42 protein-coding genes and 1 pseudogene are annotated in these 56,239 nt (G+C 46.2%); 22 read left to right on the forward strand and 21 right to left on the reverse strand.

Annotated features, from left to right (window positions below; translation table 11 throughout):
• Window positions 1-478: 478 nt before the first annotated feature.
• Entirely contained in the window at window positions 479-1,894 is a 1,416-nt protein-coding gene (locus DXZ20_RS08455) for a copper amine oxidase N-terminal domain-containing protein (RefSeq protein ID WP_163697595.1), read from the forward strand.
• 266 nt (window positions 1,895-2,160) lie between these two features.
• Here DXZ20_RS08455 and DXZ20_RS08460 read toward each other — a convergent pair whose 3' ends face one another.
• From DXZ20_RS08460 to DXZ20_RS08475, 4 genes are all read right to left on the reverse strand, one after another.
• Entirely contained in the window at window positions 2,161-4,692 is a 2,532-nt protein-coding gene (locus DXZ20_RS08460; RefSeq protein WP_163697597.1) for a CBS domain-containing protein, read from the reverse strand.
• 458 nt (window positions 4,693-5,150) lie between these two features.
• Complete coding sequence (locus DXZ20_RS08465) at window positions 5,151-9,029, reverse strand: nSTAND1 domain-containing NTPase (RefSeq protein WP_163697599.1); 3,879 nt, start codon at window positions 9,027-9,029, stop codon at window positions 5,151-5,153.
• On the reverse strand, window positions 9,026-10,750 hold the full coding sequence (locus tag DXZ20_RS38465; RefSeq protein WP_163697601.1) for an SIR2 family protein: 1,725 nt from the start codon (window positions 10,748-10,750) through the stop codon (window positions 9,026-9,028). Before DXZ20_RS38465 ends, DXZ20_RS08465 begins: the two co-directional genes overlap by 4 nt.
• Before the next feature lie 681 nt (window positions 10,751-11,431).
• Window positions 11,432-11,614, reverse strand: coding sequence for a pyridoxamine 5'-phosphate oxidase family protein (locus DXZ20_RS08475; RefSeq protein WP_163697603.1), 183 nt, complete (start codon window positions 11,612-11,614; stop codon window positions 11,432-11,434).
• Between the two features lie 136 nt (window positions 11,615-11,750).
• Between DXZ20_RS08475 and DXZ20_RS08480 the strand changes: the two are divergent.
• From DXZ20_RS08480 to DXZ20_RS08510, 7 genes and pseudogenes are all read left to right on the forward strand, one after another.
• Window positions 11,751-11,870: pseudogene (locus DXZ20_RS08480) on the forward strand (class I SAM-dependent methyltransferase); the annotation flags it as partial.
• A gap of 15 nt (window positions 11,871-11,885) precedes the next feature.
• A complete protein-coding gene (locus tag DXZ20_RS08485) occupies window positions 11,886-12,851 on the forward strand; it encodes an NAD(P)-dependent alcohol dehydrogenase (protein ID WP_163697605.1) in 966 nt (321 codons plus the stop codon).
• Between the two features lie 707 nt (window positions 12,852-13,558).
• Window positions 13,559-14,137, forward strand: a complete 579-nt coding sequence (locus DXZ20_RS08490; RefSeq protein ID WP_163697607.1) for a DUF1997 domain-containing protein — start codon at window positions 13,559-13,561, stop codon at window positions 14,135-14,137.
• Between the two features lie 214 nt (window positions 14,138-14,351).
• The gene (locus DXZ20_RS08495) at window positions 14,352-14,849 is read left to right on the forward strand and encodes an orange carotenoid protein N-terminal domain-containing protein (RefSeq protein ID WP_163697608.1); all 498 of its coding nucleotides are present in this window, start codon (window positions 14,352-14,354) and stop codon (window positions 14,847-14,849) included.
• A gap of 273 nt (window positions 14,850-15,122) precedes the next feature.
• Window positions 15,123-16,502: an MATE family efflux transporter gene (locus tag DXZ20_RS08500; RefSeq protein ID WP_163697611.1), complete on the forward strand. Its 1,380-nt coding sequence runs from the start codon at window positions 15,123-15,125 to the stop codon at window positions 16,500-16,502.
• Window positions 16,503-16,637: 135 nt separating this feature from the next.
• Window positions 16,638-17,665 (forward strand): IS630 family transposase gene (locus DXZ20_RS08505; RefSeq protein WP_431732065.1). Its coding sequence is split into 2 segments (ribosomal slippage): window positions 16,638-17,067 and window positions 17,067-17,665, totalling 1,029 coding nucleotides; the frame shifts between segments, so codons are not numbered across the junction.
• 238 nt (window positions 17,666-17,903) lie between these two features.
• Window positions 17,904-18,689, forward strand: a complete 786-nt coding sequence (locus tag DXZ20_RS08510; protein ID WP_163668728.1) for a superoxide dismutase — start codon at window positions 17,904-17,906, stop codon at window positions 18,687-18,689.
• Between the two features lie 101 nt (window positions 18,690-18,790).
• Here DXZ20_RS08510 and DXZ20_RS08515 read toward each other — a convergent pair whose 3' ends face one another.
• Window positions 18,791-20,314, reverse strand: a complete 1,524-nt coding sequence (locus DXZ20_RS08515; RefSeq protein ID WP_163697613.1) for a phosphomannomutase/phosphoglucomutase — start codon at window positions 20,312-20,314, stop codon at window positions 18,791-18,793.
• Between the two features lie 268 nt (window positions 20,315-20,582).
• Between DXZ20_RS08515 and DXZ20_RS08520 the strand changes: the two genes are divergently transcribed.
• The 3 genes from DXZ20_RS08520 to DXZ20_RS08530 all read left to right on the forward strand — a co-directional run bounded on the left by DXZ20_RS08520 (window position 20,583) and on the right by DXZ20_RS08530 (window position 22,699).
• Window positions 20,583-21,158, forward strand: coding sequence for a TetR/AcrR family transcriptional regulator (locus DXZ20_RS08520; protein WP_163697615.1), 576 nt, complete (start codon window positions 20,583-20,585; stop codon window positions 21,156-21,158).
• A 67-nt stretch (window positions 21,159-21,225) separates the two neighbouring features.
• Window positions 21,226-22,005 carry an SDR family NAD(P)-dependent oxidoreductase gene (locus DXZ20_RS08525; protein WP_163697617.1) on the forward strand — a complete coding sequence of 260 codons (780 nt, stop codon included), beginning with the start codon at window positions 21,226-21,228 and terminating at the stop codon, window positions 22,003-22,005.
• Between the two features lie 40 nt (window positions 22,006-22,045).
• Window positions 22,046-22,699, forward strand: a complete 654-nt coding sequence (locus DXZ20_RS08530; protein ID WP_163697618.1) for a cupin domain-containing protein — start codon at window positions 22,046-22,048, stop codon at window positions 22,697-22,699.
• Between the two features lie 57 nt (window positions 22,700-22,756).
• Here DXZ20_RS08530 and DXZ20_RS08535 read toward each other — a convergent pair whose 3' ends face one another.
• The 3 genes from DXZ20_RS08535 to DXZ20_RS08545 form a co-directional block, all read right to left on the reverse strand.
• Entirely contained in the window at window positions 22,757-23,338 is a 582-nt protein-coding gene (locus DXZ20_RS08535; protein ID WP_163697620.1) for an antibiotic biosynthesis monooxygenase, read from the reverse strand.
• 144 nt (window positions 23,339-23,482) lie between these two features.
• Window positions 23,483-23,770, reverse strand: a complete 288-nt coding sequence (locus DXZ20_RS08540; RefSeq protein WP_250565679.1) for a CDGSH iron-sulfur domain-containing protein — start codon at window positions 23,768-23,770, stop codon at window positions 23,483-23,485.
• Between the two features lie 333 nt (window positions 23,771-24,103).
• A complete protein-coding gene (locus tag DXZ20_RS08545) occupies window positions 24,104-24,658 on the reverse strand; it encodes an NUDIX hydrolase (protein WP_163668716.1) in 555 nt (184 codons plus the stop codon).
• 96 nt (window positions 24,659-24,754) lie between these two features.
• On the opposite strand from DXZ20_RS08545, the gene DXZ20_RS08550 reads away from it, so the two are divergent.
• From DXZ20_RS08550 to DXZ20_RS08565, 4 genes are all read left to right on the forward strand, one after another.
• Window positions 24,755-25,171, forward strand: coding sequence for a YeeE/YedE family protein (locus DXZ20_RS08550; protein WP_163697622.1), 417 nt, complete (start codon window positions 24,755-24,757; stop codon window positions 25,169-25,171).
• A 5-nt stretch (window positions 25,172-25,176) separates the two neighbouring features.
• The gene (locus DXZ20_RS08555) at window positions 25,177-25,623 is read left to right on the forward strand and encodes a DUF6691 family protein (protein WP_250565118.1); all 447 of its coding nucleotides are present in this window, start codon (window positions 25,177-25,179) and stop codon (window positions 25,621-25,623) included.
• A gap of 259 nt (window positions 25,624-25,882) precedes the next feature.
• Window positions 25,883-26,299: a DUF302 domain-containing protein gene (locus DXZ20_RS08560; protein ID WP_163668712.1), complete on the forward strand. Its 417-nt coding sequence runs from the start codon at window positions 25,883-25,885 to the stop codon at window positions 26,297-26,299.
• Window positions 26,300-26,342: 43 nt separating this feature from the next.
• Complete coding sequence (locus tag DXZ20_RS08565; RefSeq protein ID WP_163697624.1) at window positions 26,343-26,561, forward strand: YgaP family membrane protein; 219 nt, start codon at window positions 26,343-26,345, stop codon at window positions 26,559-26,561.
• Between the two features lie 347 nt (window positions 26,562-26,908).
• Here DXZ20_RS08565 and DXZ20_RS08570 read toward each other — a convergent pair whose 3' ends face one another.
• The 5 genes from DXZ20_RS08570 to DXZ20_RS08590 all read right to left on the reverse strand — a co-directional run bounded on the left by DXZ20_RS08570 (window position 26,909) and on the right by DXZ20_RS08590 (window position 30,055).
• Entirely contained in the window at window positions 26,909-27,193 is a 285-nt protein-coding gene (locus tag DXZ20_RS08570) for a hypothetical protein (protein WP_163697625.1), read from the reverse strand.
• Window positions 27,194-27,195: 2 nt separating this feature from the next.
• Window positions 27,196-27,888, reverse strand: a complete 693-nt coding sequence (locus DXZ20_RS08575; protein WP_163697627.1) for a hypothetical protein — start codon at window positions 27,886-27,888, stop codon at window positions 27,196-27,198.
• A gap of 52 nt (window positions 27,889-27,940) precedes the next feature.
• Window positions 27,941-28,441, reverse strand: a complete 501-nt coding sequence (locus tag DXZ20_RS08580; protein WP_163697630.1) for a hypothetical protein — start codon at window positions 28,439-28,441, stop codon at window positions 27,941-27,943.
• Entirely contained in the window at window positions 28,404-28,745 is a 342-nt protein-coding gene (locus DXZ20_RS08585) for an IS66 family transposase (RefSeq protein WP_163697632.1), read from the reverse strand. The genes DXZ20_RS08580 and DXZ20_RS08585 overlap by 38 nt, the downstream gene beginning before the upstream one ends.
• A 101-nt stretch (window positions 28,746-28,846) precedes the next feature.
• Window positions 28,847-30,055 (reverse strand): pentapeptide repeat-containing protein, encoded by a 1,209-nt coding sequence (locus DXZ20_RS08590; RefSeq protein ID WP_163697633.1) that lies wholly within the window; start codon window positions 30,053-30,055, stop codon window positions 28,847-28,849.
• A gap of 177 nt (window positions 30,056-30,232) precedes the next feature.
• Between DXZ20_RS08590 and DXZ20_RS08595 the strand changes: the two genes are divergently transcribed.
• The 4 genes from DXZ20_RS08595 (at window position 30,233) to DXZ20_RS08610 (ending at window position 35,562) form a co-directional block, all read left to right on the forward strand.
• The gene (locus DXZ20_RS08595; RefSeq protein ID WP_163697635.1) at window positions 30,233-31,906 is read left to right on the forward strand and encodes a tetratricopeptide repeat protein; all 1,674 of its coding nucleotides are present in this window, start codon (window positions 30,233-30,235) and stop codon (window positions 31,904-31,906) included.
• A 270-nt stretch (window positions 31,907-32,176) separates the two neighbouring features.
• Window positions 32,177-34,444: an eCIS core domain-containing protein gene (locus DXZ20_RS08600; protein WP_250565680.1), complete on the forward strand. Its 2,268-nt coding sequence runs from the start codon at window positions 32,177-32,179 to the stop codon at window positions 34,442-34,444.
• A 106-nt stretch (window positions 34,445-34,550) separates the two neighbouring features.
• Entirely contained in the window at window positions 34,551-35,042 is a 492-nt protein-coding gene (locus DXZ20_RS08605) for a hypothetical protein (protein ID WP_163668699.1), read from the forward strand.
• 19 nt (window positions 35,043-35,061) lie between these two features.
• Window positions 35,062-35,562: a DUF1795 domain-containing protein gene (locus tag DXZ20_RS08610; protein WP_163668697.1), complete on the forward strand. Its 501-nt coding sequence runs from the start codon at window positions 35,062-35,064 to the stop codon at window positions 35,560-35,562.
• A gap of 255 nt (window positions 35,563-35,817) precedes the next feature.
• Here the strand turns inward: DXZ20_RS08610 and DXZ20_RS08615 are convergent, their stop codons facing one another.
• Window positions 35,818-37,602 (reverse strand): eCIS core domain-containing protein, encoded by a 1,785-nt coding sequence (locus DXZ20_RS08615; RefSeq protein WP_163697637.1) that lies wholly within the window; start codon window positions 37,600-37,602, stop codon window positions 35,818-35,820.
• Window positions 37,603-37,903: 301 nt separating this feature from the next.
• On the opposite strand from DXZ20_RS08615, the gene DXZ20_RS08620 reads away from it, so the two are divergent.
• Window positions 37,904-40,177: a substrate-binding domain-containing protein gene (locus DXZ20_RS08620; protein ID WP_163697639.1), complete on the forward strand. Its 2,274-nt coding sequence runs from the start codon at window positions 37,904-37,906 to the stop codon at window positions 40,175-40,177.
• Window positions 40,178-40,268: 91 nt separating this feature from the next.
• On the opposite strand, the gene DXZ20_RS08625 is transcribed toward DXZ20_RS08620, so the two are convergent.
• Window positions 40,269-42,056: a hydantoinase B/oxoprolinase family protein gene (locus DXZ20_RS08625; protein WP_163697641.1), complete on the reverse strand. Its 1,788-nt coding sequence runs from the start codon at window positions 42,054-42,056 to the stop codon at window positions 40,269-40,271.
• A 77-nt stretch (window positions 42,057-42,133) separates the two neighbouring features.
• On the reverse strand, window positions 42,134-44,254 hold the full coding sequence (locus tag DXZ20_RS08630) for a hydantoinase/oxoprolinase family protein (protein ID WP_163697643.1): 2,121 nt from the start codon (window positions 44,252-44,254) through the stop codon (window positions 42,134-42,136).
• A 179-nt stretch (window positions 44,255-44,433) separates the two neighbouring features.
• Here DXZ20_RS08630 and DXZ20_RS08635 point away from each other — a divergent pair, with 179 nt between their 5' ends.
• Together DXZ20_RS08635 and DXZ20_RS08640 are read left to right on the forward strand one after the other, a co-directional pair.
• Window positions 44,434-45,693 (forward strand): Zn-dependent hydrolase, encoded by a 1,260-nt coding sequence (locus DXZ20_RS08635; protein WP_250565681.1) that lies wholly within the window; start codon window positions 44,434-44,436, stop codon window positions 45,691-45,693.
• Window positions 45,694-45,883: 190 nt separating this feature from the next.
• Window positions 45,884-48,052: a response regulator gene (locus DXZ20_RS08640; RefSeq protein WP_163697645.1), complete on the forward strand. Its 2,169-nt coding sequence runs from the start codon at window positions 45,884-45,886 to the stop codon at window positions 48,050-48,052.
• 52 nt (window positions 48,053-48,104) lie between these two features.
• Here DXZ20_RS08640 and DXZ20_RS08645 read toward each other — a convergent pair whose 3' ends face one another.
• The 5 genes from DXZ20_RS08645 to DXZ20_RS08665 all read right to left on the reverse strand — a co-directional run.
• Window positions 48,105-48,890, reverse strand: coding sequence for a PEP-CTERM sorting domain-containing protein (locus DXZ20_RS08645; RefSeq protein ID WP_163668685.1), 786 nt, complete (start codon window positions 48,888-48,890; stop codon window positions 48,105-48,107).
• Window positions 48,891-49,207: 317 nt separating this feature from the next.
• Window positions 49,208-50,176: a lysylphosphatidylglycerol synthase transmembrane domain-containing protein gene (locus tag DXZ20_RS08650; RefSeq protein ID WP_250565682.1), complete on the reverse strand. Its 969-nt coding sequence runs from the start codon at window positions 50,174-50,176 to the stop codon at window positions 49,208-49,210.
• A gap of 107 nt (window positions 50,177-50,283) precedes the next feature.
• Window positions 50,284-53,610, reverse strand: coding sequence for an ArnT family glycosyltransferase (locus DXZ20_RS08655; protein ID WP_163697650.1), 3,327 nt, complete (start codon window positions 53,608-53,610; stop codon window positions 50,284-50,286).
• Window positions 53,603-55,222, reverse strand: coding sequence for a tetratricopeptide repeat protein (locus DXZ20_RS08660; protein WP_250565683.1), 1,620 nt, complete (start codon window positions 55,220-55,222; stop codon window positions 53,603-53,605). Before DXZ20_RS08660 ends, DXZ20_RS08655 begins: the two co-directional genes overlap by 8 nt.
• Window positions 55,219-56,239 (reverse strand): efflux RND transporter periplasmic adaptor subunit (locus DXZ20_RS08665; protein WP_250565684.1); only part of this gene is annotated, 1,021 nt, incomplete at its 5' end. The genes DXZ20_RS08665 and DXZ20_RS08660, both read right to left, overlap by 4 nt.

Here is a 56,239-nt window from a genome sequence, read left to right on the forward strand (position 1 = left end):
ATAAGGTAAAACCCAAGGACATTCTATTATTTGTTACGAATTATGTATTCCTAAAGCCCTGATGATGTAAGGCTGACAGATAACAACTTTCAACGGAGACTTGCTGAAAACCCGGTATGCATAGGATTTACTCTCAATGTCACCGATATCCTGACAGTTGTTTGACGTCTACACATAATCCTCATCTTTTTATTCAGGTATTGATGGGGTGAAGGCACTATTGTTAACAGTCCCAATCTGTTATGGGCGTTTCGCGCCACCAGGATACGGATGGGAAAATAGATCCATAACATCATAGGTGAGGGGAGTTTGCTAGCAGATATTATCCCTCCACAGTATACATAGCAATCTCTTTAGCTATCCTACTACACGGAACCAGTATCGGAAGTACTATAGAGGTTGGGTTAGACGACAATTACCCGTCACAATAATTGACGTCTAATATGATGGAGATAGGTGTTGAAGGGGAGCTTATTTCATGAAGCCTCACAAAGGTATGACTTGCCTGGCATTGATGATAGCCACAACAGGGCCGATAATATCTGGATGCACTAAGTTTATTGACCAAGCTCAATTAGGTGTTGATAGGCATCCTTTGACGAACGAGAAAACAACCGAAGCTCACCAAATAATTGTTAATGATGAAGAGGTTGCAACTATTTCTGCTCAGCCAGATGAATTTGCAGGATATGTCCCAGTTATGCCTATTGTAGAGGCGCTGGGAGGAACATATATTTGGGATAAAGCGACTCAAACTATTACTGTTGAGCAACAAGATGAGATGGGCCTCACATTTAGAGTTGGGGATCTAAATGTGATACGAAATGGATATCCACTTCGTATTCGTGAATCCCCCCAAATAATTGATGATCAGGTTTGGGTGCCTGGATACAACTGGCTACCGGGGAGTGCCATATCTAGGATGTTTGACGTTGATTATGCCAACTGGGATCAGTCTGAGAAAGTATATCGAATCTATCGATTCCCTGAATCTGACCAGGTTCAGACCGATTTAGAAGATGCGGCTGTCGCAGCAGTGAAACAGTATCTTCAGGCACAGCACATTGAACTGACAAGATCTCCATCGGAATTGTCTCAATCACCACAGGACATTCTCATTAAGAGTGTACAGCAGCTTTCAGAGTTGGGTACAGTTAATAATGGCTTGGTAAAGGTAGTTGTTAGTTTTTCAACAACCTATCAGCCTATACCTGAAGAGGCTTGGTTGTTTAGCCAAGCAGGAAAGACACAGTATGAGCATAGCTATTTCCTCCGGATTAGAGAAGGTGAGCCTCATTTTGAACTGATTTCAGAGAAGTCAGATCGAACTGGACTCGGTGCTCCCATTCCGCTTTTAGATGAATCTGATTTTTCTCGAATTGCCGACGATTGGGAAGCAGAGAATTTTTATTCCCTTCCCGAGCTATTGGAGATACTTGACCATATGGTTACAGAAGTAGACCGTCCAAGCTTTTCGGAACTATTGACTAGAGTCACTACACAGAACTCATTTTATCTCTCAGAATTGGATGGCGAAGTGATATTTAGCTATTTTTCTGAGTCTGTTAGACGTAGTCCAGAGTGGGAGATATTTCTGGAGCTAGAGAACTCTAAAGATCCTACCTTTACAGTTCTGAGTGCATCTTCATTGGAAGACCAGATTACTGCAACTATCCTTGGCAACTGGACCGTAGATAGTGTCAATATGAGGCCTATTCTGTTGAATATTGAGTTATCTCAGAATAACAAGATTTGGAAAATTACTCGCATGGAAAATATTCGTCAATATAAGAATATCTATAGTCTAATGAGGCTAGAACCTCAGCTCTATGAAGAAATTGCTGAACAGTTTGTTTTTAGGAAAGAAACGGATATTTCTCCTTTCTACTTATAATCTCAGGCAATATGTGTCAGAGGCATGAGATTTATGGGGAGAGCGGGCTATACGTTCGGCAGCTAATCTAACTCGACAAGACGGGAAAGATTTTTTAGCACTTGTCCCGCAGGTACCGATTAAAACAGAAGTGCAGGCATTTCCATTAAAGCAAGCAATCGCAGCGAGCGGATATTAGATCTGCCTTTGGCTGTAATCACAAAACCTTGGATTGAAACAACATGACTCAAAGATATTCTCATTTTATCCGGAAGGTAGCTAGTTACTCATTCGGGAGTACGAAGTACCTTGTGTAAAGTGTTGAGCAAAGACTCTGTAGCATAGGGCTTGAGTAAAAACGACTCGACATCAATACTAAGGGTGGTGGCTAGATTACTATCCGAAGGCAAGCCACTAGTGGCAATAATCTTTACCTGAGGATTCATTTTTTGTAAGGTTTTGATAGCAGTGGGGCCATTCATTTGGGGCATCATCATATCCATTAAGACCACTGCAATATCTTGTTGGTGTTCAGCAAAGGTGGCGATCGCATCAATCCCATCATAGGCTGTTAAGACTTCGTAGTGATAGGTTTCTAACCATCGTTTAGTCACCTCACGGATAGGAGCTTCATCATCTACCACCAAGATTAACTCCCCTTGCCCCTGAGGTAAGTTCTCTTCGACAGTGGGTAACGTCTCAGAGGCCTCAGACGCTGGCAGATAAATCTGAAATCGACTCCCTCGGTCAACTTCACTGTAAATCTTTAAAAATCCACCGTGGCTTTTAACAATGCTGATAGCGGTAGAGAGTCCCAATCCGGTACCTTGACCCAATTCTTTGGTGGTAAAAAAGGGATCAAAAATCTGATCGATAATGTCTGGTGAAATACCTTCACCGGTATCCTCTACGCTAATGATTAAGTAAGAGCCCACATTGGCCTCTAAGTTCACCCGAGCATAGTTGTCATCGGCGTGAAAATTTTGGGCCACTACGGTCAACTTTCCTCCATTGGGCATAGCATCCCGAGCGTTGACACAGAGGTTCATCAATACCTGATGAAGTTGGGTCGCATCTCCATAAATGGTCCAGAGATCCGATTCAAGTCGGCTATTAATGCTAATCGATTTAGGAAACGTTTGCTGGGCTATTTGTAGCACCTCTCGAATGAGATGCTTGATCTGTAGTGCACCGCGTTCTCCTTCTAGACCCCGTGAGAACGAGAGCACCTGGTTAACCATATCAACCCCTCGCTGGGTACTCGATTGCAGTACCTCAATCAGCCGCAGTGCCTGGGTATTATCTGGGCGAATCAGCATCGGTAATAGCTTGGCAACTCCTAAAATTGGCGTCAGGATGTTGTTTAAGTCATGGGCGATACCACCTGCCAGGGTGCCAATGCTTTCTAGACGTTGGGCACGTAAGAACTGACGCTCTAGCTGTTTTTTGTCGGTGATGTCTGTATTGACAACCAAGATTGACTGGGGATATCCCGTATCCTCTTGCATGAGGGTCCAGCGGCTTGCGACTGTGATTTTTTGACCAGTTTTGGTCACCTGCTGGAGTTCTCCTTGCCACTGCCCTGTCTGATCGAGTGTTGTTTGGATGTCTTCAAATTCAGGCAGTGATTCACGATAGATTAGCTGATTAATGGTTTGTCCTAGGGCCTCGTCTACGGTCCACCCATATAAGCGTTCAGCGCCGCGATTCCAAAAGAGAATTTGTTGCTCAGGACCACGCACCATAATCGCATCAGTGGTCACATCCAGCAAAGCTGCTTGCGCCCGGATTGTTTGTTCGGCCTGTTGGCGCTCATGTTCCTTGGTGTCAAGTTCCTGTTCTAACTGGATAGTACAGTTCTGCAGCAGTCGGAGATTTTCTGTTTCTAACTCCGTCAGTTTATGTTGTAGCAGTTCTAAAATACCGTACATCTCCAATGGATCGAGTATCCTCAGAATATCGGTTTGAGTGATAACCCCCTGCAGCTCTCCCTGGTGGCTGGCTACTACCAAGCGTCGGACTAAGTGCGCCTGCATCTGTTGATGCACAGCCCAGAGCGAATCGTCTGGGTCCACCAGAAATAACGGGGTGCTCATGACTGCTTGCACCTCTAGTTGTTCTAGGTTAAATTCCATCATCCGAAACTGGACAATATCTCGCTCTGTAAGAATGCCAATCGGAAAGAGCTGCAAAGACTCTTTATCCTTATCCGAGGCCTGGCATGCTTCTGTAATCACAATGCAGCTGGTCTGATGCTCGGCCATCAGCTGAGCTAGCTCCATCACAGAGCTGTTGGGTGGTGCATGAATGACTTGTGTGCTCATCACCTCCTTAACTGACCGGATTCTCAGCAAATCACTGGGTTCTAAGATTTCACGAATACTACGAAGCGTGACAATACCCAGGAGTTGGTCTTGTTCATCGAAAATCGGTAGATGACGAATCCGATGCTCACGAATCAGATTCAGGGCGACAAAAATGTCTTGATTGCCTGTTATTTTGAGCGAGATTACCGACTGGGTCATGACGTCGGCAATGGTTAGATCGTCTTGTATCCTCCCATTGGCGATTAGAGTGACCACATCTCGCTCGGTAAAGATACCTAATAATTGCCCATCCGTCATGATTAGGACACAACTCGACTGTTTGGCCTTAGCCGCAGGAGGCTGCGTATTCGTTGCCGGTTCACCAAAGTTGCAATGGTTAACCCAAGCCTGATTCATCAAGCGGATGACCTCGGCAAGCGACGTAGATGGTTCGACAATCAGGGGCTCAGAATCAATTGCCTGTGACAGCATAAGGGGGGCGGGATTGCTCATTGGCTCAAGAAGAAGGTTGAAGGGGGCTCGAGTCGATGGGGTTGAGCTGTTGAGTTAGCCTAGGGGCATCTCAGAGTTGCGTTATGGCGGATAAAGTCTCTGGTTAATGTCCTTCTTAGATCATAGGTAAGGGGATAGTAGGCTGAGGAAGCAGTATATTTAGAGCCTGTTCGGACGTTGAATCCTGGGGATGGATAACGTTTGCTCTAGCTAGAGTTTGTCTATGGGCGTTGAAAAAATAAATTCACATGAATCCAGATTTACATAACTTATCTTAAGTAATCCTACATAGTTCAGAGGAAGAGTGTAAGGATGTTAAGTTTTCTAAACCACTATAAACGACACTGGCAACAAGCCTTGAGAGAATTTTAGAGAATCTAGCAAGCTATCGCACCCACCTGATCCGAATCAGAGCTAGAGGTGCAAACTAATTTGTCAGCTACCATGTTTGGAATTATCTAATGCTCCTTTATTTTATTGAGATATTCTCGATATTTTGAAGACAAGCCATATCTAATCGAGCCAGGCCCTTGTCCCGGATCGGTCATTTTAAGAAAACCTAGCAGGCGTAGTGTTTCTAGACGATAATAAGTTCCCTCATCACCCTTAGGCTTATTCAACGGTGTAGAAATATCTTCCTCAGCCGTATCTTTCTGGTCAGCATCCCTTTCCGCAATGACTTGCAAAACATATTTCTGACCCGAAAATAGCTGAGCTAGTTTGACTCGAAATTCACGCTCCAATTCACTGACTTCTTGTACGCGTACCCTTTCTGCCAAAGTACCTTCGCCAGGAGGCAGGTTGGAACAGGTCTGCTCATAGGGAATATCAGGCCCCATAAACCATTGCCATTCCTTCTGGGTCAAGTTACGCTGCACCTTCTCACAGACCATATCGGCAAGTTGATCTGTGTCGATGATCCAATGGCGAACAGTATTGTCGTAGCTTCCTGAAATCAGTGTCTTACTGTCGGGATAGAACGCAACTGAAGTGACACTTTGTTCATGCCCTCTCAAAACAATGGGATCTTCATCTAAGTGGCGGAGGTTCCACATCCTGATGGTTTTGTCATAACTACCAGAGACCAGTCTTTTACCATCTGGGCTAAAAACCACTGAGCTCACCCAAAAATTATGTTCTTCAAGCTCTTTTAGGAGTGTAGGATGTACCTCGGTTTGGCTCAGATCCCATAATCTAATCGTTCGATCATCACTCCCTGAAGCGAGTGTCTGGCTATTTGGACTAAACGCTATTGACCAAACCCGAGCACTATGACCCTTTAGCACTATAGGAGCAACATTGGGTTGTTCATATAGTGAATCCCAGGACAGCCCATCCGTTTTACGTAGATCTAATAGTTTAATAGTTTTATCATAGCTAGCCGAAGCCAGCATTTGTCCATCCTGACTAAATGCGACTGATGTCACACTTTCTGATGCATGGGTCTCCATCTCTTCATGCTTCCACAAAATTGTGTCAATGGTTTGACCAGTAGCATCAGAATTTAACAGATCCCATAGTCGTACGGTGCCATCTTTTGACCAACTACCAGAGGCTAACCATCGACCGTCTGAACTAAACGCAACAGAACTGACCACGTCAAGATGGCCTCTAAGAATTTCAGGTTGTTGTACAGGGTTTTGAAAATCTCTCCAGAGTTTTATGGTTTGATCTTTACTACCTGATGCCAGCATTTGACTGGTTTGATCAAAAGCAACTACAAAGACCTTGTCATCATGTTCTCCAATGACTCTAGGTTGCACGTTTGGGTTACTCAGATCGTATAGTCTCACTGTCTTATCCCAACTACCTGAAGCTAACCAATGGCCATCTGGACTGACGGCGACTGATACAATATTATCTGTATGTTTTCCTATAATCCGAGAAATTTCCTTAGATGGATATAAATGCCAGAGTCTAATGGTTTTGTCCCAGCTACTAGAGGCTAATAGTTGATTGTCAGGACTAAAGGCCACTGCACTAACACCATAACTGTGACCTTTAAGTCTTTCTTTTAAGCGGCTAACTTTTTGATTGACAGCCGCCAGTTCCCATAAGCATATGGTCTGATCTTCACTACCTGAGGCTAACCACTGTCCATCTTGACTAAAAGCCACCGAATGCACACTGTCTTTATGAGCAAGTAATGTTTCGAGTTCTTCTACCTGTTTAAGATCCCTTAGATCCCAAAGAACAATATTCTTGTCCTCTCCTCCTGAAGCTAACCATTGTCCATCTGGGCTAAAAGCTACTGAACGCACTACATCAGCATGACGTATTAGGACTTTAAGGCATGTATTGTCACGAATATCCCAAAGATTGACTAGTTTATCTTTGCTACCGGAAGCAAGCAAATAGCCACTCTGTCTATCTGGACTAAACGCAACAGCTTTAACAGCCGCTTGATGGCCCCTGAGAACGGCTACAGGTTCATCTTCTGATTGATTGTCTAAATTCCAGAGTTTGATTTTGCCGTCATCACTACCGGACGCTAATATTGTTCCATCCCAGTTAAAGGCTACTGACGTAATATTTTGATCATGGTGACCCAAAATTCGAGATGACAAATTAGATTGGTCTATATTTGACCATAAATGGATCGTACAATCAGCACCACTAGCCGCTAAAATCTTACCATCTGGACTAAACGCGAGCGTGTGAACATCGTGTTGCTGATTTTGCAAAATCTGAGGTGGATGAACGGTCGGTGAACGATGAAGATCCCACAGCCGAATAATACCGTTATAATCAGCTGAAGCTAGCATTTGAGGATTTTTGGGATTAAAGGCAAGGGCAGCAAAGCCAAACACACCTTTCTCATGGCTTCGCAGAATGTTACTGAAATATGAAATGGAGAGTATTTCTCGTAACGCTTCATCAATTTGATAAAGAACTTTGTTGCGCTCTCGCTTATAAAAGCAATAAGCTTGGCGAACCAATAAAGCAGCTTTCTCATCCTGCATAGATTTGATCTGACGTATCGACTGAGCTGGCAGACCTTCTTTAATCGCAAGGTTACGGCGATATTTTTCTTCATCTAGTAAGTATTGCTTGCGCCAGTCTAAAATTGGCTGAGCTAGAACATCATGAAAAATTTCATAACGCTCAGAATATGCATCAGATGATTTGCTAGTAGTTCGAAGAAGGCGTTGTTTTCCACTTGTTAGTTTCTCTAGTAATCTTCTTAGCCGAGTTTCAGGCCATTCTGTAATTCCGATTAAATCCTTTAAAGGATAAGCAATCTTACTTCCAGAAGGCGTTACCAGATATTGAAAAATCCTTGCTATAACCACCAACGACGCTTCACCTTCCTCTTTCCGTAACAGGTCCATCTGTCGGCTGAGATGGTCACTGACAATTTTTTCAGCTCCCCCCATATCAAACAATGTTTGTAGTCTTAAAGAATTTGAACGCTTATTTTCTATTTCCTTCTTCCAAAGGTATTCCATTACCAGTTGCAAATAAGGAGCTTCAATCTGCTTCTCCAACTCCACTCTAGATTCCTTAGAAATACCACGACCATCACTACCGCCAAAGAACTGACTAACTTGATCAACGACAACCTTGACTAAGCTATCTTCAAGGGTAACTGTTGTTTTATCAGGTGATTGACGATTATAGACTTCAATCGGTTTGGAAATCGCATCATAGGCTGACTTGGCATCGAGATGGTCAATACGCAAGTAATTACTGAATATATTTGGGATACTTACCTTAAATCGATCTAGCTTTGCTAAAGCATCTTCACGGATAGAAATTAGAAAATTAACGGAGAGATCAGGACGATTAATGGCCCGAGGAAACTCCTCAGCAAATGTGCCCTTTCCTTTTTCATTAGGGTGATATAAAAAATACTCTTCAAACTGATCGAGAATGATAAATAACTCACCGCCACCCCCATTTTCGTTGAGACGTTCTGCCCAACTTTCTAGCATTTGATTAAATCTTAATGATGGTGATAATGCTTCAAAGGTTTTTCCATTGAGCAGACTTTTAATTTCTTTTTCTATATGCTGAGTCAATGCTTCTAATGGGTTATCTTGCCAGGCATTAAATACAACTACGGCAAATTCAGGTGCACCAAACTCTACCAAATTCTTTCTTGCATCTTGTTGGAGATGATAAGCAACACCTGCCCGTAGCAGAGAACTCTTGCCTACACCACTAGCGCCGTAGAGCAACGTTAGTCTGGTCGCCATCAAATTATCAGCGACAACTTCCCACTCGCTCGCACGACCAAAGAAGAAGGGGGCATCGGTTTCAGAGTAATGGGCTAATCCTTTATAGGGAAGGGAAGATAGATCTGTGTTAGATATGCGGTTGCTGGCTCCACTCATAAATCCTGTCTCCTTTTAGCAGGGATATTCTTTACCCTCCGGTCTAGCTCAGCAATGTAGTCTTTTAGAGGCCAATCATGTACAACGATGTTGTAACTCTGCCAAAGCTTCTGAGCTAAGGGTCTTGGGCTTGCCTGGACCGCCCACCAGGCATCTCTTTTTTTTAGCCCCAAATTTTGCCAAATCCGGTGTAAGATAATCCGCTGATTCCAGTTACCCAAGAGATACCCTAAAAATAATACGTTCGTTCTTTTAGTACGTAGTTTTCCAAGTATTTTAGCGGGTAGTAAACTAGAGAGATCTCTAGAAACCAGATATTCGATATAATGCTCTTCAGTAATGACTAAACTCTCCCCTTCACTAATTTGATCTGCAGTGCCATAAAGTTTGAGTATTACGGGTCTTTCATCAAATGAGAGACCTTTATATTTATTGGGCTCTTGAATTTCTTGAGGGGGACCATCGGGTGGCTGATGTACAAATTTATCTCGCTCTTGGGCATCAATAGTGTTGGAATAAAATACTAAATCAAACGGCTCATTAGCATCTTCAAATGCTTGTTCTAATGCCCGGTCATAGTTGGTGGTCACGATGAGTGGATAGGGGGGATAATATCCCTTATCTCGCATGATAGCTGGCAGCCTGGCAAAGAACCGATGTAATTGGTTTGGCTGGCAACCGAGTTCAAGGCATTGCAGTCGGTCATACAGCTCACCTTCTTTCGTCAAATATGCATATTGAGATAAATATTGGAGCAGTCCTCCGCCCACATGCAAACGTCCTTTACCTTCACTGTCGGGATAGATTAAAATTGCATGCTCATGAATGACCTCATTAATCAGAGGATATTCTGTCGGTAATTCATCAGCATTGATCTCTGAGTCTTGATGAGCCAGCAGACGAATAACTTTTTCTGGCTGTGGCGGAAAGGTTTTGGCCAGATAGGCAGCGAGTTCTTTACCTGATGGTGGGTAGGGGCATTGAGGTCTCCAGGGTTCAAATTCGCCATCGCCTTGAATGGAGCGATCGCACAAATTAATATCCGATCCTAGAAAAGGAACTACTCGACCAGCAGTAATCGCTTTTATAAGAGACTCGTAGTGAGCTTCCGAGCTTTCTGAGCCAGAATTTTCAGTTATGTTAGAGGGAGCTAAAAGCGACTTCCTCCCCTGATGAAGGACAGGCGTTAAATGTTCTGGCACCCCTACTAGCTGAATAGCAGTACAGCCTGACTTGTAAGCAAATTCAACTGAACGATCGGCACCTAAAGCGCCATAGAAACCGACAGCAAATTCGATGGCAGCTGTATCACTAATAGCTTGCTCCATGCCAATCACATAGAGGACATGTTTAGCAATTTCCTCAGCCTGTATCTCTGAGTAGCAACCATTGAGAACAACACACTCCAACTTTTCAGAGAATAGATTACATAAGGCAGCTAACGCTTCACCACTGACTAGCTTTGCCTGTCCGACTGTATCCTCAAAAATAAGTCCCTGGTCTTCTACGCCATATCCACAAAAATGAACAATTTGCGGCTCGACGTCTAACATTGCTTGCTGAATGTCTCGTGGACGTACGGCCCATCGCTGAAAAAGTTCAAACTGGTTATGATGTTTAGATCGCCGCAGACCCTCATCAATCTCCCGCACTTCTTCTTCCAGTCTGGTAGGCGAAGTACCAGTGGGATTTGCTGCCAAGATAAGAACTTTTCTAGCCATCTAAACATCTCCTGTAACTATTTTTTCAAGCGCACACTTGTCAGCGACCTGAAGAAAATATCAAAGATCTGCTTGTGCTAGGTTTTAGGCTTTAAACTTATCTAAACTGCACTTAGAGACACCAAAACATCATCCTAAAAGCACTAAAGCTAACTCTTAGGGGTTTCCATTAAGATGTAGATTTATATCAGAAAAAATGAAAAAGCTTAGTAGATCGATTGTTCGCTACTAAAACTATATATCGACCGACGGGGCCTTATCATCTTCCTCAAAAATACTTAACTCAAGCCATCCCTAAAACTTTAAAGCTGGCATGATTCCTTTTTCATGGTGATCCTTGGGGGGTATAAAAATCTCTATCCAACCCAGAAATAATGGGCAGGGATAGACGAAACACTGACTTGTTGCAGCGTCTGGTCTAAATTTAAACCAGGATTTAAACCATAAAACATCTTTTGAGCAGCCGCCCAGGGAGTCCGGTTAGGTCAAATGGGTGTTGTTCACGATTTGGGTTTAAGCCCATCGGTGCCCTTGGCTTTGAGGCCCCCTATCCAATCCCAGAGCAAAATGTCGATGCCTGGATGGTGCGATCGCTACAGCCAAATATAATTACATTTGATTCCCATGACTAAAGTTATGAAGCTTATACTCGCAAAATACCTTATCGGCTGATATCAGGTGTTACTCAGATAAAACTGCGGCCATGCCCCCCATGGAAAGTCCCTTGATTTGCGCCCAGTCTTCACACTCGCGATCAACTGTCAGAGAGACCTTATTGCAACGCTGGATATTTTGCACTTTCTGGCATGCGTGCCCAGTCATGAAATAGAGCTTGAAACCATCATTAGCGTAAGCAAAAGCCATGACGAACCTATGAGGATAGTTGTTCTTAATACTTCAAATCTCTGACTGCTTCACAAGTTCTTCAAGTTCTTTTTCTAGCCTTAAGCGGGAGGCTCGGTCTGATCAGAGATTACATGGCTTTTAAAGACACTCGCCTTTAAAGACACTCACTTTTCAAAAAATTGCTATTTTTGGAGCCAATCTGGGTGCTTTCTCAAGGGGTGTTCAGTTAACCACTGAAGACTTTGAAATGCTAGTGATAGCTGAGAAAATGTAAATTTGGAGAAATCCCATGAAAGCGATCGTATATACCAAGTATGGCCCGCCAGATGTTCTACAGTTAAAAGAGGTCCAAAAACCGGCTCCCAAAGACGACGAAGTCCTGGTTAAAATCCATGCGGCAGCCGCAAATCCATTGGATTGGCATTTTATGAGAGCCTCACCATTTATTATCCGTTTCATCTCTGGGTTGCTAAAACCAAACCCCAAAAATAGGATGCTCGGAGCAGATATTGCCGGGCTAGTTGAAGCAGTTGGCCCAAACGTTAAGCAGTTTAAGGTGGGTGATCAGGTGTACGGAGAGATCTCTAGGGGAGGTTTTGCTGAGTATGGGTGTGTTACTGAAGATAAATTAGTGCTAAAACCGGCCAAACTATCGTTTGAGCAAGTAGCTGCCGTCCCGGTTGCAGGCCTTACCGCTTTGCAGTGTTTGCGCGATCAAGGGCAGATCCAGTCAGGGCAAAAGGTTTTGATCAATGGTGCATCGGGTGGTGTGGGCACGTTTGCCATACAGATTGCCAAGTTTTTTGGAGCAGTTGTGACTGGTGTATGTAGCACACAGAATCTGGACACGGTACGAGCGCTTAGAGCAAACCAGGTCATTGACTACACCCGTGAAGATTTCACCCAAACCGGGCAGCTGTATGATCTGATTTTAGATAATGTCGGCAATCGTTCGATTTCAGATATTAAGCGTATAGTGAGCCCTAATGGCACCTATCTCTTAAATGCCTATGCTCCAGCTTTGATGTTGCAATTGATGCTGCAACCAGGGAAATCAAAGACTGGAGGGCAGACAATGCGCAACACGGATATTACCAAAGCAAACCAGAGTGACCTGGAGTTTTTGACAGAACTGCTTGCAGCCGACAAGATTGTACCTGTTATCGATAGAGTTTACCCTTTGAGCGAAGTTGCAGACGCCATCAGATATTTAGAAACAGGGCATGTCCGAGGAAAAGTTGTCATAACTTTGTAAGCTTGGAGCCGTTTGCATGAAAGCGATTGTATACACTCAACAGGGATCACTGAATGTGCTCCGGCTAAAGGATGCAGAGAGGCCCACGCCCAGATAGAAGACTCTATAACTTAGACCAAAACCCGAGATCTTTGGATAACAACAGATCGGAGGTATACCTCATATCCAAAGGGTCTCAGAATCATTATGGTCTCTTTAGTAGAGAGTTCTATTCTTGTCATCACAAAAGAGAATTGTCAGAACAACTCTATGAATATTGAGTATATGTGGGGAAATGATTCAGTTAGATAGCTCTGAGTAATATAAACACTACTCAAATTCTGACCCACGTGGAGAACCGTAATTATAGAAGCCGGATAACCGAAGTATCTGTATAGCCATTAGAAATAGACATTTGTACGGGTTTCCACCCTCTATCTTCCAAAGGACGGCTAATTAGAATAGCTAATGTAAGTGTTTACTAAACGTAATAAATTGAGGCCGCTACGATGCCTTTGATGACCTTTGCAACTTTTCTGCTATTCCTTTGGTCGATTGGAATTGCGCTGGATCAATTTTCCAAACAAGAATCCGCCGAAAAAGCCTTATAAAGGCTCAATGTGAGGAAAAGTGCTCATAAACACGTTCATATCAGAAAAGATTTACCTCAATCCAAAATGTTTGGATGAGTAGCTTGAACAATATTTAGATAGATTTGGAGTCTTGCCATGCAACATTTCCACGTAACCCAAACGCTTAGGATGAACGTGCCCAACGAAGCAACTTCGATTGAGCACTATCTGTGCCAGCCTCAGCGTCTGGTTCAAGCGATTACTGATTCTAGCCGAATTCAACAGTTAGCCCCATCTCACTTTCGCTTGCGGCTTCGCCCCTTGCAATTCATGATGTTACGGTTTGAGCCTATTGCTGACTTGCAAGTCTGGACAAATCCTGATGGGACACTTCAGTTGCGATCGCTAAATTGTGAGATTCGAGGTGCAGAACGCCTGAATCAGTCTTTCCATCTAGAATTATCTGGCAAACTGCAACCTCAGCGTCAGAAAACAATCACCGAGCTAATCGGAAAAGCAGACTTAATGGTGCAAGTAGAAATACCGCCTACTCTCAAACTGTTTCCTGAGCAAGTTTTGCAGACAACTGGCAAGGCATTTCTCAATGGCATCTTGTTGACCATCAAGTCTCGGTTAGAACGTCAACTTGTTCAAGATTATCGTCGCTGGGTCAGAGCCAATCAGGATAGTCAAATATCTCCTCTAGCTACTTCAGTAGGCAGTCTTGCTAGCTAAGTCATACAGCGTTGGCATACTTGGTGGCATGGCAGGTATGACGTTACCAGGTCGGGGCGATCGCGTCATCAACTGGCTCCATCGGAATGACATTGTTGACACAATTGAATTTACTCAGTTCGAGGACTCAAGACCAGAACCAAACAATTGCAATGTAAATTTACATTGCGTTACAATAATTCACAAAGAATTTCAGATTCTAGGAACCCACCCCATGACTATTGCTGCTGACAAGCCAGTTTACTCTAATATCTTTGCCGCTGTGCCCGATGCGGTGGCCTCCATCCAAAGACTACCTGTTGACGACCAACTAGGTCTCTTATGGGTTCTATATGAAAACATGGGAGGCTTAGTAACGCCTGCAGCTTCCGGTGCAACAGATCGGATCAAGCTAGCCGGAAATTTAATCTATCAAGTGGCTAATCTATCCCATGAAGAGCAGCTACAGTTTATGCGCGATTTGGTGGTAGGAACTAACAACGCCATAACTCGCGATTACGGATGCCTGACTAGCAACAACAAATTGGCATTTTGGTATCAGTTGGCCGAGTGGATGCGCTCCGGAGATGTCATTCCGGTACCACAGGACTATCAGCTCTCTGCACCAGCAATGGCAGTCCTGAATAAGCTCATAGCCCTGGGCTTTAACCAACAGATTGCAGTCCTACGCCTAATCGTTGGCAAGATGGGCATTAATCCCTTAACAGCTTAACCGTCTGCTTAAGCGATTACTTATTTCCCAACAAGCAAGTCAATGCTCACTAGCAACATCAGATCATGCAAATTCATTGGCCGCAATTCCTTTTGAAAATTCTGTTCTGGTTAAGTGCAGAAATAGCATTGACTTGCTTAGGCTTGGACGATTTGGCTGACTACAGCGAGTTTCTCCTCCAAGATCGTAATAATTGCTCATCACCCGCAACATCTGTTGAGCTTGTCACTTCAATTTGACAGCTCACATCATGCCAAACACTCCAACTTAATAATGCAGTCTTCTCTCACAACAGGTCGAGTTCCGCTTCAGCTCCTCAAGCTATCACTTCCCATGGTTTGGGGTGTCTTGGCAGTATTAGCGTTTAGTCTGGCTGACACGTACTTTATTGCTCAATTGGGTACAAATGAACTAGCAGCTATCAGTTTTACCTTTCCAGTCGTGTCTATTTTGGCGAGCGTAGCCATGGGCTTAGGCACAGGGGCGGCCTCTGTCATTGCTAGAGAAATCGGTAAAGGGAATCGGCAAACGGTACAGCGCCTGACTACGGATAGTTTACTGCTATCTTTCCTTATTGTTGGGATTCTTGCTGCTCTTGGCTTGATGACAATTACGCCTTTATTTACAGCTTTGGGAGCTGGCTCTGTCCTCCTGCCAATGATTCGCGACTACATGGGTATTTGGTATTTAGGCATGGTTTTCCTGGTTGTTCCCCTGGTCGGTAATAGTGCCATTCGTGCTTCCGGTAACACAATGGTTCCTAGCCTGATTATGACGTTTGCTGCAGCTGCTAACATTGTGGCCGACCCACTGCTCATATTTGGTTGGGGTCCGTTTCCAGCCTTAGGTATTCAAGGGGCTGCCTTGGCAACAGTGCTTTCACGTGCGGGTACTCTCGTCGCCTCTCTTGCCTTCCTTCACTTCCGAGAGCGCTTATTGCTATTTACCTTGCCAAGTTTGGCAACATTAGCAAAAAGTTGGTATCGCCTTTTATTTATTGGTGTGCCTGCAGCCGCAACTAATCTAATTTCCCCCTTGTCTGTCGGAGTTATCACAGGTTTGATTGCTCGTTATGGAGCTGAAGCCGTGGCTGGTTTTGGGCTAGCATCACGGATAGAAGCCGTGGCGCTAATTGTACCTTTGGCAATTTCAGCCAGTATTGGTCCTTTTGTTGGGCAAAATTGGGGTGCTCAGAGATATGACAGGGTGAAGCAAGCGCTCCAACTCAGCTTCTATTTCTGCCTGGGCTGGGGAGTTATCATCAGTATCTTACTGGCAATGTCGTCATCTCAAGTCATTGCTTGGTTTGATGGTAACCCTGACGTTATCTCCAGTGCTAATATTTATTTGACACTTGTGCCTATTAGCTATGGTGCCCTAGGAATTGTTTTGACGGCTAGTTCGGCATCTAACGCTTTGGGAAAACCAGCTCCAGCTATGGGAATGTCGTTATCTCGGTTGTTGCTTCTTTATATTCCCTTAGCTTATTTGGGTAGTCAGTTATTTGGCATCGCCGGTATTTTTGGTGCGGCCTGTCTGTCTAATGGAATAGTGGGTCTAGGAGCTTGGCTGTGGCAATCTCGCTGGATTAGTCCTCTCCCTAGAGCAACATCAGAAAAAATTTCAACTTTGCCAGAGGTTGTTGTTCGGTAACAAGAATTGTCTATAGTCATCCGTCTTGATTCTTGAGGGTAGATCGGTATGATCTGAGAAATTGTATTCATCAGAGCATGTTCCCCCCGTATCGTTATGAGTTCGGAGATACCAGTATCCAGTCAAACCGCAGCCATCGAAGAATTGAAAACCTTCATCAAGACGCAACGTGATGGTCGTCAGGTGAAGAAAGCCCTAGCAGTTAAACTGCTCTATCAGGGGCATACCTACGAATCGATTATCAGTATTCTCGACGTGTCGATGGGCTTCATTGCAAACTGGAAGCAGCGATACGAGGCCGAGGGACTCAGCAGCTTTGCACCGCGTCATAAAGGTCGTCAAAGCTATCTGAGTGCTGCTCAAAAGGCCGCTGTTATCGAGTGGCTCGGGACCAAAGCTATCTGGACACTGAATGAATTGGAGTATCACCTGGCCAGTGAATATGGGGTCAGCTATGAGTCCAAACAGAGTTACTACGACTTATTCGAGACCGCTGGTCTGAGTTGGAAGAAAACCAGCAAGGTCAACCCCAAAACCGATCCCGCTCTAGTGGCTAAAAAAAAGCCGACATCCAACGGCTATTGGCACGCTACCGCACCGAGATTGAATGTGGCCAAGTGAGGGTGTTGTTTGTCGATGAATGTCATCTGATGAGTGGGGATCTCGAAGGCTACGTTTGGGGACGTCGAAATCAGCGCGTTGAGGTCCCGATTGTCAATGAACGCGACCGGCAGACGTACTATGGGGCCTTGGACCTGCTAAGTAAACGCGTTTTCGTTGAGGCCCACGCTGCCGGCAATACGACCTGTACATTGGCCTATCTCAAGTTCTTGCAGCGTCAGTTTCCAAACCAGCGCTTGATTATTCTATGGGATGGAGCCAGTTATCATCGTTCTCAGGAGATTCAAGCGTGCTTAAACGAGCTCAATGAAGGACTGCCAGAATCCCAGTGGCGTATCCACTGCATTCGCTTTGCGCCCAACGACCCAACTCAAAATCCGATTGAGGATGTTTGGTTACAAGCCAAGACCTGGGTCAGACAGATGGCTGGATTGAAGCCGTCATTCACTGGCCTCAAAGCTCTATTTGAGCAGTTTTGTGCCCTGGAACTCTTTGACTTTCCCAAAATGCATATGTATGGAACATTCTCACCAATCAAATAGGAACGCTATATCTGCAAGTATCTTTTTTCATAGAGTTCCTTATTGTCTAGGAAAATCAGCGGCAATCTAAGTAAACGATCTTCAATCTGATAGATTTCCTGTCCAGAAGTTCCTGATAAGGTTTCAGTAAAGATTAAAAATTATTTTTTCATCAAGGTTCATTGTTCGTAACTCCAGTAATCATGGTGGGACCCTTGGCAGCGTGAATGAGCAGATGTGATTTCGCAGGGTATTCCCCATGAAACTTAAACGCTTATTTGTGTGGCTTTTTCCCGTTGCATTGGTAATGACTTTGCTATGGGGTAGCGCGCAGCCAGTGGCAGTTGTTGCGGCTACTAATGAAACAACAGGACAGATCCTGCCTCCTCTCAACAGGATTGCTGATCAAACCGCAACGAAGGAATTTACCCTTCCTCCGCTGCCCTATGCCTATGATGCACTGAATGACTATATTGATACCGAGACCATGACGGTGCACCATGACCGGCACCATGCTGGGTATGTCAGAAAATTGAACGGTGCGATCGCAAACTATCCCGAGCTACAGTCAAAATCTATAGAAGAGTTACTTAGTAACATAAATGACCTTCCCTTAAATATCCGTGCAACTGTGCGCAAGAACGGTGGCGGCCATGCCAACCACACCATGTTTTGGGAAATCATGACCCCCGACGGTCAGGGACGACCCACTGGAGCCATTGCCGCAGCTATCAATCAAGCATTTGGAGACTTTGAAACCTTCAAACAAACCTTTAATAGTGCCGGTAAAACTCGGTTTGGCAGCGGTTGGGTATGGCTAGTTTTAGACAGAAATGGTCGACTTACCGTGATGAACACTCCCAACCAGGACAGTCCTTTAATGGATGGCTACTACCCCATCATGGGCAACGATGTTTGGGAACATGCCTATTATCTAAAGTATCAAAATCGTCGAGGAGATTACCTCAACGCCTGGTGGAACGTCGTCAACTGGGATGAAGTCAATAATCGTCTGGAACGAGGCAAAGCCTATCTAGCAGGTTAAAAGGATTTATTCCCCCGATCTGTAGGCGATCTCCCCATAGCCCCAACGGGATGTACAGCAGTGCATCCCTACAGGTCTTTAAAGTTGTTTAACCTACATTTTTAAGAAAAGGCCGATAGATCCAAAGACTCAATACCATTGAAGAATATCAGCAGTTGTTCAGTAATTTGGGCAACCCCGTCTTCTACATTAGACTCAATATTTAAGGGCAATACAGGATCATGCAGAGAAAGGCGTAGTAAAAACCACCCGTCTTCTTCTGGAGAGGAACAGGCCACGCGGACACCTTCATAGTTATTCGGGACTAATGACCAATCATCCTGTTGCTCAACAAAGGTTTTAAGCTGACCAATGACACTCTCACCATAGGACTTAAACTCATTTACACCAATCTTGATACGAATCTCTCGACTTTCTCTTGGTTCTTTAAGAGTCGCGATCAAATCTGTCAGTGAGCGCCCAGCCTGTTTCACTTTAGCCAGCTCAATCAACAACTTACTCACCAGATACGCTCCATCATCAAGAAAGTAGTTCTCCCGCATGGCACCGTGGCCGGAGGTTTCAATCGCCAGCCAAGATTCTTCTCCAGTTTGGTTTAAGCGCACAGCTTCGGTAATGACATTTTTATAGCCACGCTTAAAGCGATGGTGTTTACCCCGTAAATCTTGTTCAATGAACTGAGCAAGCCCATCGGAGGTAATGGAGTCAGTCACGATGGTAGACCCTGGGTGTTCCTGTAGCACAATGGCAGATATCAGGGCAATCAGGCGGTTACGGTTCAGTTCCTGGCCTTGATGATCCACAGCAGCAGAACGGTCCACATCCGTATCAAAGATAATACCGAAGTCTGCTTCATTGGCTAATACTGCCTGGCAAATGGAAGCCATGGCATCGTGATTTTCAGGGTTAGGAATGTGGTTAGGAAACATGCCATCAGGCTCTAGGAACTGACTCCCGCTTGTGTCAGCACCCAGGGGTTCGAGCACTTTGCTGGCATAGAAACCACCGGCACCATTACCAGCATCGACAATAATTTTTAAGCCCTGTAAGGGTTGCTCAAAATGTTGAGGATGGTTAACGGCATTGCGAATTTTCTGAACCAGCTGATCGGCATAGACAGCAATAAAGTCACGGGTTTCAATAGTTCCAGCTCTGTCTACTAGTGAGAAGTCGTTTTGTTCAGCTAATGTCAGGATTTCAGTAATATCTGCCTTCGCAAGACCACCCTGGGCAGTAAAAAATTTCAGGCCATTGCGGTTAAAGGGCAGGTGACTGGCGGTCATCATAATGGCCCCATCACAGTCAAAGCCGGGGGTGACGGTGCTCATAAACATGGCGGGCGTAGAGGCCATGCTGACGTCATACACATTTGCACCAAGGCTAGCCATGCCATCCATCACACTTTGCATGAGAGTAGGCCCAGAGACACGGCTATCACGACCGACAGCAAGCTGCAGATCTGTCGCTGGCTTACTAAGTTTTGTGGCGAGCCAGGTGGTAAAGGCTTGCCCTAGCCGCTGAGCGATTTCTGGGGTGAGGTTAACGGGTTCGTTAGGAACACCGTCGATTGCAACACCACGGATGTCCGAGCCATTTTGAAGCTTTTTCCAGTTGAAATCTTGCATGGGAATGGGGGATCACTCAGGTTTGCATTGGGTCACCTTGAGTATGGCGGTTGGGATCGAAAATATGGAAAATTCACTGATTTTGTTAACTCGCGTAAGCTAAGTTGAAGAGACTCCCAAAAATCTCTTCCTACCATCTACAGCCCCAACCTGGGTTCTTATTTTTGTGCAGTCCCCGAATGATTAGGACTTGGCTCAACCTGGGTTGACCGCTTCATCCATAGCTTTATGGTTGACATCTATCTACTAGATGGTAGATACTTAAGCCATGGAAAAAAACACGGCTAAACGCATATTGGATGTTGCTCAAGATATGGTGCGTAATCGAGGCTATAGTGCCTTTAGTTATGCTGATATCGCACAGCAGGTTGGTATTCGCAAAGCTAGTATTCACTACCACTTTCCCTCTAAGGATGAGTTGGTGAAAGAGTTAGTCAAACGATATCGAGAGGAAATGGGAAAGGCGTGCGATCGCATTACCCAGTCCACGGCCAGCCTTGATCAGCAAATTGTCCAATTTGCCAATCTCTACCGCAATGGTCTAGAGGAGCATCAGATCTGTCTATGCGCCATGTTAGCAGCAGATTTCGAAGTTTTACCCCAACCTATTCGGGAGGAGATTCAAACCTTCTTTAGCCACACTGAGAACTGGGTCATAAACTTGCTCCAGCAGGGATGTGACAGCGGACATTGGGACTGTCATCCCTCAGTTGAACAGGAGGCAAAGGGGTTGATTGCGATGCTCCAAGGGGCACAGCTACTGGCTCGTTCATCAGCGGACAGTGTGGTTACCTTTGAGCAGGTTGTTTATCCACTGCTTACAGCAAAATTTGCCAAAGCCTAAATTTTTTGTCCTGTTATCTACCTTCTAGTAGGTATATTATTCACTATTTCCCCACAAGGAGCTCAACATGTTGCAGTCATTTGCAGATCAAAAACTCATTGTTATCGGTGGCACCAGTGGTATGGGTAAAGCCGTTGCCCGCATTGTTCTTGAAAATGGTGGTTCAGTTGTTTTAGTTGGTCGTCGTGCAGAAAAGTTGCAGGTCGCCGTTGATGAGCTGAAGGCCTATGGTCCTGTTATGGGAGAGCGTGCTGACATTTCGCAACTTGAGAAACTTCAGGCTTTAATTGCAAAAATTAATCAGGCCCATGCAGACGCTACATTGTTAGTTAATGCAGCTGGAGCCTTTCTCCCCAAACCATTCCTGGACTATGAAGCCGCTGACTATGATCTCTATCTAGATCTGAATAAGGCCACCTTCTTTATTACCCAGGCAGTGGCTCGAAACATGATTAAGCAAAACAACAAAGGTGCCATTGTGAACATTGGCTCTATGTGGGCTAAGCAGGCCATCCAGGCAACGCCATCTTCGGCGTATTCTATGGCCAAAGCGGGTTTGCATTCCTTGACCCAACATCTCGCGATGGAGTTAGCTGAGCACAATATTCGGGTGAACGCAGTCTCTCCTGCTGTGGTGGCAACACCTATTTATGAGGGCTTTATTCCCAAAGAGGATGTGCATGATGCCCTGCAAGGCTTTAACGGATTCCATCCCATTGGCCGCATTGGCACCCCTGAAGATGTAGCTGAAGCCATTGCTTTTTTATTGTCTGATAAGGCTGCTTGGGTAACCGGTGCTGTGTGGGATGTGGATGGCGGTGTGATGGCTGGGCGTAATCAATATTAACTCTGGTTAGATATTTTCTAGAAATTCGAGGAGATCGAGTATGAAAATCCATGCAGATTTAACAGAACGAGCCGTGGTCAATACTGAGAACCTACCCTGGATTGACTCTCCCATGGCAGGTGTACAACGGCGTATGATCGAACGCGATGGTGCAGAAGTTGCCCGGGCAACTTCTCTTGTTCGCTATGCTCCCGGCAGCTACTTCTCAGCCCACACCCACGGTGGTGGTGAAGAGTTTTTTGTTTTAGAGGGGGTGTTCTCAGACGAACACGGAGACTTTGGCCCAGGCACCTATGTGCGCAACCCCGTAGGTTCTAGCCATACTCCCCACAGTAAGGACGGTGCAACAATCCTGGTTAAACTGCGACAAATGGATCCAAACGATCAACAGCAAGTGACCATCGACACGAACAAGGCAGGATGGTCTCCTGGTTTAGTGACTGGTTTACACGTGCTGCCTCTACACAGCTACGGCACTGAACAGGTAGCGCTAGTAAAATGGGCACCCGGCACAACGTTTCAACAACATCACCATTGGGGAGGTGAAGAAATCTTTGTCTTAGAAGGCACATTTGCCGATGAACAGGGAGTGTATCCTCAGGGCACCTGGTTACGAAATCCACCCGACAGTGTGCATATGCCCTTTAGCGAAGAAGGCTGTCTCATGTATGTCAAAACCGGGCACCTTCAATGATTCTCTAAATACGCAATATTTTCTGTCATGACCTGATATAAAATATTTGACGCCACACTAGTTAACAACCAACCAACCCTTAAACCATCGAGTCAGTCGGGGCATGATCACATAGGACAGAAGAGCCACTGTAATTGCTACATTGACAGATACCTTAAGCAACCAGGGTAAGAAACTTAGCAATGGTGCCATCAGCGGACTCACCCCCAGGGACACAATCATCACCCCAACCCAGATTAAAATAGCCTGTTTGTAACGCCTTGGAGCTTTAGGTCCCGGCTGTTTGGGCAATTGAAACCAGGATTCTAACCCTGACAAAACCTGGATGGTTTCCTGGGCTTGAATCAGGGGTTTTACCCGTTCAATCCAAGTATGGCGAGTATCTGAGTTGAGCCAGGCTGTTAGATGACTACAGGCATCAAACTGAAGCACAATGACATAGTCTGGTGGTGTATCAGGCTGAGGTCGGAGAATACTCACCCCCAGATGCCCTTCAAATTCACGGGCTGCTGCTGAGATGCCTCTAATCCACTCTTCGTACCCTTCTTGCCGTCCAACTTTGACCCGATGGGTAATAACGGCTGTAACATGTTGATCGATGGCGTTGTCAGGGTCAATATCACTAACAGATGTATTCATTAATATTGTTCTTGGGAGTTTCTTGACACACTAGCTGACAAACTCTCTAAAAATCTGGACAAGATATTGCATCCGCCCCCATCATTTTCTTTTTCTTGTAGGGGCGTTGTCTGTAACGCCCCTACAAGAAAAATTTAATTTTTATTAGTCCCCAGGTGCTCGTTCTGTTGCCTCAAATCCAGCTTTGGCATGAGCCCCATCGCAAAAGGGTTTGTTACTCGATGCACCACAACGACAAAGGGCAACTTGTTCCTGCTTAGGATAGGGCTGTTTATCCCCATCGGTCACAGAAAATTCCCCTTTGACGATCAGTGGGCCATTATCTAAAACAAAAATCTCGGTATCCGCCATGGTTTTATCCTTTACATAATCTAACAGGTCAATCCCAAACCTATGGTTTAGAAACAGAAGCTTGGCATTGATGACTTTCATTGTGAATTGACTCTCCAAAAAAGACAATATGCTTTTCAGGAAACCGATTGTCCTTCAAAAAGAGACAATGTTTAAGTAATTAACCAGCAGCACAAAAGTATCGCCTTTATCGAAGTCACACCATGACATCCCTAAAGATGATCACCCCTGTTTTGTCCTATTATTTGTCCCGTCAAGATTATCTAAGGAATGGAGGTGCCTTGCTACAAGATACCCAGACTTTTCAGAACATCTGAAAAGTCGTGAAATATTGAAAATATCAACCTTTAATAATAGTCAATATATTGCCATAGAGTATTATGGTGAATGGCCTTCGCTTTTTCATATCGTTGCCTAAACTGCGCATTCCCTGGTTCTAGCTGCCCACCACTCTATCAATAGACATCTACATTGCAGACAATTTAGCCTTGCCAATAGCGCTTGGATGCCTGGTTCGGTAGTCGGATAAGTTGCTCCCAGTTTTTCAGACAATAGGGGAGCATCGTCACTGAGCTCAGCTACAAAACCATAGAGACGTTGATTTGAAAAGGAGCTGTTGATGGACCAGCCAGTTTGATTTAACGGTTTCAAGTGATGCAGGGCCGAGTCAGCAATACCCAGCTCCCGCTGAAGAATTGTTTTTGCCGCATTATGGGGTCTTTGCCCATCAGGGCATCGCCCACCCGGAAAATCCCAAGTGGATTCGCCCACACCTGGACGATACATTGGCGGTGGTAACAGCAAATGCTGTTGGTACAGAGGTAAAACAATGACTGAGTCTGCTTTTTCAACACGCCAATAGTTCAGGGATTGGCCCTCGGGTGTCTCAAGTGTTTCGCCAATCAGCGTTAGCCAACGGTTTTTCAGGGCCAGAATCCGTTCTTTGCATTGCCAGATTTGCTCGCTCATTTGTTTATCAAAGGCAGATACAGTTTATCAAAGTCATGATATAGTATTACCATTTGGTTATATGATGTTTCAATCTCGTTTTGATGGACCCTTGCCATGGTGGAATTAAGTTGGGGAACAGCATTATTAGGTGGGGTATTGATTGGTTTGAGTGCAACAATTTTGCTGGCATTTAATGGTCGGATTGCTGGCATTAGTGGCATTGTTAACGGTGGCATTCAGGGGAATGAACCCTGGCGCTGGCTCTTTTTGGCGGGAATGCTCCTGGGTGGAATACTTTATGAATATGGCCTGGCACCTGAGCCTACTCCCACGCCATCCCTGACAGCAGGGACCATGATCTTAGGCGGTTTTCTGGTGGGGTTTGGCACTCGTCTGGGCAATGGCTGTACCAGCGGTCATGGAGTGTGCGGCTTGGGGCGGTTGTCGTTGCGATCGCTAGTTGCGGTGCTCACCTTTCTCACTACAGCCATGCTAACTGTCTGGCTTACTCGACATGGCATAACTGGATAAGCACTATGGAAAAAGTATCAATACAGCAAACACTAACGCTGAAGCAGAATTTGGTTGCCCTCTCATCTGGCCTCTTATTTGGCCTAGGGTTAGGTCTATCCCAAATGATTGACCGAGAACGGATACTGGGCTTTTTAGATATCACTGGCAATTGGGATCCCGCATTGTTATTTGTCCTGGGTGGGGCTGTGGGCGTCACTGTCATCGCATTCCGATTTGTTTTACGGTTACCCTATCCAATTTTTGCTACTGCCTTTAGATTGCCAACCTATAAAGAGGTTGACCTCCCTCTGGTGTTGGGGGCCGCTATTTTTGGTATTGGGTGGGGCATTGCAGGCTATTGTCCAGGACCTGCAATTGTTGCGTTGATCTTAAAATCATGGAGCCCCATGATTTTTCTGGCTGCTTTTGTTGCTGGTTCTCTCACCAGTCAGCTGATCAACCGTAAATAGGACCCGTTTTTAAGAAAGTTGAGCCAGTCTAGCCAAACTGCCAGGGCATGGTCATTGGTCAACTTTACTGTAGAGGCCATACTTGCTTCATTGGTTAGCTCTACATAAAGCTCTGGCAAAAGCTTTAGGAAAAGAGACTTTAATATAAATTCAGAAAAATGGTTGATTAAATCACTATTTAGTTATATAGTAAATAAAGAGTCTAGACTTCACATTAGTCCGATACATTTCTCACAAATCAAGCCAACACACATCAGCCATGTATCATTTTAGTAAGACAATTAAAGCTTCCTTTGATGAAGCTATAGCCCAGGTCACTGAAGCACTTAAGGCTGAAGGAATGGGGATTTTAACCGAAATTGATGTGCAAGCGGCTTTTAAGAAAAAGCTAGGCGCTGATTTCCGTAACTATAAGATTCTCGGAGCCTGTCATCCGCAGGTGGCCTATAGCATGCTACAAACCGATGACAAAGCTGGGGTGCTCTATCCCTGTAATGTTGTTGTTCAAGAGCATGAGAATGGGCAGGTAGAAGTCTCAGCTGTGGATCCACTGATTATGTTTTTGATGATCCATAGTCCTCAGGCTAAAGAGATTGCCTTAGATGCCAGTCAAAAGATGCAAGCGGTCATGGATCGCTTGCCCGCAACGATGCCAGTTGCTGCCGGAGTTGTATAGAACAGATCACGTATTACATAGAAAATCAGGAGGGTTAATTCCCATGTTTAACAATGTTGGTACTATAGATCGTCTGTTGCGGACGCTCGCAGCAATCGTATTGCTATATTTCGGCTTGCTCATCTATGCCGACTCAACCTTAGGCATTGTATTGGATATTGCCGGTGGTATTGCTTTATTCACAGGGGTCTTTGGTTCCTGTGCCCTCTATGGCTTGTTGGGCATTAATACCCGTAAATCTAACCAGGATTCTCCCACATAGATAGTTCCGATTCAATACTTTCCTCTCTTTCTTAAAGCAAACGCCCGTCTGGAGTTTCTATCAATACTCCAGCACGGGCTTTTTTAGTTGTTCTTATCGTCCACCGCTTGGTGTAATTTACTCAGCATCCATGTGGTCTACTTAGCTGATTGGAAAGCTAGTTTGGTGTTGGTTTTGAAGAGTGCGATCTCATTCCCAAACCCAAATTCAGCTGTAACCCTACTTGAAAAAGGACACCCTGGTAGAGATTTTCTTACCAGGGTGTCCTTCGATATCGGACGCAGCTAGCCAGATTCTCTTATCAAACAGCAGGATAAGCTCGATGAATCACGCATCCTACCTGGCTATTATTCAATTGTTTCAAGACAATCACGAATTTTCATAATGACTTTACAAGTTTCACTATAATGCTCATCCAGTAACCGAGCATACTGAATAATTTCTAGCTCATTGCTATAATCGTGAAGTCTTTGAAATATTACTCTTTCAACATCTTCTAATAAAGAACCATAGGTTTCCAAGGACTGCTGTAGTTCTGCGACGGAAATTTCCTTATTTTCAAACCTTTTACAGTCTCTAAGAATGTTGGATTGAAGAGTATAGTTTCGGCCACTATTGTTATGCAATTTCATCGCTATGTTTGAGTGATACCATATACAAGGTATTCTTCCTTTCGTTCATAGCCAAACAAATAAATCACATTACCAAGAAATAGCTGATAATACTCTTCCAAAGTTTCCTTAGGATCACCAGAGAGGTCAAGTCTAATTTGCTTAGAAGCTTTTTCCTGAATAAAAAACTTTCTACCCTCAGCTATTTGCATTAAAAAAATTGGTTCTGATGTTGTTTCACACAGGCCAGGAGTTTCGTCTTCCAGTAGCCAATAAGGTTGCCCTCCCACAATGTCATCTTGAATTGATTTTTTTTCAGAATCAATCAATTCCAGCGGTCTATAGATTACTCTCTCTTTGTATGAACTTAAAGGCGTAGATTCCGCACTGTTAAATACTAAAAAACGAAAATTTCTCTGATATCTCTTCAGAAATGAGCTTGGAACATTAATCTGATGAAGTCTCCCTGGTAGCATTTCAGGTATCAAGTAATTTTCATTTGCACATGACATACACGCAAAAATTGAGAGAATTAGTTCAGACCAAGGGTGCTCTTTTGGAAATTGAACTTGTAAAATGAAAGCCTGCGTCTGATTGCATAATTCACAATGTGGAGTGGTAAGTCCTCTAGGCATATGGGGCTTGCCACCTGAAAACGACTTATTGGAACCAATTTGAGATGTTTTAGTGTTCCCGTAGTAAATTTTCCAAGACATTACTCATGCTCGCAGTTATAGGTTAGGGAAGTTGCGTATAGTTGTTTCTCCGTCAGCAGTAACTATCTATCTTTTTTGACTCAAGATATATTCCTTTAAGACTATCGATAAATTTGCGACAGTTTTCAACTGTAACAACAGATTCCCCACCAAAATATTCGGTACATGAGATGTTTTTCATATTGCCGACATTCACTAAGCATCTAATAGTAAAAGCATCTTCTTCATTAATTGAAGTTGAATTAACTGAAGTATTTGAATTACAAACCCCAGTTCCTAGCAAGGCCTGAATTTTATACGCACAATCGTATCCCATAAAAACAGGTAATTCATGCTTTAATTCATTGTTAAGATGCTTTTCTAGATACAGAAAAAGCTTTTTAATGTCTTCCAAAAAAATAGTCTTTGCTTTTGATCGAAAAGAATCGGTTGTAATCTTTTGGTTCGGAACAAGATGGGTGATAATTCCCAAGCGCTCTTTGCTCTTATCTAGAGAAGATAAGTATATTCTGAATTCATAGCCAGACGTGACTAATACAGCAATACTTTTCATAAGTCTTACTAATTCTTCGGCATACCGTACTCATCCGAATGGCTGGCTCACTAGAATTATTGGTAGGCGGGACAGTACCATCGTCTAAGAAGACAAACAAATGATCCTGAATCTCGTCATACCGGTTCCGTAATCGAATCCCATCCGCTTGGTCAGGCTGGAGTTTCAAATGCTGTCGTAATCGTCGTTTAATCTCTAATTCATTTAAACGCTGACGTAACCATTGCATTTCTTCCCATAGCATTCGTATCAGAGTATCTTTCGCCTCTGGACTTAACTGGCTTAGGTCAGGAAGGTCTTGCATACCCATACATTACGCATAAGCATCCAGGAAGACAATCCCCCGGAGGGGGAGTTGAGCAATTACCTGCCCACCACGATGATTGGCAGTCCTTGGTAAGCTGGCTAATTACAACTACGTTCGCTACCGTCTGGCATAATGGCACCGCAGAGATTGGTGCGAATATCAAACTTAATCCCTTCTAATGTAGCTTGCTGAAAATTCGCCTCAGCAAGATTCGCCCCAGAAAAATCCGTAAAGCTTAGATCGGCTCCTTGGAAATTAACCCCCCGCAGGTTGCTATTAATAAAATTCACCTGCCGCAGATTACTACCACTGAGATCAGTACCCCGCAAATCCAGATTGCTCAGATCTGAACCTGCTAAATCAGCATTAATCAGTCGAATGCCAGCAGGAATCACATCTCTCAGTTGGGATGCCGCAAATTGTGTATCAGTAAAGTCGGCTCCTTGAAGATTGGCTCTGGTGAGATCAATGCCGTCTAATGTGGCTTCGCGAAAGTCAGCAACGAGAAGATTAGCCCTACTCAGTTGCGCATTGGTTAGATCGGCTTGGGTCAACAACGCTCCAGTTAAATCGGCTCTGGTGAGATCAGCTTCAATGAGCGTGGCACTATCCAGGTAGGTCAATGCCAGATCAGCTCGGTTTAAATGAGCTCTAGAGAGATTCACTAGACGAGCATCTGCAGCTCGCAAACTACCATTTTGAAGCTGGCTCTCTGATAGATCTGCTGCTTGTAAATTGGCAATAAAAAAGCTAGTCTCGTCTAGCTGAGCCTGGTTGAAGAGACTGCCACTTAAAAATGTGCCTTCAAAGGTGGTGCCGGTGAGAATGGCCCCGGTCAAATCAGCACCCCGTAAATCAGCACCATCTAAGTTGGCCCCCTGCAAATCTATGCCACGCAGGTCATGCTCACCTAAACCATGGGTGACCAAATCCCAAACCAATCGCCAGCGGTCATCCATGATTGTACGTTCATCCACATGGGCATTGGCTAACTGTGCGCCTTCTAACCGAGCACCGAACAGGTTTACATTGCTGAGGTTGGCGTTACGCAGATCTGTGTCACGGAGATTAGCCTGAAAGAGAAAGGCTCCCTTTAAATCAACACCATTAAGATCAGCTCCTGCGAGGTTAGCTCGTCGCAAATTGGCTTGCTGTAGAAACATGCCTCGCAAATCGGCACCGCGCAGATCGCAGCGAGGGCACTGGCGGGTTTCTTGAAGCTGTGTGAGATCTTTTTTGCTAAAGGTGTAACCGGGTAGGCCCATCAGCGATAGAAGCATCGCTAAACCAATAAATAAGGGTTTCATAACAAGAAATCTCTATCTAACCTAAGGTGCCCGGTCATAATCCCGGATTCTCAACTTTGTCCTGCTTAAATCGCTGAATTCTAAATCTTGGCCAACTTTTCGTACATGGGCTTCCCTTGAGAATCCGGGGATTTAGCAGGGCACTCTAGCTGCACAGACAAAGATTGATATATTGTCATGCTGCTTCCATGGTTCAATCGCCTGATCCCCGGTCTTGTCGTCAGCACATTGCTCGTGACCATCACACCTGTGTTGGCTCAACCGGCATCCTTTGATGCCTTAGAAGATATTACGTATTGGACCGATCTGTGCCGTCTGCAAGCTACAGCAGAAGAGTATGAAAAAGCATTGGCAGCCTGTGAACAAGCGATTGCTCTAGAACCAGAGAATCCTGACATTTGGGCGCAGCATAGCGGTATTTTGATCAAGCTAAAAGCATTTGCGGATGCGATCGCATCCGCAAATCGTGCCCTCACCTTTGATCCCGAAAATTCCCTGGCCATTGCCTACCAATGTGTGGCCTACACAGCCCTAGGAGAAAATGAAACTGCCCTGGATAAATGTAACAACGCCTTAAGAGTTAACGGCAATTGGGGGAGCGAGAACCCCACACTAGCTTGGTTCTATCGCGGTGAGATTTTATCCCAGGCTAAACAGTATGAGTTAGCGCTGGTGGCCTATGAACGTACCCTGTTGCAAGATCCCGAAAACTCCCTGGTTTTAACTCGCCAGTGCGAAGCCTATGTGGCCCTCGAACGTCCTCAAAGTGCTTTAGATGCCTGTGGGTCAGCCCTGTCTATCAATAAAAATTGGGGAGATATCGGGCCTGCCCTGGCCTGGACCTATCAAGGGCAGGCCCATAGCCAGCTGAATCAATACAACCAGGCCATTTTTGCCTACGACCAGGCCATTGGCCTTGACCCCAAAAACGCCCTGACCTGGGCGGCCCAGGGACAGTTACTAGAGACACTGCGCCGCGATCAGGAAGCGCTGGTTTCTTACAATCAGGCGGTTGCCCTCAAGGCAGATTACACCCTGGCGCTGTTGGGGCAGTGTACCTTACTCAATCGACTGGGCAGCTATGAACCCGCATTGGCTGCCTGTGATGCTGCCATTGGAGGTGATGGGGATTGGGGTCACCAAACCCTGGCTAAAGGGTGGAATCAACGTAGTATTGCCCTGACCGGTGCACAACACTATGAAGAAGCCCTGGCCTCGATCAATCGAGCAGTGGGAATTCAGCCGGACTATGTGGCCGCCCACAATCACCGCAGTACAATTCTTTGGTATTTGGGACGTTATGCAGAAGCCCTTGCGGCTAATCAACAGGCGATCAACCTGGACAAAACCTATGCTCCGGCTTGGTTTACCCGAGGGGTGATTTTTCGGGCAACAGAACAATATTCCCATGCACTGGCGGCCTACAATCAGGCCTTAGCATTAAATCCCTTTAGCGATTGGGGCTGGACGAATCGCAGTCTTGTTCTCTGGGAATTAGAACAATACACAGAAGCTCTGCACTCTGCGGAACGGGCAATTGCACTGAATTCAGAATCTGCTCAGGCCTGGTACAACAAGGGTGTGACCCTGGCTGCCATGGGAGAGTATAGGGGTGCGATCGCCACCTATGACCAGGTGCTTACCCTCGATGCTACCCACACCGATGCCCTGACGGGGCGTGGCATTGCCTGGTTTAATCTTAATGATTATGTTGCCGCTACCGCTGACTTAAAGGCGGCTCTCGCCCTCAATCCCGACAATGTGCTTGCCCAGAATACCTTAAAGGTATTGACAGCAACCCAATCCACTGAAACTTTATCAACACCAATACCACCGCCACCACCATCTTAATAGTTTGTAGACTTTACCCTCACCCAGGAATAATAGCTATGTGATACAGGCTGTGAGTTCAAGCTATTTTCAGTGAACACTATCTTAGCGATACGACAGTTGCCATGGCCGATCTCCAGGCAACTCTAGCGCTTAATCCTGAAAACACCCTGACCCAATATACCTTAACTGCATTGACACCCAGCACCGACTAACGGTCATCTCTTTTTTTGTTTCTTTTTGTTTCGTATTTGTCTTCATAGAAAAGTCTATTTTTTATTGGAAATCATTATGGGCCGCCAGCGTAATCGCCAATCTTATCAGCCTTCTAAACAGGAAAAAAAAGAGACGATAACAGGACTTCAACCTCGACCCTTTCGGTCGGCAATCGCCCAACGTACGACTGAGACAACAGACCATGAATCAGCAATGGTCGAACCGAAATCCTCGGCGCAAGCAGGCTTTAATTTTGGTCAACTGCAACTCTTTTCGGAGGGGGATGCATCAGTCGATAGGCAGGCGTTCCCAATTCAGACCAAACTGACCTTAGGGAGCCCCAACGACAAGTATGAACAAGAAGCGGATCAAGTGGCAGCAGATGTGGTGCAGCGCATTAATGCACCTCAGGAACAACAACCAGATCCGATTCAGCAAGCATCAGCTGTCTCATCGCTCCAGCAGATGAAGGAGCCAGAAGAAGAAGGGATCAGGAGGACGTCTTTAATACAGTGTCGCAGCGATCAGACAGACGCTGTATCAAATAATTTGGAAACAGCCATTAATTCAGCACGGGGTTGTGGTCAAAGCTTATCTCCAGATATACAGACACGGATGGGGCAAGCCATGGGGGCCGATTTTAGCGGCGTGCGTGTGCACACAGATGCCCAGGCCGATAACCTTAACCGCTCCATTCAAGCAAAAGCCTTTACAACAGGACGTGATGTGTTCTTCCGACAGGGAGAATATCAACCTGGGAGTCGGGCTGGACAGGAGTTAATTGCCCACGAGCTAACCCACACTATTCAGCAGGGGCAGTCCCCCACTGTTCAAGCAAAACTGCATAATGGCTCAACGGTGGTGCAACGAGATGTCACCACTGGCTTTCAGGAAGATACTCCCGATGACATTGTCGGTGATGTAGATCTGTCCGGTTTCACCGATCAGTCTACGAAAACACATCTGGGTGGCAAACAAGAGCTATTAGACGATCCAGAAACAACAACAACGACAAAGGTGGGCGACGGCACCGTCACAACCACAGAAACAAGTAAAAAGGGCTTTTCTGGTGTTGCGGCAGCAGCTCAAAAGATTTCTGAATCCGATGATACCAGTGTTAAGGAAGCTTTTCAGGCCCTAGCTCGAGCTGGGGCATTTGGCGAAGCCGCTGCCAAAAAAGTCAAAGAAACCTCTTCCGGTACCAAGATGGAGGTAGAAGGTAAGTCCAGCGGTTTTGTGGGCGGTGAAAGTGAAGTGGTCAGCACTAAAGTTGTTGATGTCATCGATGGGTTGACCATTATGGCACGGGCCACTACCAAAGCTGGTTTAGGCTTTGACTTAGAAGGGTTAGCTCAAATCTCTAAAGAAGTCGGTGGCATGGAACTATCGGCTCAATTAAAGAGCAAATTAAGCGGCTTTGCCGGAGTTATGGCTGAAGCCAAAGGCAAACTCAATATTACAGCTTTTGGTATTGCAGCATCAGGTTCGGCTAAAGTCATGGCCGGTGTCAAGAGCGAAGGAGAGGTCACCGTTAATATTAAAGCGGGTGAACTAGGGGGTGAAGCACAGGGCAAATTTGAGGCCCTTGCAGGGGTCGAAGCTGGAGTTGAAGGACAAATTTCTGTAAGTCTGCTGGGTATTTCAGCCTCTGGTAAAGCGGAAGCATTTGCTGGTTCAAAAGTAAAAACCAGTGGCTCTGCAGCCGTGAAATATCAAGGACGCATTCTATTCAAGATTTCGGGAGAGGTAGAAGCCTCGGCAGGTGTAGGAGCGTCTATTGAGGGCACCTTCTCGTTCGAAAATGGGAAATTGGTCATTGGTGGTAAGCTCGCAGGGGCACTGGGCCTTGGCGGTGGCGGTGGTGTAACCTTGACGGTGGACTTCAAGGAAATTGGCCTAGTCATCAAGGAAAAACTCAAGAATGCTCTGACTCGGAAGGCTTTGGATAACACCAGCATTTCGGACCAAGATCGGAAGTCTACAGATGACTTAACACCTGAGCAAGAGGAAAATATGAAGTCTGAGTTGTTCGAGGTGGCCCATCCTCACTTGCTAGCTTATGCGAAGAAGAAGGAAACCCGTAAATCAAAAGGTAAAGCCAAAAATCTTGTCAAACGGGAGAATATCCAAGAAATCCTCGACAAAAAAGTGCGTAAGAACAGCAAGGTATCCAAGTATTTAGAGTATAAGTTCTCCGATGGAATTCTGGAGCAGGCCTGTCGTGCCGCATTTGGTGATCAGTTAGTTGACCCTGACGGCATTATTATCCAGGCTGGTGTCATTCGATCGTTCCCGCTGACCGTGGGTAGCACACCCAAGGATGGCTTTAAGAAGCTGTTCTAAATCGTCACAATCCCTCTATAAAATTGCTAATAATGCTAATTATAGAAAGAGGTTGGATCAACGATTTTACCGGCAACACCAAGAACTCGTTTAGAACATTGGCAATATGGCAGACGTATTACATTTTTTTAGTCATCAAACCCATGTCTCACTAGAGCTTCCTGTGGGCTGGGAAGAATTCTCAGAAGATGCACATAATGTCGTTTATTACTATGAAATTTATGATGAAGACGAGGATGAAGACGATTTTTCTAAAAATCCTCGATTGATAATTCAGTTATTTCCATCTCCCAGCACAAACATTGATAACCTCCGTCAAGCCTCTGAGTCAGTGGTGACTGTGCCGCGTAAAAACTTTGAACTAATTTCTCATCAAGAAGAAATTATCGATCAATATCCCGGACTGACGGATGTCTTTAGATATTTCGACGAGGATTTTGGTGCTCTGGCTGTTCGATACCAATCTTTTATCCTGGTGGATAATGTTCTCTTTAGTTTTGCTGGTGCTTGCCTGGCTCAACATGAGGATGAATTACTACCCATGTTTCGAAATGCTTTAGAGTCCATTCGGTTTATCTTTATGACTCAGGCCGTATAGTTTTTTGAGGTGTTAACAGATGGCGACCCTTCCTGATATGGTTAGTTATTTTAATCAAGAGACTATGGTTTCTATTTTAGTGCCAAAGTCTTGGTCTGGAGCGATTGTGGATAGCTCAAAATTCCGTATCTTTGGCTTGCCAGAACCAGGTTTTGAGGAATACTTTGACGAATATAAAGTTTCCATGAGCTATGAATTACAAAAGCCGGATAGTTCTAATGATAGTTGGTTTGAATCCCTCATAGCTCAGAATAATGCCCTTATGCAGCAAGACTATAATGAGTACAAGCTATTACAAGAACAAACCTATGAAATAGGCGGTCACAAGACCTATTGTAAGCATTACTCCTGGCGAGAAGAAAATACTGGGTTGCGTTTATTTCAGATGCAGGCCTTGATTGTAGGAAGCCCCTATAAGTTTTATCTAATCAACGCAGCTGTCTTAGAATCGTTGGAGCGTAAGTATATCCCTATTTTTGAAAATATTCTAAACTCAACAAGAATTATTCCACGTAATTAATAGAGCGCGATCGCTTTTAGATGCCCCCATCTAACTGGGCATTTAGCTGATGTTTTCTGAATGTATCTGTTTGTAGTGTGGTCGTTATCTGTACTGGAAAACTGGGTGGGACTTTATGAGGTGTTCAAGGTTACTTAGCCATTGTTAATTTAAAGGATGAACTGGTCTAGAGCTATTGCTGCTACTGAATGGTATCTCACATAAAGTAATCCCGAAGAGCAGCAATACTGAGTACTGATTCTGCCTAACTAGCATTTATGTATTATCTTCAGTTGTATCACTGTCTGATGCTTCCTCAGTTGACCAATCGAGCCAGATAACTTCTCCAAACTTCCACTTAAAGTCGAATTTGTCGTTGCGTGTGCCTTCTTTTGTATGGCAGTAGTCGTTTGACACTAACTCCTGAATAGTTACTTCGAACGTATAGCCTAATCCCTGATCATAAATTTTCATTTTATCGCCAGCAAACCCAAGTACTGCCATGGCATGGGCTTCTGCGTTACTCCACTGATAGTCTCTGGTTGGATTATGATTGACCCGCCTGCGGATCGAGTGCATTTTTCTTTCTTTAGCTTCTTCAGTGGGTTGTTGATCGATCTGATCTTTATAAATAGGATCTTTCTTCCATGTGGGATTTAGCCTTTTCGGGCGCTCTGAATTGATGACCACCGTTGTGTTGTTGATATTTGTTTGTAAATCTTTGAGTTTGCTAGTAGCTTCTCTCGGATCTCTTACTAAATCTAGAGATTCTGTCGATTTCCCTGTTAGCATACCCAATGCACGTCTCGCAGAATCTGATCCCAAATTTGCATAGCTTCCCAAACCCTTTTCAACCGCTAACGCTTTTTCGATAATACCTATAAGCCTGGCAGAGGAAGCTTTTGATCCTTTGCCTGCATAGAGTAACTGTTCTTGAGCCGTCACAGGTAGTTGGGTATCGACTTCAATCTCTTTAGGCTCTTCGCCGCTGGGTGCAAGATTAGCTCCACTCTGATCATTCATCGGATAGAGCTTAACTTTAAAGGTTTGTTTGATGTCATCGTCGATGGTATCACTTGTGCCCTCCTCAATAGAAGCCAATAATTTCTCTGGTTTTGTATAACCCAACGCGATGATTGACGAAATTACCCAACAATCACCTAATGCGCCCTGTTTGCCTAGTTTTCTTAGTTGCTTCCCTTCTATTTGTTCAGTGGCTTTGTCTAGGTTGATCTGGTAGCGTTTCCAGTTGTTTTCTTCATGTCCTGGTCGAACACCGATTTGTCCTTCGGGATCACGCTGAATGCCGGAAGTGTTTGCTTGTTTAATTTGAGTAGATTGATCTACCCTTGTGGTCAATGGTAGACTCTTTTGACCAAACTCTTTTTGAGGTTGTCTTTGTACAGTGTTGCTATTTTGTTGTACCACATGGGTTAGCTCGTGGGCGATAAGTTCCTGACCACCTTTAGAGCCTGGGTTATAGGCTCCTTGTTTAAAGAAAACATCTTGTCCAGTGGTGAAGGCTTTGGCCTGAATTGATTGGCTAAGATGATCCGCTTGTTGATCAGTATGGATTTTTACTCGGCTAAAATTAGCTCCCATGGCAGATTCAAGTTTACCTTGAAGTTTGGGCTCCAGGGAGCTGCCACCGCTGCGTGCCTGGTTTAGTTGGGCTTCAAAGTCACCGTTGGCGACCCCAGTAATAACACCCCCATCACGCTGTATGGTCAGAAAACTAAAGTTATGGGAAAGGCTACGCTGTACGGTATCGTCTTGATCATCTGCTGCTTGCCCACTATGAATTTTTTTTACAACTTCACTGGCTACGCGATCCGCTTCTTGTTCATAAGGATCGTTGGGTTCTCCAATGGTGAGTTTGGGCTGTAACACACTTACATCGGAAAAATTAAAATTTGTCGATGCAGTCGATGTATTAGATATTGGATTACTTTGGGGAATATTTGCAGCTTTGGCTGGTGAGGAGGGTGTTAGCTGACTATGGGTCATCTGTGTTTGAGATGCCTGATCGTCTTTTTTCTGAGCGCGATCGCAATCACCCATTGCCAGCCTCCTAACAGAGTTGTTGAACTAACTTCAGCTATAGTGCCCAGCAAATCTTATTGATATCAGCGAGTACTTCTCCAAGGCATTGTCTTCATTCAGCCACTTCTTTATCTTATTCAGATTTAGCGGCTTCAGTATGCCCATGGAGAACCGTATTCAAATTCATCAATAAAATCAGTATCGAGATCGCGATATCCTATTGGGGTATGCTAACAAACAAATAAATTTGTTCTGTTGGCTGAGGATCATTGTGATTATAGGACAGATCTCTAAACGCTTTCTCCGAAGCTATTTACTAATGCTATCTTACCAGGATCGGATCGAGCGATACCAAGACCTTATCGATGTAAAGTGGCTAAAGTCTGTCTTGGAAGACATTAAACCCGATGTTTTTCCTGAACCTCCATCAGAACAGTTGATTAAGGAGACTATTCCTGATCGTATTCAAGCACCTACGCCCTATTATCACCAATATCGGTGTTTGCAGGGAAATCCCTTAAGCTGTCAGGAATCAACTGTCAAAGAAAACGCTAGATGTGAGCAGTGTTATTTCCCGGCCTTACTGCCTACTGGTGGCCAGATCATTGGTAAACAAGGTGAATATAAAATTGGTCACAGTATAGGACGACGCGGCATTGGCAGACTTTATCAGGGGGTACGTCTTAGTTCCGAAGAATCCGTTGTTATCCAAGAATATTTGCTACCTGAGCGATACTTTAGCCCAGATGAACAGCGGCAATGCCAGGAATCATTCACTACACTAGCAGGATTGGCCTTAGCGGATGGTCGAGTGCAGGATGTGAGAATCGTGCTGCCATTAGAAGCGATCGCAGATTTGTCAGGTGAGCGGTGTTATTTGGTGACATCCGCTGTAGATGGTCAGCCAACGTTGAACCAATACTGTGCGAACCATGGCGCTTTTGGCAGTAAAGCAGTGTTAGCCATGCTCAATCAGGTGCTACAAACTCTGATGTTCTTGCACCAGCAAAAATTTACACTGCCAGCTGGACAGATGCAAACAGGAATTGTCCATGGAAATCTTAGTTTAGACAGTCTGCTATGGGTGAGTGACTCAAAAGAACAAGATTCTCAAGGGTTTGTATATCTGACTGATTTTGCCCTGTGGGAGAGATTTTTTGATCCAGCCCGTGTTGATCGAGAACAGCCCGACTTTCAAGACGATTTAGCCGCTCTGGGGCGAGTGGCATTTTTCCTCTTAAATGGTGCCACCTTAGATAACCAAGGACAGCTTTTAAAACCGCATCTGGATAGCAACTGGCCCGATGTTTATGCCCCACTTAAGCAATTTATCCTCAGGTTGATTGGTATTGAACCATCGTTTGCCAGTGCAGAAGCGGCTCGAACGGCATTGTTAGCGATACCACCTGAAGAGGAGGCAAGTCACTGGGAATCTCGGAATGCAGAACTAATACCCATTAAACCAGCCTGGTATAAACGCTTCATTCCTATTTTGGTCATAGCGGCGATTCTAGCGACGCTAGGCATTTTCGGCTGGTTATTGTTAAGGTCTCAGCGCCCCAGCTATGCAAATATCCCCTTAAATCTTTGCTGTTTGAAGGACATTGATGCTGTGCCTGTAGGAGAGTATCGCTACGGGATACCGGCTGCTGCCTATTGGTATCCGTTATTTCGTGTGGCGGCAGAACCGTCTCTGGAGGTATCTCCTACACTGTTTGAGCAATTACAGGCAACATTTCCACAGATGTCCTTAATTCCCCATGTGACCGGAACGTCAAAAGATGCGATCGCATCCGTTCAATCTGGCCACACCGACTTTGCTATTGTTCCATTAACAGCCCCGTTGCCTGCTGATATCACTAGCACTATCATCGCCTACGACAGTTTAGTGCCAGTGGTTGCTTTTAATTATCCTAAGCGTACTAAGGGATTGCCCGATGCCCTAAAGGGTGAGATTAGTTTGTCTCAGCTGAAGCAGCTTTACACGGGTGCCGTCGATAACTGGCAACAGATCAGCTCCCTTGATTTAGATGTTCAACGCTATTGGGTCAGTGACCCTACGGCCCAGGAAATTTTCACCCAGCGGCTTTTCCAGCCAGGTGAAATGTTGACTACTACTGATGCGGAGTCCTCTACTTCAACGTCCTCTACTTCAACGTTTATTACAACAGATGGGGTAGATGCTCTGCCAACACTCATGATGCTGCGCTGGATTTTGCAAGATTTTGAGAATACAACGATTGGTAGTATTGGTATTGCCCCCCTTAGTCAGGTTTTTGGTCAGTGTTCGGTATACCCTTTGGCATTAGCAGAGAAGCGTCAGACAGTTAGCCCCTTTGTGTTTACCAATGGTAAGGCGGTGGGGCCAGAGGGGGATTTGTGCGATCGTAAAGGCAGCTATCAGCCTAATGCCGAGGCTCTCCGCAGTGGGATATATCCCTTAGCCTATCCCCTAGCTGTTATCTACCCGTTTGACAACAGCCGTTCTCCCATCGGTAAGAAGGTGGCTGAGCTGCTATTGACTCAAGAAAGTCAGACGTATTTGCGATCGCGAGGCATGGTATCCGCCTATGCCCTATCAGATGCCCAGTAAGCATTATGCGATGGTTGATTTAGGGGATGAATCGGTAGAACTATTGTTATTTGGCGGTGTCTTACAACTAACGTCATGTAGAATCATGTCTCTATTGTCGTAATGACTCTGTTGTTGTTTTATCGATTTCGAATGTGGCTGGATCAATCACCACTTTATAGTCCCGCTGAGCTGATTCAACGGTAAGGAATCCGTCTAGCACATCTTCTAAAACTAAAGCTGGATCACGTTCTAAGGGGTTACCATAGCCACCACCGCAGGGACTGATCGTGCGTAGGGTATCACCAGGTTTTGTTTTGCGACAGGGAAACTTAGACGGTAAAACCTGCACCTCGTCATCCTCTGGATTGAGAATTTGTACACCCCCTGGAGTACCATCCTCTCCACCAAAAATACCCCAGGGTGCATACTTATTGCCTTCCCCTTCTAAAGACATTTGACCCGGTGTGAGAAACTGAATATCTCGAATCGACCCCAGTCCACCCCGCCATTTACCCGCACCACTGGCATCTTCAATCAGCTCATAACGGGTGACCCTCAGGGGTAAATGGGCTTCAATATCTTCGATGGGGTTATTACGGGTGTTGGCATAGAGGGTATCTACCCCATCCATGCCATCCTTGCCATAGCGACCACCGTAGCTACCTTCGGTGATATCCATGTACACCCAATAATCTTCATCCATGGCACCACTGTAGGACACCACTTTAATATTGCCGATGCCACCACTGACATTTTTAGGAGCCACCTGAGCTAAAGCTTTCATCAGGGTATCGGCGACAATATTGCCTGGACAACAGCGGGCAATCACTGGTGCTGGATAGATGGGGTTTGCTAAACACCCCTTAGGGGCAACAATATGAATAGGACGGGTTAGACCAGAATTCTGGGGCACGTATTCCATCAATGCGGTATCTAGTAAGACAGACCGCAGGGTAACAAAAATAGCAATGTCCACCGTACCCACAAAGGGCATGTTGATGGGGCGATCATCCACCTGCGGTGCGGTGCCGGTCAGATCGATGGTCATATCACTGCCGTCGATGGTAACCGCAACAGCAATTTTTAAGTCTTTTTTACTGGGATCTGGATCATCCAAAAAACCATCGATAAAGCCTTCCGCCACGTAGGTCCCATCAGGCAACTTCTCAACAGCCTGACGAATCATCCGTTCGGAATAGTTCATCAAGACCTCACTGGCGGCTAATACCGTATCTAGGTCATACTGATCCACCAATTCTAGAAACCGTTGTTCACCCACACGGCAGGCGGCAACCTGGGCTTCGATATCTCCCACCACTACCTGGGCACTGCGAATATTTTGTCGCAGCATTCGCCAAACCTGACGGTTTTTGACACCCTTTTCATAAATTTTTACAGCCTTGAACTGTAGACCTTCAGCAAAGGCATCCACAGCATCAACAATGCCGCAGCTGCCAGGAGACGAGGAGCCAATATCCAGATGGTGGGCGGTGGTAAAGGAATAGCCGATCAGCTCTTCTCCACGAAAAATGGGAATGCCAATACCAATGTCTGGCCCGTGGGATGCACCGTAATAGGCATGATTATGCAGAATCACATCACCGGGGTAAAACTCTTCATCGTCTTCTTCCATGGCCTTGAGTACCCCCCGCATGTAGCCAGGGATAGGGCCTAACTGTAGGGGCGTACTGTAGGCGCATTCGGCTAGTTGCTGACAGTCGGCATCAAGAATGGCGGCCCCAAAGTCTTCGGACTCGCGAATAATGCTGGAGTAGGACATGCGGGCCAGCTTATGGCCCATTTCCAGGGCAATTCCGTTGAGGGCTCCAGCGATCACCTGAGCAGTAACTGGGTCGATTTTTGGGAGCTGGCGGTGTTGGGGAGGGGAGACGGTCATGGCAGGGAAAGGGGAAGGGGGAAAAACGTTCTCTCGTAGAGACGTTCCATGGAACGTCTCTACGAGGGGGAAGGCGATTATACAGATCCTTGGGCGATGGCCATGGCCATGGTTTTATCCACCAAGGAATCATCGGTTACGTGAATAACCAAATTACCGTTGGGTTCTACGGTGGTGCGGCTATGGGGGGGTAACAGAATTGTGGAGTCCTTTTGGAAGATGATAGCAGGGCCTTCGAGTTGGGCACCCACGGGTAATCGGTCTCGATCAAAGAATTGGGTGGAGTATTTTTCCAGCTGGCCATTGACGCGGAAATAGGTGACGGCTGTTTTAAGCCAGGCGTCTTGTAAGTTTCCTCCAGTGGGGGCAGAGAAGTTGGAGAGTTTGGGCATGGGTCCGGTGCCGGTGACCCTGAGGGTGACTAGCTCCACCGGGTTTTCTGGAAAGGCATGGCCATATTCGGCGGTATGGAGATCGTGGAACTGTTGCCAGACAGACTGCAGAGCGGTTTCGTCCAGAATGCCGCCGGGGACCTGAGCCCGCAGTTCATAGCCCTGACCCACATAGCGACAGTCGGCAAACCGTTGTAGGGTCATGTCCGTTGCACTAAAGCCGTCGGCCCTTAATTGTTCTTTAACCTGGTCTTCTAGAGATTGTAGGTCAGCGTTTAGTTTAGCCAGATTGGGTTCAGTGCTGAGGGTAAATTCGTTTTGAATCAGGTCGTGCTTGAGATCGGTGGTGAGCAGTCCCATGGCGGAGGTAATGCCGGGATAGCGGGGCACAATCACTTCAGGAATGCCAAGGGATAGGGCCACTTCAGCGGCATGGAGGGGGCCTGCACCTCCCTGGGCCACCAGGGCAAATTTGCGGGGGTCTTGCCCTTTCTGGATAGTGCGGGAGCGGATGGCATTGGCCATGTTGTTATTGACAATGGTGAGAATTCCGGCAGCGGTTTCATAGAGGTCTAACCCCATGCGATCTGCTAACGCTTGTACCGCTGCAAAGGCTTTCTCGGGGTAGATGGTCATTTCACCACCGAGAAAATACTCTGGATCTAGCCGATTGAGAACCACATTGGCATCGGTCACGGTGACTTCGGTGCCGCCTTTGTCATAGCAGACAGGACCGGGCGCAGCTCCAGCACTGCGGGGACCCACCCGAAATGCACCACCGGCATCGACGTAGGCAATGCTGCCGCCACCGGCACCGATGGTATGCACATCAATCATAGGCACCATGACGGGGTATCCAGCAATCCAGGTATCTCGCGCTGTGGCCTCGGCAAAGCCACGCTCGGTGACAATGCCAATGTCGGTACTGGTGCCGCCCATATCAAAGGTGATCAGTCGATCGCGATGAGATTGTGCACCAGCCGCTGCACCGCCTAAAACACCAGCTGCTAACCCTGATAACAACAAAGTAACGGGTTGTTCTCCGGCAACATCTGCAGTGGCCACACCACCGTTGGAGCGCATAATGTGCAGTTCGCCCCGCACGGCTTGTTCTTTCAAACTTTGACTCAGGTTGTTGATGTAGCGTTTCACCTTAGGCCCAACAAAGGCGTTAATACAGGCGGTGGTAAACCGTTCAAATTCTCGGAACTGGGGAAAGATGCTGGCGCTGGTGGTGATAAAGGCTTCGGGATAAAGTTCTTGGGCGATGGCGGCCACTCGTTCTTCGTGGCGAGCATCGAAGTAGGAGTTGAGAAAACAGATGGCGATGGATTCGACGCCAGCGGCTTTGAGTTCAAGGATGGCGGTTTTGGCTTCGGCCTCGTCCAGGGGAATAAGGGTGTGACCCTTGGGGTCAAGACGTTCGGAGACGACTTTGCGATCGCGCCTCTTCACCAACGGTCTTGCCTGCCAAGGAATATCCTGCATGATGGAATAATGCTGGGGTCTCTGGTGGCGACCAATATGGACAATGTCCCGATACCCCTTCGTGGTGACCATCCCTGTGCGGGCACCATCATAGGTAAGTAGCGTATTGGTGGCAATGGTGGTGCCATGGAGCACATGCTCAATATCACCGTAGTCAGCCTGGGCCATCTGACACAGGGTTTCAATGCCCTGCATCATGGCCCTGGAAGGATCATCCACCGTTGTTGGCACCTTGTGAATCCAGGTCTGCTGCTGATCCACATCCGCCAGGATCAAATCTGTAAACGTGCCGCCAATGTCTACGCCAATGAGTTTCATACTCGGTCCCCATGGTAGAAGCCATTCGTGAGATTTTACGCATTTACCCTTAGGTAAAGTGTTCAGTATGCACCATTTAACGGTTTCATAATACAAGGGTGAACAATCAGTCACAACCTGTAATGCTTGCAGTAATTTTAATAACAATTCCCTAACTTCTTTCCAGGGAGGATAGACCCATGCGTTTGGGTCCTCCTATGGTTACTGTTGCATTACAAACTAATCACGCTCGACTCCAGAAACGATTGAGCGATCTGGCTATCATTGGTCAACTCTCCTCTGGTGGTGTACGGCGTACAGCCTATAGCCTCGAAGACTTGGCCGCTCGCCAGCAAGTGATTGCCGCCATGAAAGCGATAGACATGGACATTACCATTGATGCTGCTGGCAACATTATTGGTCGCTACAGCGGTATTCAAGATCTGCCTGCCCTGGCTACAGGTTCCCACATTGATACAGTCCCTGCCGGTGGTCGCTATGACGGAGCGTTGGGAGTGCTGGCTGGCATCGAAGTTGTTGCCACTCTCCACGAAGCCGGACAGCGGCTTCACCATCCCATTGAGGTGATTGTGTTCACCGATGAAGAAGGTGAGATGATTGGCAGTAAGGCCATGGCAGGAGCAGCCCATGACACCGATCCTGAATGCTATCGTCGGCTGGATGGCACTTCGATTCAAACCTGTTTACATCAGATTGGTGGCGACTGGCATAATCTGACCACCGCGCAAAGAACATCCCAAGATATCGCTGCTTATCTAGAATTGCACGTGGAACAGGGTGGTGTGCTAGAAGCGAGAGAACGTCAGATTGGTGTAGTCCAGGGCATTGTGGGTCTACAGCGTTACCTGGTGACCATTATGGGGCGTCCTAACCATGCGGGCACCACACCTATGGATATGCGCCAGGATGCCCTCTATGCAGCTTCGTTGTTAGTAGCAGCAGTACATGATGTCGCCGTTGATATTCCTGGGAATCAGGTAGCCACGGTGGGATATTTAAACGTCATTCCCAACGCCGCCAACATTGTACCGGGGCAAGTAGATCTCACCATTGACCTGCGAGATTTATCGCTGGAGACCCTTGGGACTATGGTGAATGTGTTGCAGCAACGGGTTCAAGAAATCGAAGCGATTACGTCTACCCAGATCCAGTTAGAACGACAACATGCGGTAGATCCCACCCTAGCCAGTCCCAAGATTCAAGAGACCATTACAACTGTTTGTAACTCTCTACAGCTGAACCATTATTCCATGCCCAGCCGAGCTATCCACGATGCCCAGGAGATCGGTCGATTTACCCAGATGGGTATGATTTTTGTACCCAGTCAGTCAGGGGTGAGCCATGCAGAAGATGAATATACCTCACCGGAACAATGTGGCCAGGGAGCAGATGTCTTGTTACATACGTTGTTGCAGCTTGATGAACAGGGTGTAACGTAAGTAGAAGCTTTACCATCCAGAGATATTTGACGATTCTGATATTAACTATACCCACATGGCCCGAGCAGTTATGGGTGCAAAAAATATGGGTGTGAAAGATTTTGTATAGGCACTGATGCTACATGATTCAAGTAATATCGCTTGCTTGATCTTATGGGCATGCTAAAGCTTGCACAGGATAAAGCAAGGAATGAATACTCATTTTTGGGAAATGGTATATTCCAGCCACTATATACCTCACGGACATTGTTATTTATGGCAGCCATCGTTAGTTGGGCTCCATGTTGTTAGCAATGGGATCATTGCCCTGGCCTATGCCTCGATTCCGTTAACACTCTTCTGTTTTGCTTATAAACATCGCTGGGAAAATATATATCCATCTAATCAAGTCTTTTTGTTATTTAGCGCGTTTATTAGTCTGTGTGGAATGGGTCATTTATTAGATATTGTGACCCTGTGGTATCCGATTTATTGGGTTACTGGCTTTGTGCGTGCGTGCACAGCTTTAGTTTCTGTATACACAGCTTTTGAGTTACTAACGCTACTGCCCAAATTTTTAACTCTCACCAGCCCATTAGAACTCGCAGAAGTCAATCAAAAGCTCCAATCTGAGATTCATCACCGTCGCAATGCTCAAGTAGCTTTTCAAAGCTTAGTTACCTGTACATCCTTAGCCACAGGAACAGAATATTTTTCCACCCTGGTGATTAGTCTGGCCATGATTCTCAATGTGGACAGTGTGATTGTGGCTGAAAGGTGTGAATCTGATGCTTTAGCATTGAACATTCTAGGTATGTGGCATTATGATCAACACCCCATTGATAGCCTGATCTCAGCTGCTCAAACACCCTGTGTTCAGGTGCTTGAAACAGCAAAGTTGCACTACTGTTCTGATCTTGAATTACCGCCAGATCATCCCATGGGTAAGCTAACGGCGACTACCTACCTGGGAGCCCCCCTATTGGATGGAGACGGTAACGCGATTGGTATTTTATTTATTCTCCATAACGGTTTGTTAGAGGAGCTGGAACTGGCCAAGTCCTTTCTGCGGGTATTTGCGGCTCGTTCTGCGGCTGAACTCAGGCGTCATCAGGCAGAACAGGCATTGCAAAGAGCCTATGACAATCTTGAAGAGCGTATCCAGCAACGTACGATTGAACTCAAAGAAGCCAAGGAAACGGCTGAAATTGCGAACCGTGCTAAGAGTCTTTTCTTAGCAAAAGTTAGCCATGAACTGCGGACTCCTTTGAATGCAATTTTGGGCTTTACTCAGCTGATCAGCCAAGATCAGACGCTTTCGAAGGACCACAGCGAATCATTAGAGATTATTGACACCAGTAGCGCTCATTTACTGGATTTAATTAATAATATTCTAGAATTCACCCAGCTAGAAATTGGTCATGCCCAACTGCACACTGATGATGTGGATATCATTAGTGTGCTTTACGGGCTTGGCAATATGGTACGACTTAAGGCCAAAAAGCGTGGCCTCCAACTCAGGGTAGATTGCGACCCTAACATCCCTCGCTACCTACATATTGATGCTGGCAAACTACGTCAAATCATTCTCAATTTGCTCGATAACGCCATCAAGTACACGGATACTGGCCAAGTAGTCTTAAAAGCCTATGCCATCCCTTCAGACGATGTTTTTAATTTAGGCCTAGAAATCTCCGATACCGGCACTGGCATTAGTCTCCAAGAACAACAGCGAATCTTTAGTCCCTTCTATCAAACAGACGCCTCATCCACGGTGCATGATGCTAGTGATCAGGGTGTGGGTTTGGGGTTAGCCATTTGTCAAGGATTGCTCAAACTCATGGATGGCAGTATCCAATGTCTTAGTTACCCTGGTCAAGGTACCACATTCCATATTCAGCTACCGGTAGAGGTGATTCAGGCACCACAAAAAGCACCCCCAATTACAAAAAAAATCTCAACACCGCCCCAACAACAGTACAACATTTTAGTTGTCGAAGACGCTCCCACCAATCGACGACTACTCAAACATATCCTTGGCAATGCTGGCTTTATCGTGCATGAAGCTGAAAACGGTCAGCAAGCCATTGAACAGTGGCAGTCCCAGCGTCCAGACTTGATCCTGATGGATATCCAAATGCCTGTCATGAATGGCTACGACGCTACAGCTCATATCAAACAGCGGGATCCTAACTTGCCCATCATTGCAATCACAGCTAGTGTTTTAGATAACCAACTGGATAAGATTCTTTCTGTCGGCTGTAATGCCTGTATTCGTAAGCCCGTTAACCGTGAACATCTGTTATGCACCATCAACAATTGTTTAAACACGAACCATGGTTTCACACAACAGTCAAACCCTTCTCAGGTATTAGCATAAGATACAATGCAACCAAGTATGGCTTCACACAGGCAAGAGTAGCAATCCCTCTCTAACCTGGCTGTTGTTGGTAACGCCGTAGTAAACCTAGCCCAACCATTGCTAATCCCACTAAAGCTGTAGGTTCAGGTACAGCTGTTGCAGTGGAAGAGAGGGAGGAATTCTCTTTATGTAGAACAAGCTTGGCCTCACGAATAATCGCGTCATCCATGTAAATAAATGGAATGGCATGCTTCTCATTGGCAATGGTGTAATCTGACATCTCTCCAGCCCAGGAGTTAGGATCGTACCAGGTATTCGTATGGTCAGTATCGTCAAAGAAAGCTGTCATGACATCATCTACAGTAAAGCCATGATCTAACAGACTTACTGAGAAGCTACCGGCTTCACCCACCTTGGGAATGCTAGCAACAGAAGGCACCTTAATCAGAGCGGCATCGGTAGGCGCTACTTCTGAACCTAAACCAAATCGCATGCCGCCAATGCCAGGAATACCCACCCAATCAGTGGTAACTCGAACGTTCGTTACTTCAATATCTAAAAAGATAAGTTCAGCGGAGACAAGGTCACTGCCATCTGCCAAAAATGCATCTAATAATTCTTGATTTTTATTAAAGTCAAACGTCCAACTAACACTCTCGTCAATACCGTTACCTACGGTTGAGTTACGACCGCTACGGCGAATTTGAAAATCTCGGGACTTAAATCCCTCACCGCGCCCAGCGTTTTCTAACGTTTGACCATATCCACTCTTCACCTGGGCATCAGCTTGAGCTGCACTAGCGGTGGAAAATGCAACCCCAATGGCTAACCCAGTGGCTAATATTTGCTTCAACATGACGATTCTTTTCAAGCCAACAATTGATAGGAGAGGCACCTGTTTGTATTCTTAGAATACTGATGTAACAATAGATACGAAATCGGCTAATTTGCTTACTTTTACAGAGATGGAGATCTTCTATGGATAAGACATCTAGGTGTTTTTGTGGAAACCCTGTAGATTGCCTATATGAAACGCGTATAAATCTCCTTAAAGTTCGGTGCTTTCATAGAATCAGACTGTCTGTTGTTATCTTTTTACTTGAGTAAAATGGTCAATTTTGCGGACTTTTGATAACGACAACAGGTTGGTTAATCTGTTCTTAAACCCTTGCTTTACTTGCCTAAATTTAGGCCTTTGCTAATTCGTTGCCAATCAGAAGTATTTAACAACAAAATGATCCCACCAGGGATACTGAGGAGCCATCCCAATACGGTCACGGTTAAAGACAGTAACAGGGCCTCTTCTGCCCCCAAACCTACCCGACTAAACAGATATACCCACAAACCTTCTTTGAGGCCTAACCCTCCTAGGGAAATGGGCAATAGGGTAATGACGACGACGATGGGGATAAATACGAGTAGGGCTAAAAATGAGATGCTAATGCCCAGTTGGTGAGCAATGATCGTGTGATAAACCACTATGCCTAACTGCAATATAAGGGATAGGCCAATGGATGATGCTAACGCTGGGCGGTCCTTGGAAAATTGCCACAATAGGTGTTGGATTTTAGCAAACCGGACTGCGATCGCAGCCAACCTAAACCGTCTTAACCAAGGGGCTGCCCACCGTAACAACTGGGGGCTCATAATCAGCAGTACCGCCCCTACCAAGGCTCCCACCGCCCCTAAAAATAGAGCAATAATGTCCCAGCGCCCCACCAGCTGAAACGCGGGGGCCAACCCCATCACAGCGATGGCGGACAGGGCCGCTAACCCCGTAAACCGTTCTAAAAATACCGACACCAGGGCCGCTTCAGAATCTTGAGTTGCCTGGTTCACCTGATACACCCGATAGACATCTCCCCCCAGGGAGCCGGGTAAAAAGATATTTAGCCACATGCCCACAAAATAGCTGGACATGAGCTGCCCCATCGGCACGTTATAGCCCTGGGAACGCAATACAATTTGCCAACGCCAGCAGCTAAGCCACTGGAGAACGGTATAAAACAACAAGGCAAACAACACAAACGGTAATGATAAGGTGTGGAGCTGTTGCCAGGCTTGAGTAAAATCAATGTGTGTAAAAACAAATATGAGAAGAATTACACTAACAGTAATTTTAAGAAGGATAAGTGGTTTCATAGGTAAGGAGCAAGCCATCAATAAATTCCAAAATTTGGAAGTTAATTGATCTGATTTCTTAAGTAGATCAGGTCAATTCTTTGACAAAAAGAATCAGTCTTACCCCCCTAATATGCCCCTAAATCCCTGCCCTGCTCTGGCGTATGGGGTATCCATCCATCGGCGGGATCCCATAGCCGTAAGCTAGTACCAAAGCTGTCGTATACGGGTTTGCCCGTGGTTTGGATATATTCCAACATTTGGGCACTGAGACGGCTCTGGCGAGCATCATCGACATGGATCCAGACTCGCGGCGATGTTTCTAGTATGCGCTCCAGTTGATCTAAATTACTAATCACCACGCCACCGCCCCAGCGGTCTAGCAGGCGACCATCACGCCAGTACGTGGCATCAAAAAACCAGGTACCCATAAGAAAGTAATCGACCGGCCCAATGGTGATTGGTCCAAAGGAAGGGGTGGGGGAAATAATGACGTCTCCTGGCTGACGATGGTCACGGATATATTCAAAAATTTCGGTGTTGTGGCGACCAATGGCCTGGGAATAGCTCTGAGCTATGCGCCCGAGTTCTAAGTTGCTGATAAGTAGCAGTACTAAACAAAGACTCACCAGGCCATGGACCGGAAAGTGTTGGAATCGTCCCTGTTTAATGGTGTGGATCAGACCTTGGCTAATTGAGATCGCGCTATACACCGACAGCATGATAAATAGGGGATACACTGAGTAGGCATAGCGTTCAGCAATTTGATAGGTGAGCAGGGTTAATACCAACAGATTGAGCAGCACAAAGCTAAACAAATATAAAACCAGACCCGCTTGCCGACGAAGAAAATAAATTGCCCCAACCAGGAAAAATGCTGTGTAGAGAATCTCCAATCGGTTTGGCCCCACAAAAAAGCAAGCCAAAAACCCTGTCACGTTAAGTAAATGGGGTTTGAGATAAGACGACGTACTGGCAGACAATGCTGTCCAGGGGGTGAGGCACTTAATTTTAAAAAAGATAATGTCATAGGCAAAGATGATCATCACCATGATGGCGTTTAACCATAGCCGCCAGTCCGCTTGCCAACGAAATCGAGGGGCAAAACAAAGGTAACCCAATAAAAAACCTGGGGTAATGGTCAGACTGACTTCTTGAATCAGCAAGGTGGCTGTTAGGGCAATAAAAAAGACATATTGATAAAATCGCCCACCCCTGTCGATAAACCCCCGAATAAAGGCCCACAGGGCCAGCAGGGTTGTAAACTGCACCATTTGGTAAAACCGAATAAACCGAGAATACCAAATCTCCCAGGGGTTCAACGCCAGTATAAGTGTCACCACCAAGGCTATCCATACGCGACCCGTGACGCGCCGCGTAATCAAAAACACCAGCACCAGCACCCCGGTACCAAACATGACGGAGAAAAACCGGGCGTTAAAGATAGAGTCCCCCACCAGACGTAGCCAGAGGGCTAGTAAGTAGTGAAATATAGGCCCCCGCGTATACCAAATACCTGATGTGGCTAGGGGAGAGCCCGTGCGCAAAATACCACGGGTGGCATCGTAGGAGGTGTTTTCGTCGGAGTCGAGGTCTTCCTTGGTGAGGCGATACAGACGTAAACAGAAACCGATAAAAACAATGCTGCCTAAAACTGTGGAACGCTGCCAGGCGGGTCCTGTTTCTAAGGTTGCCAACAGCTTAGAGCTCAGGTCCTCTAGCTGGCTTAGTAACTGCCATCGTATGGTGATGACCAGTCCCCCCAGGATGATAAAGATTAGCCATGGGGGCATGGATTGGCTAAATAACAATCCTAGTCCAAGGGCACTGGTTCCAACAGTTATTCCATAGCGCTGCCAGCGGGGACAGTCCCTGCTTATGAGGCTGAGCAACAGTACCAGCAGGCTGCCCAGTAACAAGGTGCGATCGCTCCCCGGTTGCGCAAACCAAATGCCCCAGGCTCCCTCACCATGGCGATGCTTGAGTAAGGTCATCCCCATCAACAATACTAACGATGGCAGCAGTACCTCAGCCCCGGCTACCAGAGAACCAGATGAGCCGCGTAACCACAGATGCCCCACTCCCCAAGCCAGGGCAAAACTGACCCCACAGCCCAGCCACCACCACATCAGTTGATGCCCCACATACCAGCCGATGCACTGCAAAAATGGATGGCCCAAAAAGTGATGAATAAACTCCTGGCCCATCACCTGGCGCACGATGACAACGGGTGTGTCTGTTAGCAGTGAGGATTGGTTTTTCTCGTGGAGAGAAACGCCCCCATGCCAATCACCATCGGTATGTACGGCAGATAAAATCTCTCCCTGGTCAGACTCCGCCCAGGCATCGAGAAAAACGCTCAGGGACTCATTGCCAATATCTCTGGCCCAGGCCGATCCTCCGGATTGAGTTAAGGGCACTTCCCCCTGATTAGATTCCGCCCAGGCATCGGCAAAAATGCTTGGGGGTTCCTCATCAGTGTCCTGGGTCCAGGTGTCATCCACCGGTTGGTTTAAATGGACGGCCACAATATTTTTGCCAGGTTTGACGTAGGCTGTCACATCAAACATGCGCAGCTGCTTACCCTGGGTAGAGGACTGAATATCCACCAAACGGTCGTTAATAAACACCGCTGGCTCGCCTATGGCGGCGTAGCGTAACACACTGCGAGTTGCATGGTGGGGCACTTGCCAGGTTTGATAGAGCCATGGTGCTGATGTGGTAATCCATGAACCATGCACCGGTTGGTCAAATAAACGCTGGCTCAGGCGAGTGTAGGTGGTCTCATGCACAGGTCCCAGGGCCAAGGCCTGAGGCCACTCGGTATCGTCAAATTCCAGATGAAACCAGCGCACCGCTGATCGATTTTCAGCTAACGTAGCCATTTTCCACGGTGTGGCACCAGTGGAGAGATTGATGGGGGAGAATTCCTTCTCAGGTAAAACCTGTCCTTCTACGGCAATCCGAGGAGATTTAGTGCCCTTTTGCACTTCGATAGCAATGACATTTTTGCCCGCTCTCACATAGTTGGTCAGGTCTAAATACACTGAAATCTTCCAATCAGGAGAACTGGCCATCACGTAGTTTAGCCCGGTTTTCGCAGCGTAGGGGAGAGTTTCGTTAAACTCCTGCAACGGCACCTTACGACGATAGGCTAATCCTTTGGGACTATTCAGTGCCCCATTTTCACGAATGACCGATTGGCGACCGTTAATGTTAAAGACAAAGTCATCGTCGGCACTGATGCGTACCCAGGCGGCCTGAACACTCTCAGGACCATAGAAGGTGTGTCTGGTGTAAAATCGGTGGCTGGGCGCAGGGGACGTAATCCATTGCACATCGGGGGACCAGTGTACGGGGGTGAGTGGCCCCGTAGATGGCCGCCAGATTGAAAATCCCAGGCTTCCCCAGAGACAGCCTAACAGTAGCAAAACGGCTAACCAGCGCTTACTCATGGGTCTTGGTCTCCTCGCCCCAGGCGTCAGAATCTACTGAGCGACGGTAGGACTCCCAAGCTGCATCCAGATCACCGCGATGGTAGGCTGCCCAGGTTTTGTGGACATGGGCCTGTCCCATCAGGCCAATATTGGGGGACTGAAAATAGGTTTGTTCGTTAAGAATGGTGGTTGCGATCGCAGCCGATGCCTCAAACTGTTGATCAATAGCCTTGACGATCATCAAATCGTATAGGGCTTGAATATGGCCAGGAAATATAATCAAGGCTTGCTCTAAAAACTCACTCGTACCGCCAGATTTACGATTATTGAGCTGACGTTGACTGTTGGGAGCAATGGGATTTAGAGGACTATTGGAGAAATTGGGGTAGTTGTTACCGTGGGGGGAAAACGGCAGCGTTGGCGCATTGAAGTACACGATGCCCTGATTAATCAGGGCTGCTGCCAAATGCTCTCGAATCACCCATAGGTGTGGATGCAGATGTAATGCCTGCCTTAAGTAGGGTATGGCCTGGGCAAAGTCGTGCCCCTGATAGTAGGCCATCCCCTGATAAAAGGCTGTCAGCCCCGCATCTCCTTGGCCACCATAATGTTGAGCTTTGCCATACCGCATCCAAGCATGGGGGTCCCCCTGAACGGGGGGATAAACGCGCATCAACCAGGGACTTTGTTGGATCACTGTTGCATAATTACCACGGGCATAGGCCACCTCCAAAGACCGATCCCAAAGGTTGGCTCCGATCATGTGGGAGAGCAGTAAGCATAGAATGAGCGCTACAATCGGTAGACCTGTGCGCAGATCCTGGTAGAGAATCCCAAGACGTCCTTTTTCATCCTTAACCGTCCCATGTATGCCGTTGGCGTCAACTTCGCTCAGCCATTTTTCACAGCTGACATCTCCTGGTACTTCTGGGGCGACAATGCCAACAACTTTGCTTAGAAGGCGCTTATCCTTATCCTTATTCTTAACCTCTAGTTTCCTGGAGAGAGGTTTTAGATAGACTGCCAACAACAGAATGGTTAATCCCACAATTGTTAAGCTCCAGCCTTTACCAATAAAGGCAAAGAACCCATTGCCATAGCCCAACCCATCCAGTAAAACGTGGTCCCATTGGGAAAGCTGAAAAAACCGACTATCCGGCATGTTAAACGTGGCTAACGTGGGGAGCGGTTGGAATTGAGCCAGTGAAATAAACTGTTTCCAGTGGTTGTGAACATCAGCAAAACTTGTTTCTACCTGGATATTGACCTGTTCCAATTGATGCCAATAGGACAGAGCTAAAAATGCCTGCTGTGGACACCAAGTCATCAGGCCATAGGGAAACAACAATGTTAGCCCCAGGGAACTCCACAATACCCATCGTAGGGGGTTTGTTCCGTGCCAGGGCATTAACCCAAAGCCGAGCCCCACAGCCAATAACACTCCAGCCGAAACCAGTTGGCCTGAGGGCCAACTATTGATGTGCAACGTTTCTAAATTCTCAGCAGGCAGGTGGTACCAGCTATAGCGGAGACTGATTAACAGGATGAGAAGTCCGACCAGTCCCGTTTGACGTCCACGGTTTAACCCCTGTATCAGGCGATATAGTGTCTGAACGCTATACATAATCATGGTAAATCTTGAAACCTGGCAGCATCCGGTTTAGCTGTAGTGGAAGTCACCCGATCGCCAGGCTGTAACACCCGTGGATCAAGAATCACCTGTTCTCCGATTTCTAGACCAGAGATAATCTCACGACTATTGTCAAACCGCTGCCCCACCCCTACCTGACGCACAACTGCCTGCCCACTTTCAATCACCATCACCATGGCTTCGCCCTCAGAAATATGGGTGATGGCTCGCTCTGGCACTTGAACCGCTCTCTGTGATGAATTAAAGGCGGCGAAACCCTGCAGCCCAGGGGACATTGGTAACCCTTCCACCTTGATCCAAACTGAGTAGGTATATTGACGATTGATACTAACCTTTCCCAGTCGAAACCCCTCAGTCTCAACGGCTGGATTGATGCGGACCACACTGCCACTAAATGTTTTTCCTGGATAAGCCACCAAACGGACAGTGACCGGATCACCGACACGAATAGTGTCAAGCCGGACCTGATCGACAAATGCTTCGAAGGCAACATTCTGACTCAGGGTAATCAGGGCTTCTTCTCCAATTTCATAAAAGTCTCCGGCATCAACATTGACTTTGCTAATCAGGCCGTCACTCACCGCATAGAGTAGGGTTTTATCTAACAGCCCCTCAGTCTCATTAACGATCGCTTCAGCTTTTTCTACGTCTAATTGCAGGCTTTTCAGCGTTACTGATTGGGTTTGGCGCAAATTAGCCAGCTGTTGTTTAGCGGCTGATAAATCAAGCTCACGTTCTAGAAAAAAGTCACGGTTAATAAATTGGGAGTTCTGGTCTAAAAAATCTCCCCGACTAGCATTCTCAAATTCTTGTAATCTCGCCGCATACAGATCTTCCGCATCCAGTAGACGAAATTCGCTGACAGCTCCCTGCTTGTGCAGATAACGTATGCTTTCAAGACGTTCTCGTGCATTTTCTAACCGTACACGGGTTGCAGTTCTCTCTTGTTCAATTTGTTGCTGAATGCGGACGTTGCTATCTTGCACTCTCGCTGTC

Origin of the sequence: Adonisia turfae CCMR0081 (assembly GCF_011009555.1) — a bacterium.
In the GTDB taxonomy this organism is placed as follows: Bacteria; Cyanobacteriota; Cyanobacteriia; order Phormidesmidales; family Phormidesmidaceae; genus Leptothoe; species Leptothoe turfae.

What these genes read in the sequence shown, in the direction of transcription:
- DXZ20_RS08455 (WP_163697595.1), top strand. Translation starts at nt 479, where the DNA reads ATGAAGCCTCACAAAGGTATGACTTGCCTGGCATTGATGATAGCCACA.
- DXZ20_RS08460 (WP_163697597.1), bottom strand. Translation starts at nt 4,692, where the DNA reads ATGAGCAATCCCGCCCCCCTTATGCTGTCACAGGCAATTGATTCTGAG.
- DXZ20_RS08465 (WP_163697599.1), bottom strand. Translation starts at nt 9,029, where the DNA reads ATGAGTGGAGCCAGCAACCGCATATCTAACACAGATCTATCTTCCCTT.
- DXZ20_RS38465 (WP_163697601.1), bottom strand. Translation starts at nt 10,750, where the DNA reads ATGGCTAGAAAAGTTCTTATCTTGGCAGCAAATCCCACTGGTACTTCG.
- DXZ20_RS08475 (WP_163697603.1), bottom strand. Translation starts at nt 11,614, where the DNA reads ATGGCTTTTGCTTACGCTAATGATGGTTTCAAGCTCTATTTCATGACT.
- DXZ20_RS08485 (WP_163697605.1), top strand. Translation starts at nt 11,886, where the DNA reads ATGAAAGCGATCGTATATACCAAGTATGGCCCGCCAGATGTTCTACAG.
- DXZ20_RS08490 (WP_163697607.1), top strand. Translation starts at nt 13,559, where the DNA reads ATGCAACATTTCCACGTAACCCAAACGCTTAGGATGAACGTGCCCAAC.
- DXZ20_RS08495 (WP_163697608.1), top strand. Translation starts at nt 14,352, where the DNA reads ATGACTATTGCTGCTGACAAGCCAGTTTACTCTAATATCTTTGCCGCT.
- DXZ20_RS08500 (WP_163697611.1), top strand. Translation starts at nt 15,123, where the DNA reads ATGCAGTCTTCTCTCACAACAGGTCGAGTTCCGCTTCAGCTCCTCAAG.
- DXZ20_RS08510 (WP_163668728.1), top strand. Translation starts at nt 17,904, where the DNA reads ATGAAACTTAAACGCTTATTTGTGTGGCTTTTTCCCGTTGCATTGGTA.
- DXZ20_RS08515 (WP_163697613.1), bottom strand. Translation starts at nt 20,314, where the DNA reads ATGCAAGATTTCAACTGGAAAAAGCTTCAAAATGGCTCGGACATCCGT.
- DXZ20_RS08520 (WP_163697615.1), top strand. Translation starts at nt 20,583, where the DNA reads ATGGAAAAAAACACGGCTAAACGCATATTGGATGTTGCTCAAGATATG.
- DXZ20_RS08525 (WP_163697617.1), top strand. Translation starts at nt 21,226, where the DNA reads ATGTTGCAGTCATTTGCAGATCAAAAACTCATTGTTATCGGTGGCACC.
- DXZ20_RS08530 (WP_163697618.1), top strand. Translation starts at nt 22,046, where the DNA reads ATGAAAATCCATGCAGATTTAACAGAACGAGCCGTGGTCAATACTGAG.
- DXZ20_RS08535 (WP_163697620.1), bottom strand. Translation starts at nt 23,338, where the DNA reads ATGAATACATCTGTTAGTGATATTGACCCTGACAACGCCATCGATCAA.
- DXZ20_RS08540 (WP_250565679.1), bottom strand. Translation starts at nt 23,770, where the DNA reads ATGAAAGTCATCAATGCCAAGCTTCTGTTTCTAAACCATAGGTTTGGG.
- DXZ20_RS08545 (WP_163668716.1), bottom strand. Translation starts at nt 24,658, where the DNA reads ATGAGCGAGCAAATCTGGCAATGCAAAGAACGGATTCTGGCCCTGAAA.
- DXZ20_RS08550 (WP_163697622.1), top strand. Translation starts at nt 24,755, where the DNA reads ATGGTGGAATTAAGTTGGGGAACAGCATTATTAGGTGGGGTATTGATT.
- DXZ20_RS08555 (WP_250565118.1), top strand. Translation starts at nt 25,177, where the DNA reads ATGGAAAAAGTATCAATACAGCAAACACTAACGCTGAAGCAGAATTTG.
- DXZ20_RS08560 (WP_163668712.1), top strand. Translation starts at nt 25,883, where the DNA reads ATGTATCATTTTAGTAAGACAATTAAAGCTTCCTTTGATGAAGCTATA.
- DXZ20_RS08565 (WP_163697624.1), top strand. Translation starts at nt 26,343, where the DNA reads ATGTTTAACAATGTTGGTACTATAGATCGTCTGTTGCGGACGCTCGCA.
- DXZ20_RS08570 (WP_163697625.1), bottom strand. Translation starts at nt 27,193, where the DNA reads ATGAAATTGCATAACAATAGTGGCCGAAACTATACTCTTCAATCCAAC.
- DXZ20_RS08575 (WP_163697627.1), bottom strand. Translation starts at nt 27,888, where the DNA reads ATGTCTTGGAAAATTTACTACGGGAACACTAAAACATCTCAAATTGGT.
- DXZ20_RS08580 (WP_163697630.1), bottom strand. Translation starts at nt 28,441, where the DNA reads ATGAAAAGTATTGCTGTATTAGTCACGTCTGGCTATGAATTCAGAATA.
- DXZ20_RS08585 (WP_163697632.1), bottom strand. Translation starts at nt 28,745, where the DNA reads ATGCAAGACCTTCCTGACCTAAGCCAGTTAAGTCCAGAGGCGAAAGAT.
- DXZ20_RS08590 (WP_163697633.1), bottom strand. Translation starts at nt 30,055, where the DNA reads ATGAAACCCTTATTTATTGGTTTAGCGATGCTTCTATCGCTGATGGGC.
- DXZ20_RS08595 (WP_163697635.1), top strand. Translation starts at nt 30,233, where the DNA reads ATGCTGCTTCCATGGTTCAATCGCCTGATCCCCGGTCTTGTCGTCAGC.
- DXZ20_RS08600 (WP_250565680.1), top strand. Translation starts at nt 32,177, where the DNA reads ATGGGCCGCCAGCGTAATCGCCAATCTTATCAGCCTTCTAAACAGGAA.
- DXZ20_RS08605 (WP_163668699.1), top strand. Translation starts at nt 34,551, where the DNA reads ATGGCAGACGTATTACATTTTTTTAGTCATCAAACCCATGTCTCACTA.
- DXZ20_RS08610 (WP_163668697.1), top strand. Translation starts at nt 35,062, where the DNA reads ATGGCGACCCTTCCTGATATGGTTAGTTATTTTAATCAAGAGACTATG.
- DXZ20_RS08615 (WP_163697637.1), bottom strand. Translation starts at nt 37,602, where the DNA reads ATGGGTGATTGCGATCGCGCTCAGAAAAAAGACGATCAGGCATCTCAA.
- DXZ20_RS08620 (WP_163697639.1), top strand. Translation starts at nt 37,904, where the DNA reads ATGCTATCTTACCAGGATCGGATCGAGCGATACCAAGACCTTATCGAT.
- DXZ20_RS08625 (WP_163697641.1), bottom strand. Translation starts at nt 42,056, where the DNA reads ATGACCGTCTCCCCTCCCCAACACCGCCAGCTCCCAAAAATCGACCCA.
- DXZ20_RS08630 (WP_163697643.1), bottom strand. Translation starts at nt 44,254, where the DNA reads ATGAAACTCATTGGCGTAGACATTGGCGGCACGTTTACAGATTTGATC.
- DXZ20_RS08635 (WP_250565681.1), top strand. Translation starts at nt 44,434, where the DNA reads ATGCGTTTGGGTCCTCCTATGGTTACTGTTGCATTACAAACTAATCAC.
- DXZ20_RS08640 (WP_163697645.1), top strand. Translation starts at nt 45,884, where the DNA reads ATGAATACTCATTTTTGGGAAATGGTATATTCCAGCCACTATATACCT.
- DXZ20_RS08645 (WP_163668685.1), bottom strand. Translation starts at nt 48,890, where the DNA reads ATGTTGAAGCAAATATTAGCCACTGGGTTAGCCATTGGGGTTGCATTT.
- DXZ20_RS08650 (WP_250565682.1), bottom strand. Translation starts at nt 50,176, where the DNA reads ATGAAACCACTTATCCTTCTTAAAATTACTGTTAGTGTAATTCTTCTC.
- DXZ20_RS08655 (WP_163697650.1), bottom strand. Translation starts at nt 53,610, where the DNA reads ATGAGTAAGCGCTGGTTAGCCGTTTTGCTACTGTTAGGCTGTCTCTGG.
- DXZ20_RS08660 (WP_250565683.1), bottom strand. Translation starts at nt 55,222, where the DNA reads ATGATTATGTATAGCGTTCAGACACTATATCGCCTGATACAGGGGTTA.